Raw genomic sequence first — 57,671 nt, 5'->3', positions numbered from 1 at the left:
TTACTTCTTCCAGCTGCGGGTTGAACTCCTCCAGTGCATGGACACTGTCATAAAGAAATACATGCGCCAGTTCTTTGTCGATAAAATTTTCTTTCTCTGCCATATATTCAATGACACCCAGTGGCACCAAGTCCGCAAAATCAACATGAATCCCCAGTTCTTCCTCCACTTCCCTCATGCCGTCCATGACAGATTCATGACTCATAAGGTGGCCTGCAGCGGTTATGTCCAGTAGTCCGGGGTAATCCTTTTTGTCATTACTGCGGTATTGAAAATAAATATATTCCTGATCATGTTCCCTGAACACAAACCAGCAATGGAAAGTTTCATGCCAGTGGCCTTTTTGATGGACCTCTTCACGAGAAGCTACACCGATTTGTTTTCGGTTATCATCAAAAATATTGAGAATTTCTGTGTCCAATTAATTGGCCTCCTCTTTTTAGAGAAACTATATTGAAGGGATACCCAGCTTCCTGTCTCCCCTGTCACTGCTTTCCTGATTGGTTCTGATAATTCCGCTGCACCATTCCGGATGATTTAATCATTCCGAACTTTTCATAAAACGGCTGTAATTCAGGGTCACACATAATATCGATCATATAAATACCGTCCAGCTCTTCCAGCATGCGGGTGACCAGCTTTTGACCGATTCCCTGCTGCTGGTAATCAGGCAGTACTTCAAGCAGCGGAATGTAGGCTGATAGCACTCCATCGCTGATTGCTGTGATGAACCCAGCCACTGCATGTTTATCACGGTCAATGGCAAGCACGATTTTCGTGCTGTTTTTTAGAAGCTTCAGATGCTTTTCAGGGCTCGGCGGATTTTGCCACCCATCAAAAAAACCGTCCAGCATATCTGCTGATATTCCTTCTGGATCCACTGCATATTTGATCATTTTATCAGCTCCAATTTCTATCAGAAAGAAGCATCCAAAAACCCTCCTGACCCTTTAATCAATTAATTTTCGACAAATATGCAGGAAAAGCCTGTACATTTTTTTGAAAAATTCAAACGGGTTATTTTTCATTTACTCTTTAATCCATTAGAATAATGTTAACTAACTTGGTTAAAGGGGTTCTGAGGATGCTGGAACTGCTGATTACGATGCTGGAGCGGCTTGGAATCATTGTCACCATTGCGCTGATTCTGACAAGGTTCCGCTTTTTCAGAGAGATGATTTATGGCGAAAGATTAAAACGGCAGCAGGAGTATAAAGCCATTCTTTTTTTCGGCTTCTTTGGCATCATTGGAACCTATTCAGGGCTGGCCTTCAATACGGACACACTGCAGTTTAACCGCTGGGCTTCCGAACTTGCTACAGATGAAGCCATTGCCAATTCCAGGGTGATCGGGGTTGTGCTCGCCGGATTGCTTGGCGGTCCTAAAGTAGGAGTTGGGGCAGGAATTATAGCAGGATTCCACCGATTTACGCTTGGCGGCTTTACCGGGATTGCCTGCGGTTTGGCATCGATAGTGGCGGGGCTACTTGCCGGATTTTTCCGCCGGAAAAATGAACATGTGAAGCTATCGTCGGCATTCTTCATCGGTGCTACGGCTGAAGCCGTGCAGATGCTGATTATTCTCGGTATGTCACGGCCTATAGAAAAAGCAGTTGCTCTAGTCGAAATGATTGGAATTCCCATGATTATAGCAAATGGTCTTGGCAGTGCCCTATTTTTACTGATCATAAAAAATGTCATAAACGAAGAAGAAAAAGCAGGAGCTTTTCATGCACAGAAAACACTTCGGATTGCTGACCAGACGCTTGCACACCTCCGTGAAGGGATTAATCATAAGTCCGCACTGGCAGTCTGCCTGATTTTACATAAGGAACTTCAGATGAAAGCAGTTGCAATCACCAATCACACCGAAATCCTTGCCCATGTCGGCCTTGGAAATGACCACCACCGCTCCGGAAGCCCGATTCAGACCCAGATAACACGGGATGTCATTCAGAACGGGGAAATTGTGGTTGCCAATGACCAGACCATTCACTGCCGGCAGGAAAACTGTCCTCTTGGCGCAGCCATTGTCGCTCCTTTAAAGCTGCGCGGCGAAACCATCGGAACGCTGAAGTTTTACTTCACTTCGGAAAAAGAAATGACTAATCTCGTGATGGAGCTAATTTCCGGGCTAAGTGTACTGCTCAGCAATCAGCTCGAAATCGCTGAGGCTGATAAAGCCTACCAGCTGGCAAAGGAAGCTGAAATTAAAGCACTGCAGGCGCAAATATCACCGCATTTTTTATTTAATTCATTAAATACGATTATTTCCCTTGTGCGGATCGAGCCTGCCCAGGCAAGGAAATTGCTCGTTTCCTTATCTCATTTTCTGCGGCAAAATCTGACGGCCACGACAGTCAGCTGTACGACCCTTGAACAGGAGCTCAGACATGTAAAGGCCTATCTGTCAATTGAAGAAACCCGGTTTGTGGATCGGCTCGAAGTTATATACGACATTGATGAAGATGCCCTTTTGGAAAGAATCCCGCCGCTCACTCTGCAGCCGATTGTGGAAAATGCCGTAAAGCATGGGATTAAGAACAAGGAACAGGACTGTATCATTATGATCAAAATTCAGAAACAGGATGGAATGACGTTAGTAAAAGTGAAGGATAATGGACAGGGAATGAGCCGGGAAAGAGCCGAACAGCTCGGCAAAGAAACCCTGCAGTCAGAATCGGGCTCCGGACTTGCATTGTACAATGTAAACCGCCGGCTGACCATGATGTTTGGTGAGGAAGCTTCGCTGCAAATTGCCAGCACTCCAGGCATCGGCACTGATATACAATTCGCCATTCCGCAAACGGAGGAAAAAACTGATGGAAAAAACGATCCGAATTTTAATCGCTGATGACGAACGATACAGCAGAGATGAATTAAAGCATTTACTCGAGGAGTTTCCTGCTATCCAGGTTGTCGGCGAGGCTGAATCTGGCGAAGCGGCCGTGATGAAAGCCATCCAGCTTCAGCCGGACGTCGTTTTCCTTGATGTGGAGATGCCCAGGATGAACGGGATGGAAGCTGCCAAATCATTGCAGGAGCTAAAAAAAGTGCCGCTCATTATCTTTGCAACCGCCTACCCGCAGTTTGCTGCTGAAGCCTTCCGCTATGAAGCAACCGATTATTTACTGAAGCCCTACGACGAGGAGCAGCTCGAACAGACCATCAGGCGAGTGGAAAAATTGATTGGTGCCAAAAAAGAAAATGACACCAGCAAGCCCGCCGGCAAGCTGGCTGTTGAAGAAGATGGGGAAATACTTTACTTGGAGCCAAAAGAAATCCTCTATATCTACCGGGATGAAAAAGTATCTAGAATTATAACCAGAACCGGTGAGCATGAAACTAAAACCCCCCTGAAAGATTTGGAGAGCCGGCTGCTTCCCTTTAGCTTTTTCCGGATTCATAAAAGCTATCTGGTGAATCTGGATTATGTCACACGACTCACCCCCTGGTTCAACGGGGCATACCAGCTTGAGATGGAAGGCCGGGAAGAACTTCTGTCTGTGAGCCGGAATTATGTGAAGGCACTGCGGGTGCGATTGGAATTGTGAAAACATCGGGACGGTGCTTTTTTGTTTTTGGGGTGGAGTTTGCTGCTTGGGGATGCGAGTGCACTTTGAATTAGGTTTGTACTGATCTCGAGGTTAATTGCGCTTGATCTAAAATATGCACCTTGCCCTTTTTCCAATCATAATATAATGAATTTTCAAACACACTTACGTTTTTCCATGCATCTTAATTCCACTCCATTGCCTTTTAATCTTCATTTTTTACATGTTGGACACAAATTGTTCAAATTTTCTCCTTCTTTTATATAATTAATGTAAACGCATTCATTAAGGGGGATAAATATGATTACTTTTTTAGTCTGTATTGCACTTTTAATTGTAGGTTATTTTACGTACGGCAAGTTTGTAGAAAAGGTTTTCGGTGTGAAGGAGGCACGTACAACACCTGCCTATACTCATGCTGACGGTGTGGATTATATCGCCATGAGCACGCCAAAGAACTCGTTAATCCAGCTGTTGAATATTGCTGGCACCGGCCCGATTTTCGGTCCGATCATGGGAGCTCTTTACGGGCCTGCAGCTTTTATCTGGATCGTGGTCGGCTGTATTTTTGCCGGTGCCGTTCATGATTATTTAACTGGAATGATTTCGATCCGCAACCGCGGCGCGCATTTGCCTGAGCTTGCGAGCAAGTTCCTCGGGAAAGTCATGAAGCATGTTGTGAACGCTTTCGCCGTTCTTCTTCTGTTATTGGTTGGTACGGTGTTTGTTACAACTCCGGCTGATCTGCTTTATGTTGTAATGGATCAAAAAATCTCACTAACTCTAATCATTGCTGCAATTTTCATCTATTATATTTTGGCGACTTTGCTGCCTGTTGATAAAATCATCGGACGCCTGTACCCATACTTTGGCGCATTGCTTTTAATCAGCGCACTTGGCGTAGGTATTGGTTTAGTGGCAACTGGTGCCGATATTCCGGAAATTTCTCTGCAGAATTTCCATCCGGCTAACGCACCTATTTTCCCATTGCTGTTTTTCACTATCACTTGCGGTGCTCTTTCCGGTTTCCATGCAACACAGACGCCGATTATTTCCCGTACAACTCAGAATGAAAATCAGGGACGCAAGATTTTCTATGGCATGATGATTGCAGAAGGTGTTATCGCCATGATCTGGGCTGCTGCCGCGATGAGCTTATTCGATGGTTATAACGGATTAAGTGATTTCCTTGCTAACGGAGGTCCTGGTGCTGTGGTAAGCGAAGCTTCTACCTTAATGCTTGGGGCAATCGGCGGAACACTTGCGATTCTTGGTGTCGTGGTCCTTCCGATCACTTCCGGAGATACAGCTTTCCGAAGTGCACGAATGATTATTGCTGACTATATTAACTTCTCCCAGAAGAAAATTTCCAGCCGTTTGTGGATCGCTATCCCATTGTTTGCTCTTTCTTTGGCACTTACGCAAATCGACTTTAACATCTTATGGAGATACTTCAGCTGGGCTAACCAATCAACTGCGGTTATCGCGCTGTTTGTCGGTGCCATGTACTTGTATATCGCGAAGAAAAATTACTGGATTTCCCTTATACCTGGAATCTTCATGCTGTTAATGGTCCTAACGTATATCTTTAATGCGCAAATCGGGTTCGGTTTATCAATGAATGCTTCCTGGATTGGCGGAGCCATCGGTACCGTCATTCTAGTGGCACTATTCTTCTCCGCTGCTAAAAAGGCTCGGGCGAATAACCTGCCGCTGGAAGAAGATATTTCCGGCTGGAAGAAATCCGCTTAATGGGCTGCTGCAGTCCAAAATACCGTGAAACGGTAAATGAGGAAGAGAAGAAAGTAAACGAAAAAGGGACAGATTCTCTTCCTCTCCCTGCCAAATTGATTTTTGGTGTAATATTTGTAATCGGATTATTCTTCTATTTAACTTAGCAAAAGTGCACGTTCATGCGTGCACTTTTCCATTTAACCTAAGGAGGCACAAAAAAATGAGAATATTAGTTGTCGGAGCCGGCGCCATTGGCGGCTATTTTGGCGGAAGACTTTTGGAAAAAGGCGAGGATGTTACTTTTTTGGTAAGGGAGAAACGAAAGCAGCAGCTTGAGAAATACGGGCTTCTGGCGGAAAGTGTGCATGGGGATATGACTTTTCCTGAGCCAAAAACGATCCAGGCCGGAGAAAAGGCAGATGCATTCGATGTCATCCTGCTCTCTACAAAAGCCTATCATCTTGAGGGAGCTATAGAGGATATCCGTCCCTTCACAGGCGATAGTACCTTGATTCTTCCTCTCTTAAATGGAATCGCACATATGGATCAACTAACAGCCGCTTTTGGGGCAGCGAACGTTCTTGGCGGCCTTTGCTTTATTGAAACCACTCTTGGTGAAAATGGGAAAGTGATTCAGACAAGCCCGGTCCATGACTTTGTTTTTGGGGAACGATCCGGTGAAAAAACAGAGCGGATCCTGAAGCTTCAAGAGGCATTTTCAGGTACAAAAGCAAACTTCCGCCTATCCGAAAATATCGAGCAGGAGATGTGGCATAAGTACCTCTTTATCTCCACACTTTCTGGTGTCACTTCCCTGTTCCGTTCACCCATCGGGCCGATTCGAGATCAGGCATTCGGATTAAATACCGTTAAAATAGTTTTGAAGGAAGCATCTGCTATTATGAGGGGCTTGGATGCTCCGCTGGCTGATGGGATTGAAGATGCGCAGGTGCAAAAAATAAACGAAATGGGCTATGAAATGAAATCCTCCCTGCAGCGCGATATGGAAAAGCAGCAGGCTATCGAAGCCGATCATTTCTTTGGATATTTGCTGAAAAAAGCTGAGCTGCTGGATTTGGATGCTCCTGTTATCGGTGCGATTTATGCTAACTTAAAAGTTTATGAAAAAAATAGTCTTTAAACCAAAATCCGAGCAGGCCAACCCGCTCGGATTTTTAGTTTATTATTTTTTGCTGCTGTTTGTATTATAGTAGAATTTCGCCGTGATGGATCCATCGGCATTTTCTTTAATGTCAGTTACATGGATTCCGGAATCAGCCGGCGTTGAGCTATAGCCCTTCCAGAAGTAGTAAGAACCAGTGTGAACATTTCCGGATACAGGTGTGATTTTCCCTCCGGTTTTGAAGAAATCTCCTGCATCACCGCGGTTTAGATTTTTCTCCAAGTCATACTTTCCATCAGCCTGAAGAACAGATAAACCGTAGTGAGTTACAACTGTACCATCACTTGCTGTTTCAGATTGGTTGTACTGGAAGCGTTTGTTCATCCAGTTTTCCACGTTGTTTGGACGGAAGCCGGCAGTCTGGTACAGGTTGATGATGTTCTCATCTACGTGCCATGCCATTAACCCTTTAGAATCTGCCCCCTGGCGAATTAAGCCTTTGTTAAAGCCATCCTGCTGAACGTTTTCAAATAGGAAGTATTCAGTGCCATTAGAGCCCGGCACTTCCATTTTGACGATGCCGTTATCAGCAGTTGCTTTATTGATCGCCGGAAGCGTGATTTCTTTCACGCCATCTTCAGGCTTTACTTCAATTGGATTTACCCACCCTAAGAATATCTTAGAGAACGGATCAAAGTGCGTTGGAGAGTTTCCTGCATAAGCTGCAGCATCCGGATAGCGCATCCAGGAGCCGCCTGCCATCATTGAGTAGTTTCCTACACCTTCAGAGCTGTAAACCGTATCATAGAAATCAGGCAATCCTAGCGCATGTCCAAATTCATGAGCGTAAACCCCGGTTTGTGCAGGGAATGGACCCGTTTTTGCTTCTTCTTTGTAGGTATTAGTAGCTGCATCGAAACCGGCAACGTTTCCGCCGATGCCTGGCTGAATGTTGTAGTTATTGACTACTACTCCGTCATAGGTCATATCTTCTGCAACTGTTTTATTAATCCATTCATTTTGAGACATGCCAGCATGTACATCTGCAGGTTTGCCAGTTTCATAGTATTTCCCATAATATAAAGCACTTAGCAGGCTCCACTTATGTGACCAGAACTGTGCCGGGTCACGGCTGAATTCAGCTCCTGTACCTTCATGAATGACGAAGATATTAGGCACTTCCCCATTCTCAGCATACTTCGAGAAGTCAACCTGCTCGTCTGCCGCTTTCAGCAAGTCACGGATGAATTCGCCTGTATGGGCATCCCCATTCACATTGCCATTAACGTATGTACCATTTTCAGCATATTTACCTTCCTGATCCAAGTAGTATGAAGCACCTTTAGGCATCTCTACCCATACAAATTCGGTGTTTTCCTTGCGGACCAGGTTGGTTTTTCCATAGCTGGATTCTTTATAAGCATTTTGCATCGTGCGGTCCTTTGGAACATTCTCACCATCATATTTCTGGAATTGAGGAAGCTCATAAGGATTATACTCTGTTCCAAAAATTAAATCCTCATAATACTCAGCTGGAACTTGTCCAGGCATATCACCGACCGGCTCATCACCATCCGAATACTTTGCCAGAAGAACAAGAACCGGTATATCTCCTGTTGCTGCTTTATACTCCACATGATTGTCACGAAAAGTTACAGGTAAAAAGATTATTTCTCTGTGAAATTTCCTTTAACTGTTTAATGATTTATAATAGAGGGATATGTAGATAAAGGAGACTCTAACATGACTCATATAGAAGACAATGATCGAAAAAAAATCAGCTTAAAAGAAGCAATGAAACAGCAGCTTATGAATAAAAAACAAGAGCAGGCAGGCGGAAAGTTCAATAATACTCCGGTTAAATCGGCGAAAGCATGAAAAGCCAGCAGACAAAGAAGACCAATAACCAGCGGAAACGGACGGGTGTATAATGGAAGGGCAGAATCGCGCTGCAATCGCGCCTGGGTTAAAAGTAAAAATTGTTCTTAAAAAGGATCAGCGGACAGGTGTGCTGACAGAAGGAATAGTGAAAGACATTCTAACAAAGTCACCTTCTCACCCGCACGGTATAAAAGTGAGACTCGAAGATGGACAGGTTGGCCGGGTAAAACAAATTTTACGTTAATAGGGACAGTTCCCTTACACTAGATTTGGTTATACTGGGAGGAGACTATTGGTTACACTGATCAAGCCTTTACTGGTAAACATTACAATACTTTTTTCATTTACGTTTAACGGGAATTTGTTTTTTCCATATCAGACAAAGACCCCTCTTACCCTTAAACAAAAATTGATTTACGGACTTCTCGGCTCATTCGGAGCACTTTTATGCATGTTTTATCCTATTGAAAGGCTGGGGGAAACCCATTTTGATTTGCGCATGGTCGCCATCATGATCGTGACGCTGTATACAGGATGGCTTCCCGGCTCTATTGTGATGCTGAGTACCGTCATTACCCGCTATTTAATAGGCGGACAGTTCATTTATATTGGAATTTTGGTTTCCATTCTGGCATTTGTGATTACCCTTTCCCTAAGACGAGTGTTTCTTAATTCCAGCCATCGGGTAGTGACTGGTTCTTTTATTCTGTTCTTTTATTTTTACTTATATATATCCATCATTGCCACAGCCGTCATTTTTCTTGATACATTCTTTTACCTGACTTACTTCGTTGCGTTTTACCTGACATTTATTGCACTTATTTTTGTCATCGAAAATCTTTTCAAAACGAATAAACAGATCAGTGAAATGATGTATATGGATAAGCTGACAATGGTCGGCCAGCTGGCAGCTTCCATCGCACATGAAATCAGAAATCCTTTATCCACTGTGAGGGGCTTCATTCAATATTTGAGCCAGGATACGTCGGATGAGAGCTTAAAAAAGTTCTCCCCGCTCATTATTGAGGAATTGGATCGTACAAACAGCATCATTACAAACTATTTAAAAGTCTCAAAGCCCGAGCAGTTCCATCTGGCTAATGTCCCCCTGCATGACGTGATTCAGGATTGCGTACTGCTCATGAGACCCCTTGCTTCTTATGCCAATGTGGTGATTGAATACGCGGATAAAGGGCCTTTTTATGTGCAGGGAGATGAACACCACCTAAAACAGGCCATCATGAATGTGATCAAGAATGGTATAGAATCAGTCCCGGAAAAGGGAAGGATTCAAATTTTCACCTCTGCTGATTATTTTCACAACACGGTTGAAATAACCATTTCAGACAACGGCCGGGGCATGACATCCGAGCAATTAGAGAATATCGGACTGCCTTTTTATACAACAAAGACGAAGGGAACTGGACTTGGCAGCATGGTTACGAACAAAATCATCCGTGAAATGTAAGGAACGATAGAATATGACAGCGATATTGGCAAGGGAACGACAGTGAAAATCATACTGCCCCTGCTGAAGAGTGAATAAGGAAAGAAAAATTGCCAAAAAAAAGAGTGCCTGAGTGCACTCTTTTGCTGTATTGCCTTTTAACCAAGCCGGCCCTGAATCGCAGGCTGGTATTTTCTCATCGGACCTTTTGCCAGAACATCACGCATATAGAAATCCCCGGCAGGATTTGTTTTTTTCAGCAGTTCTAAGAGGTATGTAATATCATCCATAGCCCTATGCGTCTGGCTTTCTGCAATCTGATGGGACTGAAGGAGCGTCAGCAGCTTGCTGTCTGTAAAACCATATTCCTTCCATGGGACACTTCTCATTGTGCAATACCATTTTAATTCGTTGATGTCTTCAGGATACATCCGGTATAAAAAGCTGCGGTCAAAGGATGCATTATGAGCGAAAACGGAATCGGCATGAAAGAAATATTTTTTTATTTTGATATCATCAAAGCATTTACCGCTGACAGCTTCATAAGGAATTCCGTGAACTCTAAAAGCGCGGCTGTAATTGTTTTTGGCCGATTTGCTTATGGGCTCCCGCAGGAATGCAGCTTTATCCTTAATATCAAGGATCTCCCCTGTATCCGCACGGTAGGAAAACAGCTTTAATGCCAGTTCGATGATTTCATCGGAATTTGGTCCAAGTCCCGTCGTCTCCACATCCAGCAGCAGCCCCATCTTTTCCTTGTTTCTCATGGCCAGCCTCCTCTATTCATTTTAAATTAAGCATATAATAGAGGAGTGCTGAATGCCAGCGGAACCGCTCTTAGATCTTTTTATCGTTCTTTAATCGGTCCACATAGTCGGCATGATAATTCTGATGCATATATTCCCGGTTTTTCATGGAATAGAAATATCCTGTGGAAAGAGACAGAAATGCGAACAGAAACCCTACCCCAAAGCCGAAGGTATGATAGCCCATAACAATGCTGACAACGGTAGTGAGCAAAAGTACCAGCAATATATAAAATAAAATATTTTTGCTTTTCAAGGATGTTCCTCCCCTTATTTCAATACATTTTTTAAAAGATACTGTCTTATTATTATACCAAATACGAAACAAAACGGCGGTTTTCTCCGTAAGAATAGTAAGGAGGTTTTTCCCATGATCGGACTTGTCATTACACAAATTGCCGTGATCGCGCTCTTCCTGATTCTCGGGTGGGCTGTAAGATTCAAAAAGGCTTACTGGCTCATTTCCGGATTCGCATCGCGGCCCGAAGAAGAGAAAGAATCATTAATAGAAAACAGGTATCCGCAAAAAATCGGAAGCCTGCTTATAGGCACCGCTATCGGAATGCTGGTGCTCCTGCCTCTCTCGTTTACCGAATTCAGATTCGCAGCCGAAGCGCAATTCGGCTTCATGCTGGTCATATTGCTTGGCGGACTCGTCTACTTATCCAGATATGAAGTGCCGGCCAAAAGAAAACGCAGTTATATAATTGCCAGCATTCTCTTCATTGTAACGTTTGGCCCTATCGTTTATCTGACCGTCTCCAGTCATAAAGGCTATGAAATGGCATTAGAGGAGGATTCATTTGAAATCTCCGGGATGTACGGAGATAAGTGGGATTATCGGGATATTCAGTCCGTACAATTATTGGAGGAGATGCCTGAAGTAACCTGGAAACAAAATGGTATCGGCCTCCCTACTCTTGCACAGGGACATTTCAAAGTGACTGGCTATGGCAGCAGCCTATTATTCATCCAAAAAGAGCATACGCCCATTCTATACATTGAGGTCAAAGATGAGCAGATATTTGTTAACAGCAAAGATTCCTCAGAAACTCAGATCTGGTATGAGGAGCTCAAAAAAGAAGCGGAAAAACAAACGAAGCCGCCGGCATAACATTCCGGTGGCTTTTAGTTGAAGATTTACTAAATACAATCCATAATTGGATAATCATAGTAATTATAGGAGGTGCTTCGAAAAGTGTCATATTTACTTCTGATCATAGGATTTGCCCTTTTAATAGCAGGGGCAAACTTCTTTGTGGATGGCGCTTCAAAAATTGCCGGGTTTCTCAAGATTTCTCCGCTGCTGGTCGGGCTGACAATCGTTGCGTTTGGAACAAGTTCGCCTGAAGCCACAGTCAGCATTCTGGCAGCGCTCGATGGCAATGCCGATGTGGCTATCGGGAATGTCGTCGGCAGTAATATTTTTAACATCACACTGGTTGTCGGCATTACCGCCATGATTTTTCCCCTGAAAGTGGAGAGCACCACCATCCGCAAGGAGATTCCATTCACTTTGCTTGCCACTGCCGCACTTATGATTTTCATTAGTGATACATATCTGGACTCAATCGGCAGCAATGTGGTTTCACGCAGTGATGGCCTTGTTTTGCTGCTGATTTTTGCTGTATTCATGTACTATTTATTTGAAGTGGCCCGGGAAAGCCGAAGCAGTACCCATGCTGATCCTATAAAAACAAGCGCTGGACAATGGACGAAGCAAAGCCTTTTGACGATTGCCGGATTGGCTGCCATTATTTTTGGCGGTGATTTGGTAGTCAGAAGCAGTACAGAGATTGCTTACTCTTTGGGAATGAGTGAAACATTGGTTGGCTTAACGATTGTTGCCATCGGAACCTCTCTGCCGGAACTGGTGACCTCTGTCGCCGCAGCCATAAAAAAAGAAAGTGAAATCGCTCTTGGAAATATTGTTGGGAGCAATATCTTTAACATCCTGTTTGTCCTCGGGGCTTCAGCCGCCATATCACCGCTCCCTGTGGACCCTAAGATATTCGTCGATATTACGATATTAATTTTAATCACATTTGTGCTCCTCATCTTCTCAAGAAGCCATTATGCTGTAGGAAAATATGAGGGCGGCTTTCTCGCAGCCTCTTACATTATGTATTTGATTTATATCATTATGAGGAATTAATGCCCGCGCCGGTCCAATTGGGCCGGCGTTTCTTTTAAGAGGAGGTTGTTTCTGAAAAATACTGCTGCTTCCCCGGCTTCAGCAGCTGCCGGCAGACATAAAGAGAAAGGATTAAATTCAGGACTGCTAAAATGACAATCGTATAACGGAGCGGAAACAGAGCTCCGAGAACACCGATTCCAAAGAGCAGGATAATCTGAGCAAAGCTTTGGATGACACCGATCACACTTGTCATTCTGCCCATAATTTCCACAGGCACATTATTCTGATAAAAGGTTTGGTATCCCGCACTTGAGAAAGCATTAAAAATGCCCAGTACAGTGAATCCCATGACCACCAGCATAAAGGAGTCTGCCAATGCATAAATCAGATAACCCGCTGCGGTCAAAAGCATGCCATAGCCCATGAGCTGTTTGATGCTAAGCATTCTTGAAACGATGGTGATAAAGAGAGCTCCCAGCGCAAAACCAATCCCGCTGATGCTGACAAGGAAACTATAATCCGCTTCTGTCAGCCCCACAACATCCTGGATAAACACAACTTCTTGGGAATCCATTGCGAGCGAGAACAAACCGAATGCCAGAAAACACCCGTAAACAGAAATGATAAAAACCTCTCTCCCGGCAAACATGATAACCTGCTTCCAATCATCCCGGAGCGTTTCATAGGCTGATGTTTGTACAGAAGGGGACTTTAAATCTTTATCCATATCTGGAAGCACCCAGATGATGACAGCTGAAAAGACAAAGGAAGCCGCATTTAAATAGATGGCAGTTTCGATGGTTCCAATCAGAAATAATCCGCCTGCGATGGCTGGCCCCACGATAAAAGCGCCTGAGGTAACAAAACTGTTGATGGAGTTGAACCTTTTTCTGCTTTCAATTGGAACCAGCTTGGCTATATACGTTGCGGAAGCCGGCATAAATAGAGCCTTCGCCATACTGATTAGAAAGAGGACTGCATAAATGAAGCCAATGCTTCCGAGAAATGGTATCAGAGCTACACCCATGGCTCTGGCCAAGTCCGTCCAAATCATAATGCTCTTTTTATTTTTCCGATCTATCAAGCCTCCGCTCCATGAATTGGTTAAAACGGAAGTGACTGGACCTATGATCCATAATCCTGCTACAGCAGCTGCTGATCCGGTCATGTCATAGACAATCGAATTAATAGCAATCAGGTAAATAAAATCTCCCAGTCTGGATATTCCAATCCCTGTCAGCAGAAAGGACGCCATTTTCCAATTAAATATTTTCATAGATCACCTTTATGTATTTATAATATTCTTAATTATCACTATATCATAAAAAAAGCCCTGGAGAAGAATCTCCAGAGCGCCTATTTCTCAGCCAGCTGCTGATTTTTTTTGGTAAGGAACCTGACTGCCAACACATCTTAACCCGGAAAAAAATCTTGCGGTGAAGATGATTGCGGCCAGAACGATAAAGATTCCGCTGACTGCGCCTACCTGGTCGGACAGCACCCATTGCGGCAGGTGTTCTGACCATCTTCTTGGTGCACTGATTCCGCCTGCATAAAGGAAAGAGCCCACAAGTCCCATAAAAAAAACAAAATAGAGAGCAATGGTGAACGTATCGATTCCCCTGTGCTCCTGATTGCCTTCGGTCTTATTAAAATAATACATAAACCCAATAATCATGGCGACTACACCCATTCCCATATACGTATGGAAATGGCCCGGAACCCATTTCGTATTATGCATTACATGATTGACAACAATGGTGGCATCAATGATGGCCGGAATGGCTCCTGCCACCCATCCGAACATGGAAAGGAAAAACAGGCTTGAGGCAAAGTCCCACTTCATCCGCGAGCGGTAGACAATCATAAGCGCACCGTAGGCCGTTACGACCATAACGGGCAAGCCGTTAGCATAGGAAAACACCTGCCCGATGATGAGCAGCCATTTTGGCACCGCGAAGTCCATCAGCAGATGGTGCGTATAAATCATTAAGGTGAAAAGTGTCGAGCAGTTCCAAGCAATTAGAAAAACTTTATTAGCTTTCCACGGCCTTTTTGTATATTCTGACAGGACCTCATAGACGGCAATAACAGCCATATAGATGGTGCAGTTGGCAAAGATATGGCCAAACGCATAGGTAAAATGCTTGGCAAGCAGCGGATCTATCGTAATGGCCGGATTGATAATATTCACCAATGATGCAGCCAGCACAGTGGCACCTGCCAGCAGTGCAGTCGAGTTGGTGATGATAACCATTGCCGTAGCCACGACAGCAGCAGGCGGCCCGTATCCTTTCTTCCCCCTGAAAATGATATCCCACCCGAGCGCCTTTCCGAGGCCTCCATAAACTGCTGTCAGCCTTGCAGCCAGATACATGTACAGAAGCAAAAAACCAATGCCGAGAATCAGCATGCCTGATAAGAAGAATACTGCCCCTGCCGCCCCATACATTTTGGCTGACTGAGCAGGAAGCGGATATAAAAATGTCCAGCCATCGGAAAAGTCAAAGACAAAAATGGCGATGAGAACCATCGAGACTCCGGTTAAAAAAAGGACAAAGTTTACAATGAGGATGGCAGGGTTCAGTTTTACGTATTTAGACAGGAAGTACCATAAGATGGCCGTTCCTCCCAATGCAGCGATGCCGACCATGCCTGTTCCGTGCGCAGTCATGATTTTATAAAACCACTGCGGCGTGATGCTGATCATTTCACCCTGATTCATCAGCATAATAACACCAAAGATCATCATAAGAATTAAGACAAGTGAAGTTACAGCCAGATGCCAGACCACTGTTTTCCTGGCTAATGGGTGAATCGCTTCATTCATCAGAAGCTCCCCCTTCCGGTTCGACAACAATTTCTTTAACCATTACATGATGTCCGGCTGAACAGTATTCAAGGCATAATATTTGATAAGTTCCAGGTTCTTTAAAAGTATAATAAACTGTATTCGTATATCCAGGCATTGCCTGAGTTTGTGCAACAAGCTCCATATTCTCATTGTATAAGCCAAAACCATGGGTAACATCCGAAGCCGTCACATCAAATTGGACCTTGTCCCCTGCTTTAAATGTTTCCTCACTCATCTCCCACGCATATTGTATTCCAGTTACCTTCACTACTATCCCTTCATTTAAGCCTTCCGCTTCGGCCTGATTGCTGTCGTACGGCAGCCTGCCAAGCGTCATGACAGTGGCAAAAGCCATAATGGCAATTAGCCCGAGAAAATAGAATTTCCTGATTTTATATCCTTTTTCCTGGATGGTGCTATACTCTCCGCTGCGCTTGGATTCTCCGTAGACAGACGCAAATGCCAGCGCCAGCAGGAACACAAAGAAAACAGTCGTATACATGGCGATTTGCTGATACATTCCTACCCCTCCAATAAAATTTTCAAATCCCCCCAAACTTTATTTTATGGAAGCTCATTATTTAATTCGGTGATATATGTCCTATTTGACGATTTTTTTAAAATTTTCCCGCAAAAAAAATGCCCTGGATCAGGACATTTCCTTTTCTATCGTGTACATCATCCAAAAACCGATATCTTCAAACCCGATGCGTTTATAGATGGTGCCGGCAGCCGGATTATCATAAAACAGACATAGTTCTTTATGCTCCGAAAGAAGCTGGCGGCAGAGCTTGACCATGCATTGGGTGGCATAGCCTTTCTTTTTGTAATTACGATCTGTTGCGACGCCGACGACCATGGCAGAAAGGGAATTTTCGGCTGCAGTTGAAGCGGTGCCGACCATTTTTCCCTCCTCCGTAATAAAAAAAGAACGGGATGAGCCATCCTTTAGACCCCTGCGTTTTCGTTCAACAGTAATGGCTGAATCGCTGAATTCAGGAATGCTGTTCAGAAGCTCCACCAGCTGTTCAGCATCTTCAGGGCCAGCCTGGCAAACTGCTGATGCATCAATACCTTCGTCCATTATTTCCACGCACTTTGCATAATAAGTTTCCCGTTTTCTTTTTATGCGATTTGAAAGATGAGGTTCAATTTTTGCAGTTACAGCTTTTAGGCCAGACATCATCCCAAGATTCGGATCCCCGAGCATGATTTCCGCAAACCCCCTGGCATCAAAATCTCCTGCTGCAAAGGGGATGTAATTTTCTTCATATTTTAATAATACTGCGATTAAATTTCCGCTTTCATCGAACTCTCCCCACACCTTTTGGAATTCCTGCTCATAGCCGTATGCTTCAATATCTCCAATAATAAACAGATTCTCAGCCGGCTGCTGCTTTAAAAAGCTGAAGCAAATTTCATCGTCTAGTTCAGTTAGCCTTCTGATCATTTTCCATTCCCCTTATTTGATTCAAGTTCCTTCCTATCAGATTTGCTGATATCGGCGTTAGATTCATCTCTCTTGCCCATACAGACAGCTGGCCGATATGATGGATTTCATGGGCAATGACATGATTCAGGATATCTCCCTTTTTATATTGCCTCTCCATCCATGGCGGTGTAACAAACTCATTATATGGAACCGGCCATTCCTCCTGAAAAAAACTTTCTAATTCCATGCGGTATTCTTCAGAAAGTGCCCTTACTTTTTCCAGTTCATCATAGTCGGAAAACAGGGGGTCTTTCACTTCCTTTCCCTGAATGGCACAAATCCAGCTGTATTCTACATCCACGATATGAAAAAGGGTTTCCAGAATGCCCCCAACTCCTCCAGTCCGATTGGTATTCAGCTCTTCGGCTGAGAGCTGGCGGCACCATTCAAACCACTCATCGCGCACTTGCCAGTTATAGCGAAATAATGTCAGCATATTCTCTTACCTCCTTGTCCAGATACCTATGGAATTTCGTCAGCATATGGTAATTTCCTGCAAATTTCTTTTTCCTCCGCATAATTACTTGCCATATATTTAATCCTAATGGAAGCGGTATTAGAAGAAAGGAGATTGTATGTGAAGCAGAACTTAATGGTTTTCTATATATCGGTGGGCATATTATTATTGCTTGTTTTATTCGGTGTTTTTGTCCCGGATTCGCTGGAGAGAGTGACAGCAAATGTACAGGCTTTTATCACCGATAAATTCGGCTGGTATTATTTAATTCTTGTATCATTTATCGTTATTGTTAATTTGTACTTTTTAATAAGTCCATTAGGCAGAATTAAGCTTGGGAAGCCGGATGACAAACCCGAATTTTCCCGCCCTACTTGGTTTGCGATGCTGTTTAGTGCGGGAATGGGGATCGGCCTGGTTTTCTGGGGTGCAGCTGAACCGATTTATCACTATGCAGTTGGGTCTCCAACTGGCGGAGAGGTAGGGACTGACCAGGCCATTAGGCATGCCATGAGATATACTTACTTCCATTGGGGAATCCATGCATGGGCGATTTATGGAATTGTGGCGCTTGTTTTGGCGTACTTTATTTTCCGCCACGGGGAACCTGGTTTGATCAGTGCCACTTTAAAGCCGATTTTAGGCGACCATACACAGAAAGCAACAGGGAAGATCATTGATATTCTTTCAGTGGTTGCGACTGTGATTGGTGTGGCAACGACACTTGGGTTTGGGGCTGTGCAGATTAACGGAGGGTTGTCTTATCTTTTTGGCATACCGGTTAGCATTACAGTCCAGTTCATTATTGTGGCTATTGTTACGGTTCTTTTCATGATATCCGCATGGTCTGGACTTGGCAAGGGCATCAAAATCTTGAGCAATGCCAATATGATTTTAGCAGTGATTCTATTTTTGCTCACTTTTTTCCTGGGACCTTCTTTGTTCATCTTAAACCTGTTCACCAATACACTTGGGTCTTATCTGCAGAATTTGCCTGGCATGAGCCTCAGAATTGCGCCGTTAGATCCAGAAGTCAGGGAATGGATTAATGCCTGGACGATTTTTTACTGGGCCTGGTGGATTGCCTGGGCACCCTTCGTAGGGATTTTTATCGCCCGTGTTTCAAAAGGGAGAACCATCCGGGAATTTGTTTTTGGGGTCCTCCTTGTGCCATCGCTAATAGGCTTCATATGGTTTGCAACTTTTGGCGGGACAGCAATGATGCAAGAGCATAACGGTGTTGCCAAAATTTCCGAATTGGCTACTGAGGAAGCTTTATTTGGTGTATTTTCCAACTTGCCGATGGGAACGATCCTTTCTGTTATCGCCATTCTGCTCATTTGTACATTCTTTATTACCTCTGCCGACTCCGGCACATATGTCTTAGGAATGATGACAACAAATGGCTCACACCATCCTGGCAATAAGATAAAAATGGTCTGGGGAATATTGCTTGCTGCCATCTCATTGGTTCTGCTTTATTCCGGCGGGCTTCAAGCACTGCAGAATACGATGATTGCAGCAGCTCTTCCTTTCTCCGTCATCATGGCATTAATGACCTTCAGTCTGATCAAGGCTCTGCAGAAAGAAGCGAAGGAGCTGGGGATTGGAAAAATCCCGAAGAAGAAAGTGTAAAATAAAACCTGCAGATATGGCGTCTGCAGGTTTTCCTGTTTATTTTACCGGGATCCAGATCTCTGAATAATAATCAGAATTGGAAGCATCACCTGCCGTATAGACTTCCAGCTCCGGTGCAGCAGCATGTTCATAGCCGCTGGATGGAAACCATTCTGAGAAGATTTTTTTCCAGGTGTTTTGCATGGCATGCGGCATGGCGCCATGTACTTCAAATACCGCCCATTTGGAGGCCGGGACTTCCAGGCACTCGAAGCTGTCAGGCTTTTCGCCTTTAAAGCTTGCCCCGATCCAATAATCCATGCTGTCAGGCTTCTTGCTGCGGTTATCGACACACACACCGAGAACTCCTTTAATCTCGCCATTATTCAGCATAAATAGCTTGTCAGCAGTCCCGTTGCTATTCACTTCATCCCACATTTTCGGGATGCCGGCCAGATTCTCTTCATTGCACAATGAGAACTCCCTTTTGATTCCTGCTACTTGGAAAGCTTCTTTTTTGACAATTGCATATTGCATTGGTTCTGCCCCTTTCAGACTCACCTGAATTACCAGGCGGTTATATGATTTCAGCTTTCCGGAGAAATTTCTTGCTTCAGTCGGGGTCATGCCATGCTGCCTGCGGAAAGCCTTAGTAAAAGCCTCGGGAGTGTCATAGCCGTATTTATAGGCAAGATCAATCACTTTGCGGTCTGTTCGGACCAGTTCCTGTGCTGCGAGGGTCAGTCTTCTTCCCCGTATATATTCGCCCACCGGCATATCCGTCAAAATGGCGAATGTACGCTGAAAATGAAATACGGAGGAGTTGGCTTCCTCCGCGGCTTTCCCGATGGAAAGATCCTCATCCAGCAAATGCTCCTCTATATAATCAATCGCCTTCTGCAGCGATACGATCCATGACATTACTGATCACTCCCTTGATTATATCCTACCTTTTTCTCTTTTTGTCTTCCTGTCATTTTTTGCTTTGTTTTGGCAGGTTTGTATTAAAGAATTCTTATTTTAGAAGGGGAATACCTGCATGTTGGGAAAATTTTATGCGGCTGCTGGCAGACCGGAGCAGAATTATGAAAATAGCGGCCAAAATGGGGGATTTACCGGCCTATTTTGCCGTTTCACCGGCCAAGTTTAGGAAAATACCGGCCAAAGTGGGGAATTTACCGGCCAAAATCACTTCATCATATTTATCGGTCAGTTTCCAACTATATCGGTCAGTCCTTTATCTATCAAGAAATCAGAAAAAAGCCAGCCTCCCCATAACGGGCAGCTGGCTTCGATGGCACCTTATATGGCACGTCCCCAGTGCCGGTGCATGGCAATGCTATTAATTAAATTTTCGCTTGCGGATGCATCGCCGGCTTTGATTTCGACGATTCCCATTTCCGATAGGGTTTGTGATTGCCCCAGCGTGTTCATTGCTTCTGGAGGCAGCAGTTCGGCTCCTTCGCCGCCAAACGCAATGGTTTTAAGATGCTTGTAGGCTTCGCTGACGAATTCCTTGGCCTGCGGCACCTTCTTCAGGGCTTCAGCACTTTCTTTTCCTCCTGCCACATAGATGCCGTCATACATTACTGAGTGAGAGGTCAGGAATGTTTTCACTGCTTCCAATTCTCCGCCGTCTCCTTTGATCATGCCCAGGTTTTTGCTGACAATCTCCGGCATGATTCCTGCACCTTTCAAAGCTTCCATTAAGCTTTTGACTTCAGAATAGTTGAATCCATTATCAGCGAGAATGGCGACTTTCCGGGTCTTAGGTGATTTAGCTGTGTTCATTTGGCTAAGAGCAGGCGAAGAGAGCGTCACTTTGGATTCATTCGCAGCATCCGGCACTTTTACGCCAACTCCGAGGGCAATTTGCTCGGCAAGGAAGCTATCCACATTGCTGAACATGTCTACAACCTGCTGCTTCACATCCTTGTTCATCACCTTGCCCACTTCAAAGCGGAACGCCTCGATCATATGCTGCTTTTCCACTTCAGACATGCTGTTCCAGAACATTTTCGCCTGGCTGTAATGGTCTTTGAAGCTGTCGCTGCGCTCGCGCACCTTGCGTCCTTCGACTTTTTCCTGGTAATGAACATAGCCGCCCTCTTCTGCTGTGGCAGGGCTTGGATCATTATTCTGCATCGAGTTTTTATGATAGGCAACCGGCCCTTTATTAATCGTCATGCGATGGTAGCCGTCATACTGATTATTGTGGAACGGGCAGACCGGACGATTGATCGGGATCTCATGGAAGTTCGGACCGCCAAGGCGGATCAGCTGGGTGTCGGTATAGGAAAATAAACGTCCCTGCAGCAGCGGGTCATTTGAAAAATCAATGCCAGGTACGACATGTCCCGGGTGGAACGCGGCCTGCTCTGTTTCAGCAAATACATTATCCTGGTTACGGTTCAGGGTCATTTTCCCGATGATCTTAACCGGGACCATTTCCTCCGGCCATAGCTTTGTTGCATCCAGAATATCAAAGTCAAAGGAGAATTCATCTTCCTCCTCAATCATCTGAACTCCAAGCTCAAATTCAGGGTAATTCCCCATTTCGATGGCTTCCCAAAGATCACGTCGGTGGAAATCCGGATCCTTTCCGGCAAGTTTTTGGGCTTCATCAAAAACCAGGGAATGTGTGCCCAGAACAGGCTTCCAGTGAAATTTCACAAAACGTGCCTTGCCCTGCTCGTTCACAAATCGGAACGTGTGAACACCAAAGCCCTCCATCATGCGGAAACTGCGCGGAATGGCACGGTCTGACATCGTCCACATGATCATATGGGCTGTTTCAGTATTGTTGGCGGCAAAATCCCAGAACGTATCATGGGCCGTTGAAGCCTGCGGCATTTCGTTATGCGGCTCCGGCTTGAATGAATGAACGAGATCCGGGAATTTGATGGCATCCTGAATGAAAAACACCGGAATATTATTGCCGACTAAGTCGTAGTTGCCTTCTTCGGTATAAAACTTCGTTGCAAAGCCGCGGGCATCACGTACAGAGTCTGCCGAGCCGCGGGAGCCTGCAACTGTGGAGAAGCGAACAAAGACCGGGGTTTTCACAGATGGATCCTGCAGAAACTTTGCCCGGGTATATTCTGCCATGGGTTCATACACCTGGAAGTAGCCATGTGCGCCAAACCCGCGGGCATGAACAACCCGCTCAGGGATACGCTCATGGTCAAAGTGCGTCATTTTTTCCCTGAAGTGAAAGTCCTCCATCAAGGTCGGGCCGCGGGAACCAGCTTTTAACGAATGTTCATCCTCCGAAACCTTGACTCCCTGGTTCGTTGTCAGCTTCTGGCCTGAGTTATCCACATGGAATTCCTCGAGCTGCCTGTCCTTACTGTGCTCATTTACAACTTTGTTTTGCGGATCTTGTTTCAAATGTTCATTCCTCCTTATATTTAAGAAGCAAATGCTTCTGGATTACGGTGTATGTATTTATAAATTGAAGTACCCTAAATTGAAGGAGCTAAACTGCAAAATAAAAAAAGGCAGCTGGAAACTGCTTTCTCATCAGGCTTGTGAGCTGATCTCAGCTTTTGGCTGATCCGCGTCTCTCAACAAGTGGATAAAGGTCCTTTTTTGCAGATGATACAGAATTAACACCAAAATACTTCCGCCGCTTGCAGCAACCAGAATCCAGACAGGCATCTTTTCAAGTAAGAAGCCAATGAAGACATGATGCTGTTTGAATTGCCCATTAGAACGGGAAAACCTTTAAAATTTTGTTTTTTTCTGACAATATTATATAAAAAAAGCAATTGAGTATTGTCATAAATAGTAAAACAATATAGAATTTTCTTATAACCTCACGAAGAGGCAGGTGAAACGATGGAAATTACAAAGCATCTTTTCTTTAATCTATCGCTCTTGATCGTTATCTTGTTTGTTGTGCTTGTATGGGCGGAAAAAAGTTCTAAATTCCGATTTTCCAAAGGCTGCTCTTTTGTATGGCTTTTGTTCATGATCTGGATATGCTTTCAGTTTTCCTTTCAGACAAGCCCGCATTATTTTTTTGATTTACGATTGATACCTGTCATCATCGGCGGTTTATATGCGGGGGTCGGCCTCGCATTGGCCGGGTCTGTGATTTTGATGAGAAGTTTTTATGGAGTAGAGCCTGGATTTTATTCTAATATTCTTTTATATTTGCCCTTGGGAATCTTTCTTTGGAAGCTCTATCCCTGGTTTTGGAAGCAGGTGCCCCGAAAAAGGATTCGCTTTTCGGTTATCATTACCCTGATTTTAAGTGTACTGACGGTCATGGTAATGGAAATATGCGCACCTTCACAAAATCGGTTCGATGCCTGGTTTGCCTATTTGATGATACCTCCATTGGGTGTCTTTATGATTACATATGTATTTGAGTTTGCTAAAAGAAATTTGGATATGCGGGAAAATCTCGTCCGGACCGAAAAACTTGAAGCTGTCGAGCAAATGGGTGCAGCCATCTCCCATGAAATCCGCAATCCCCTGACAGCCGCTATCGGATTTGTACAGCTTATGCAGGAGCAGCGGCTGCCACCGCGAAAAAGGGTGGAGTATTTGAGCATTGTGAAGGCTGAGCTGGAGTCAGCGGAGCAGGTCATCCAGAACTATTTAACTTTTTCTAAGCCATCCTTAGATAAGATTGAGGAAATCAATGTAAAAAAAGAACTCATGCAGGTAATGAATATATTAAAACCGACAGCCAACCAGAATTCCGTCGAGATCAATGCCCACTTTACCCTCCTCGGATCAATTAAGGGGGATCGGCAAAAATTCCACCAATGCTTCTTGAATGTAATTAAAAATTCAATCGAGGCTATGCCGCGCGGCGGTCAGTTATACATAGAAACGCACTACAACAGCAGCCAGATCACCATCGAAATTAAAGACACCGGCGTGGGCATGACTCCCGAACAGCTTCAGCGCCTGGGAGAACCCTACTATTCTACTAAAGGCTCCAAAGGAACCGGCCTTGGAATGATGGTCGTATTCAGTATTGTAAGAGCCATGGATGGCCATGTCCGGGTCAAAAGCGAAGTCGATAAAGGAACTGTTTTCAGCTTTACTTTTCCGAATTATAAGTCGGAAATACATAAGGATTAACAAAAAAACAGCAGGGGTTCCTGCTGTTTTTTTATAACTTATCATGATTCAATCTGCTCTGCCTTCAAATGCTTCGTGCAATTATACAGCTCACAGTTCCACTTGCTTTCTTTTATTAAAAGTTCAGTGATGGAGGTGTTTTTCGGCGGAGTGGAAAGGTCTGTCTGCGGAACCAGTTCTCTTAACAGATGGCGAATGAAGGAGCCGTGGCTAACGATCAAAACGTTTTCGCACGGATGCTTTTCTGTAATCTCCTGCAGGAAGCCAAGCCCTCTTTTTATAACACTTTCTTTCGGCTCAAAACCAAGGTCCATTTCACGCCAATTCTTGCCCCATTTCTCAAGACGCTCTGGTTCGGTCGTACCTTCAATTATCCCGCCGCCCACTTCCCTTATTCGGGGATCGAGGTGAAGGGGAATGGAGCCGTTTCTCTTCTGAATGGCCTCTGCCGTCTGCCTTGCCCTTAGGAGATTACTGGAGTAAATCACATCCCAGTTTTCGCCGCTAACCCGTTCCGCCAGGCGTTCTGCTTCAGCCAATCCTTCTTCATGGAGAGGAATATCCGAGCTTCCCTGTGCCCGGCCCTCCTTATTCCAGGCTGTAATCCCGTGTCTGATCAATCCGATTTTTGTCATATGTAAACACGTCCTTTCTTTTGACTTGATTGTTATTCTATTAAAATAGGCGTTCCCTCATCCAAATAAAAAGAGCGGTGCTTGCCGCTCCTGCAGTTAATCTACTTTTCTTATGCTTGTAAAAGGATACCAGACAAATTCACTGACGCCGATGATGCGCTCTTTCTCAATAAAGCCGAGCCCATTTCGGCTGTCCAGGCTGACAAGGCGGTTGTCCCCCATGACGTAATAGTGATCACTCGGGACCGTGAGAGGGCCGAAGTCACCGGTCAGTTTGCTGACAATCCCTTCTGCTGCTTCGCGATTTTCAGCAAGGTAATCTTCCTGCCACTGCTGGCCGTTAATATACAGCTGATCATTCTTCATTTCCAGTTCATCGCCGGGGAAGCCTATTAATCTTTTTACATAGTTCTTTTCATCGCCCCTGATGATGACAATATCGCCTCTGTTCAGTTCTTCAAATTTATTAACAAAGATTTTTTCCTCGTCATGAAGGGTCGGATCCATGGAGGCTCCTTCCACATAGTACGGTGAAAAAAGAAATACCCTGATGACCAATGCGATTCCAAAGGCTATCAGAAGGGATTTCAGCCAGCTCGCTATTTCATGCTTATTCATGTGCTCCACCAAAGCTTTCTGCACCCATATACCGGTCTTTGATTAAGGTGCGGTGATGAAGTTCATGTCCGGCAATAATATAGGCAATGGCCCTGGCGGTTACCCCGGTGCCGTTCGCATTCCCTCGCCTTAGCAGTGCCTCATCATCCAGGCTTTTCAGTAAAGCAATCGTATTTTGGCGAACCTGGGACAGCTGCGCTGAAAGCTCCCCAATGCTGAAGTGGTTGAATTTACCATTCTTTACATACTGGTTATCATCATAGCCCGGCAGCTTGGCCATCTCCCCTCTGCCAATGCAAAGCAGGCGGTAGCTCATGATGCGTTCAGTATCTGTGATATGGCCGATCACTTCCTTAATCGTCCATTTTTCCGGAGCATAGCGGAAATGTGCCTGGTCTTCATTCAGATCTTTTACCAGCATTATTGTTTCCTTCATTTGTTCATCGAGGATCTGCAGAAGATCCCCTTCCGGTATAGAGCTGACATATTTCTCATAATACGGCGCATATTCATCCGATTCAGGTTTTTTTAACATCTCGTTCCCTCCCTTTCTATTACCTTATTTTACTAAATTCTCATATAAAGAGCCAACTTCAGGTCCGAGAAAGCTCGCCCCTGATTGCTTTGATATACCGTTCGGCTGACCGCTGCACTGCAAGGTCTGCCTCTTTTTCTACCATTCTGTTAAACGCATTGTAAATCCGGTCAAATGACAGCGGTTTGATTTTGCCGGCCATCCGTTCAACCGTTTCGGCGGGAAGCGGAATGAGGTTCGGGTAGCTGTACATGAAGCTGACCCACTCCCTGTCCGCAACGACCTGAATGATGTCGCCGGTGAACATGACGCCTTTGCCCTCATTCCCATTTTCCCAATGAAGGACAGCACCGCCTTTAAAATGGCCGCCAAGGCGGTGGATGACCAGGCCATCAAGAAGCTTGAGACTTTCTCCGCTCCAGAAAATGATGTGATCACTTTCCCTAATCACCCACTCCCTATCGTCTTCATGGATGTAGATCGGCACATTGAATGCTTCCGCCCACTCAACTTGTGCTGAATAATAATGAGGATGGGACAGTGCGATCGCGCTAATTCCGCCCAGTTCTTTTATGGTTTCAATCGTGTACTCATCAAGGTAGGTAATGCAATCCCACATCAGATTAAAGCCATTATGCTGAATGAGATAGGCTGTCTGGCCGATGGCAAACTCCGGGGCTGTTTTCAAGCTGTAAAGATTCGATTCCTCCCGCTTTATTTCATTCGTATAATTTTGGCTTACAGTCATTTCATGTAAAGTAGTCCATTCCTGACCGCCGGGTCCCACGTACTGGCGCTCTTCCATGCAGATCGGGCAGCTTTCAGGCTGATGATCGCATGGAGGAAATTGCGTTCCGCACGTTTTGCATATATATTTTTCCATAGATATGGCCTCCGTTTCTCATACTGTTTATATTAACCATTTTAATACCGGAAACGTTCTGTTAAATCGCTGTTTCGGATGAAATCGGCTACAGCTTTAGTCTGAGAACTTATACTTTAAGCCTAAGGTAAAAACCTCAAAGCCCAGCTTTTCGTAGTAGCCCGCATTCTCTTCCTCGGCCAACAGCTGTAAATGCAGCCGGGCCTTCCTGCACTCTTCTGCAAGCCTTCGCACCATTTCCTTGCCGATCCCCCTGCTGCGATAATCTGGATCAACGATTAATCCGCAAAGATAAGCATTAATCACTCCGTCTGAAATAATGCGTCCTGTCCCGGCCGGGCACTCTCCATCATAGGCACTGATTACAAGCCAGCTCTGCTCCATCGCCTTATGCAATTTGTCTTTTGGCACCTTCAAAAAATCATTCCAGCCGTCATTTTCATATAACTGAAATAACTGATCCTGATTCGGTATGGCCAATTTATATTTGATCATAAAAATTCTCCTTAATAAGGGATTCTAATCCTATTCTGGTTCAAGGCGGAAAAATCCTCTTCATTTAAACGTTTATGCACCATTGATTCACAAGATTCTCCCTAATACAATGCAATGGCCGATACAAGTATCTGCTTTATGAAACTTTTTTGTCTGCCGCCCGTATTAAATACTAACGAACTTTTTTTAGGAGAGATTCTTATGGGGAATATTTTTATTTTTTCACTGATTGCCGGACTGGCGGTTGCTATCCTGCTGATTCCGTTCAGCTATAAACCGAAGGCAAAGGCAAAGGAAAAAGAAGGCAGGAAACTGGGGACCGGAATTATGGCCGGCACCGCCGCTGTATCTGTGCTGCTTGTTTTTGCCGTGTATTATTTCACCAATCTGGACCGGAACTTGACCAGCTTATGGCTGTTTGCGGTTATCGCTTCATTAATTGGAGCTGTTCTTGCGACAGGCAGGGAACGAATGATAAAAACAGGTGTGTTTGCCGTCAGTCTGATTGCAGGGATTTTCTTTCTGACAGCTTTTCTGTTTAATGCAGATGATAAATACGAGAGTGCCAAAATGAAGGAAAAAACGGAAATTGAGACATTTGATGAAAAAGAAACACCGGCGAGCGTGCCTCCTAAGTTTGCGCGCAATAAGATGAAAAAGGCTTTCGGGCAGGTTCCGAACACGAGTTATTATGAACTTGGCAGCCTTCAGATCCAGAAAGTCAATGGAGAGTATGTTTATATAGCGCCTGTAGAGTTTTCGGGCTTTTTCAAATGGTGGAATGGGGATAAGACACCAGGCTATTTTACAATTAGCGCGACTGATTCCTCAGCTAATCCAAAGTTTGTGAAAAGTGATATGGTGTACACACCATCCTCTTATTTTAATAAAAATTTAGAGCGCCATATTCGTATGCAGTATCCGCAGGCCATCTTTTACGGAGATGTGCAGCTGGAAGTGGATGACGGCGGAAAGCCGTTTTATATCCGTTCATATGGAGAATTCATTTCCGCCCGTAACGGCTTTGATGTTCAAGGGGTGGTCATGGTTGACCCGCTGAACGGACAGACGAAGTCTTATAAACTTGCGAATGTGCCGGCTTTTATTGATGGAGCAGTTTCACCTGAGACGGTCAGTCTGCAGAACAGCTATTTCGGAAATTATGTCCATGGCTTCTGGAACAGCAAATTTGGAAAGTCCGATGTAAGGCTTCCATCGGATGAAGGAACGGAAGCCAATGTGAGTCCGATTTTTGATGAGAATGGCGACATGTATTACTTCACAGATTTTACGAGTCCAAAAGAAGGCGTTGATTCAATGCTGGGCTATTCTCTGACAAATTCAAGGACGGGTGAAGCGACCTTCTTTACTGGCAATCTAGAGGAATCATATATGGATTCACAGGGTGCCCTCCAGATTATTGAGAAAAAATTCATTGAGAAGAAGTGGAGCGGCGAAATGCCTGTTCTGTATAACTTCTACGGGGAAGCGAGCTGGCTGACACCTGTTCTTGATGCTAACGGATTCCTGCAGAACTACTTTATTGTATCAGCTGCCAACCCGGAAATATCCGCTTATGGAACGACGCCAAATGAAGCATTGCGTTTGTATAAAACCGCTCTGCAGCGGGGCGGCGGCAGGGTAGACGGAAGCTCGAAAGCAGAGGAAAAACAGATAAGCGGCACTGTGGTGCGGGTGTACAAGGAGAAATCCGGTGATTTCACGGTCGTATCATTCCTTCTGGACAACCGCCAGAGCTATGTGGTTTCATCTGAAACCGTGCCGATGGCCATTTATCTGCAGGAAGGCGATCAGGTGGACGTGAACTTTCTGGATACAGGTGAGGCCTTCCTTCCAGTGAAGGAAATGAGTATTAAAGGATTGGAATAGAAGCAAAAACACGATGAAGACATCCTTCATCGTGTTTTTATTAACCTGCTATTATGTTCGCTGATTTAATGGCACTGGATAGCGTGGATTTGATGCTGACGTGATCAAATGACAAACCGAGCTGTACTGCGGTCTGGGCAATTTCCGGTCTTAAGCCGGAGATTGTGGTCTTTACGCCGATCAGGCTTAGCGCTTCAATCAGCTGGAATAGCTGATGGGCTACCATGGTATCAATCATGACTACGCCTGAAAGGTCAAGGAACAGCTGGTTGACGCCTAATTTATTGCATTGCTGAAGTGTATTTTCAAGCATGATTTTCGCTCGTGCTGTATCAATATCCCCGACAAGAGGCAGAAGTGCGATATCTTCTGTCAAAGAAATGACCGGGGAACTGAGTTCAAGGATTAAAGCCTGCTGAGCCTGCAGCCTCTTCTGGGAATGGTTATTATATTCTTCCGTGAACCAGGTAACCACTTCCCCAATGGTTCTGATAATCATCCTGCGCCATAAGGCAATTTGTTTTTCATCATATTTGCCCTCGCCGGTTTCAACGAACTGCTCAAGCAGGTTCAAATACTGTTCCTGGGTATTGAAGAACTCCTGCAGAATCATCTCAAGAGGCGTGCGGAGATGTTCATCATCCTGCGCCACTTTGACAATCCAGCTTTCCAAATCATGAAAGAACGCTTCTTCTTCTTTATGGAAGACTTCGGAGAACTGCTTGTGAAATTCATAATTTTGCTTTTTGACTTTTTCAATTACAGCGGGGTCTTCCGATGTATAAATGCCGCCGCTTTCTTCTTTGTTCACATTTTTATACCATTCTTCTGTTAAATCCCAGGTTTTCTCAAGGAAAAATTGATAAAGATCATGATTACGATGCATGCCCGTCTCCCCTAACCGAACTGTTATTTCATATTTTTATTTTAACCGAAGAGAAATAAAGTGTCATTTTTAAGCTCCTACCTATTTTTGGCCAATTCCCTGCTGTTTGCATACTGATAGTCTGCCCCCTGCCTTGGAAGCATTATGCTTAAGGCTGATGCGAATACCAGAAGAATGATGGATGCTATGAAAGAACTGTCATAGCTGCCTGTCAGATCAAATAATACACCAGGGACGAAGGAACCAATAGCAGAACCCAGCTGATGGCTCAAATAGATCCAGCCGATTACCCCTCCGGCGGACAGATGCCTGAAATATTCCGCAGCCAGTTTCATGGTTGGTGCGACGGTGGCAAAATTGACAATCCCAAAGCTGATGGCAAACAGAATGAGCAGATGGGACTGAGTGACGAAAAAGCCAAACAAGGAAGCATCATTTACGATGATGAGCAGAAACACAATGGTTAACGCCCGCACTCCATAGAGAAAGGCAAGGATTTTCCTGCAATTCCACTTATCTGCGAGGAGCCCCGAAACGACAGTTCCAAGAATATTAAAGCCCGCCAGCAGGCTGACAGCGGCTCCAGTGACGCCAGGCGTAAAGCCGCAATATTGGGCAAAGGGAATAAGATGCGTATCCATCAGGCCAGTAGTGGTGACGCCGCACACGAAAAATGGGAGCATGAGAAACAGGAATTCTTTCCGCTTTAAGAGCTTGAATATGGATAGCGTTCCTTTTGATGCTTCCTTTTTTCCCTGCTTCCCCTTCTCACTTTCACTCACTTTCGCTCCATAAGCATCGATGTGCAGATCAGCCGGGTTCGAACGGATGAAGAGCAGAAGAAGAGGGAAAATGAGTACAATCAAAAAACAGCCGAGCAAAAGAACGGTTGTCTTCCAGCCCAGCTGGTCAATTAGGAATAACGACAGCGGGACGAGAATAAGCTGTCCTGCGGCTGTGCCTGCAGACATCAGGCCCATGGCCATACCCTTTTTATCGGCAAACCAGTTCGCCACTGCCATCGTTCCCGCTACATTGGATGCACCGCCAAAGCCTACAGAGGCGATCACGCCGTAGATAATCATCAGCTGGACAGGATTGGTGGTAAAATAGGTGAGAAGTGTTGAAAAGCCAATAACCAGTATACTGAATGACAAAATATAACGGATGCCGTATTTATCAATCAGCCGGCCGACATACGGCTGTGAAATGGCAAAAACAATATAGCTGACAAAGGCAATAAAGGATATAACACTGCGATTCGCGGAAAACTCATGCTCCCATGGCGCCATAAAGGCACCGAACGACAATCGCACACCCTGCGCAGCAAGCAGAGCCAAAAACGTCAGCACTAAAATTACCCACGCATAATGAACCTTTAAGCGCTTCACGATGTGAACCTTCTTTCCGGTGACAGGCACCTATACCAGTTGGGCCAAGTGGTATAGGTGCCTGTCACTTTTTTAAAAATAATCATACCATATATTTTTTATAACTTTCTAAATTTTGTTTGCATTTCGCGTTTATTCAACAATTTGCTTTTCAATCAAACGTTTGATTGAAATGACAAGAAAGCACTCCCATTTCTGATTTTTCCCCGGGAAATAGCTGCAGGAATTGTCGTCTTCTAAGCGGGGTTTTCGACAATAAATGAGGAAAGGCCATCCCCCTTATCGGAATGGCCTTCCATTTATACTGCCTGTTTTTGCTGTTCCTGCTTCATTAACTTCATTTCACTGATGGCTCTCTTCGCCTTATTTTCATCAAATTCATTTTCACTCTTAGCTACAACCATGGTGGCGATTCCGTTTCCGATCAGGTTCACGATCGCTCTTCCTTCACTCATGAAGCGGTCTACACCAAGAAGAAGCGCCAATCCTTCGAGAGGAATAACCTGCAGGGCTGCAAGCGTAGAGGCCAATACGATAAATCCGCTGCCTGTTACACCCGCTGCTCCCTTTGAAGTAAGCATTAATACTAGCAGAATCGTAATCTGCTGGCCGATTGTCAGATCCACACCGAACACCTGGGCAAGGAAGACAACAGCCATGGAAAGGTAAATCGATGTACCATCCAGGTTAAAGGAGTACCCTGTTGGAATAACAAGACCCACAACCGATTTGGAGCAGCCGATGCGCTCCATTTTATCCATCATTCTCGGAAGCACTGATTCTGATGAACTTGTGCCTAATACGATTAGAATTTCATCTTTGATGAACTTCAGATAATTCCATAAGCTGAATCCGTACATTTTGCAGATAATATTTAAAACAACAAAGATAAATAAGAACATCGTCACGTACACGGAAATCATCAGTTTGCCAAGCGGAACAAGTGATGCCAGTCCGAAATGCCCGATTGTATAGGCCATGGCTCCAAATGCTCCGAGTGGGGCTGCCTTCATGACATAGCCGATAATTTTAAAGAAGACTAGTGAAAGCTTATCCAAAAATTCAATGACGATTTTGCCCTTTTCACCAAGAGCGGCCAGACCGACACCAAATAGAACAGAAAAGAATAATACCTGCAGAATATCTCCTTTTGCAAAGGCATCCACCATGTTGGAAGGGACGATATGTGTCACAAATTCGATCCAGTTAATGCCCTCACCGCCATTGGATGTATACTGTGAAACATCTCCTTTTTCCAATTCATTAAAGTTCAGGCCTGCACCTGGTTTAATTACATTAACGACGATCAGACCGATCATTAAAGCTAGTGTAGTAACAACCTCGAAATAGATGAACGCTTTACCCCCAACCTTGCCGACTTTTTTCATATCACCCATTTTCGCGATTCCAAGGACGATGGTCAGGAAAATAATCGGGGCGATGACCATTTTGACTGCGTTGATGAAGGTATCGCCGACCGGTTTCATCTCTTTTCCGACTTCCGGCCAAATCAGCCCGACCATGACACCGATAAAAATAGCCGTTAACACCTGAAAGGTTAAATTCTTATAAATCCGCTGCTTCTTCACTTTTATCTCAGCTCCTTTTTTCTAACTATTCATTCTATTAGAAATGATAGCGTTTTCAGATAAAAGGTAGAAGTTTATGGTCATAACGGATGTTTTGTTCATTTTGGTCTCAGGGAAAAAAGCTAAACGATGACATACCGATTAACAGGCCTGCCCACTCCCCCGTACTGCACATCCAGCCGGATCGCACCGCTTTTTTCAAGATAATCAAGATAACGGCGGGCGGTGACTCTGGCAATGCCGATGCCGTTCGCGACTTCTTCGGCAGAGCGGGGTTCAGTCTGCTGTTTCATAAAAGCGGTAATTTCATTTAAGGTGAATTCATTCAGCCCTTTCGGCAATACGTTTTCTACCTTCTTCGCCTGCTTGGCATAAATCAGAGCATCGAGCTGCTCCTGTGACAGGGTGCCCGATTCCTTCAGGCTCTCCCTGTAATGGCGGTATTTTTCGAGAGCCTGCTGGATCCTGTTCAGCTTAAATGGCTTGATAATATAATCCCTGGCGCCGTTTTGAAGCATCAGCTTAATGGTTTCCTTATCCTTTGCAGCGGAAACAACGATGACATCAGAATCGAGGTGCTGCTTTCTGAATTCCTGCAGGGTTTGAATGCCATCTTTTTTCGGCATAAAAATATCCAGAATCACCAGGTCAGGCTTCAGCTTTTTCGCAAGGCTGATGCCATCCTCCCCATTTCCGGCTGCCGCTATGATTTTAAATCCTTCCACACTTGCAATAAATTCTTTATTCACTTCCTGGACCATTGGGTCATCTTCAATCAGCAGCACACTGATTTCTTCATTAACCGCCATATGATTCTCCCTCCGCTTCCATCGGAAAAGTGATCGTAAAAGAAGTTCCTTCATCCCTGCCAGTTGAAACCTCGATCGCTCCTCCGCCTTTTTCCGTAATTTGTTTGACAAGGTAAAGCCCGTAGCCAGTCCCGCCTGACTTATTGGCGGTAAATCCTTTTTCATACAGTTTCGGCAATATCGCTTCCTCTATCCCGCTGCCGTTATCTTCCACCAGTACCGCATAAATCTCCTCGGTCTGTTCAATGCTGATATCAATTTTTCGATCATCACGTTCACTATGCTCAAAAGCCCCGAAAGCATTCTCAATCAGATTGCCCAGCAGCAAAACAAAGTCATGGTGATCCAGGCGGTTTGGAAACTCATCCAGATTGCTGTTTGGGTCGATGACCACCGTGATGCCCAATTCCTTTCCGCGCCGCACTTTGCTTAATAATAAGCCTGCAATGGCATCGTTCCTGATTTTATCGCTGAGGAAATTCGAGAGATTTTCCTGCTCTTCAGACGCATCGAACGTCAGCTGGAGTGCTTTGTCTGCTTTCCCGAGCTGGATCAATCCGGCAATGGTGTGAAGCTTGTTCATGTGTTCATGGTTTTGCACCCTGAGCGCCTCAACAAAGCTTTTTACGCCTGTCAGCTCTTCGGCCAGCTTCGTAACTTCCGTGCGGTCCTGGAAGATGGCCACAGCTCCGATCTTTTCATTTTCTTTCCGGATGGGAATTCTGGTGCTCAGGATGACCTTTCCGCTTACAATGATTTGTTCGTTATAGACAGCTCGATTACTTTCTACAATTTCCGGAAGCCTTGTGTCCTTTAGCACATCCCTAATCTTTTTACCTGCGACTTTGCCTGATACATTAAAAATTTTCTTTGCCTTTTCATTGAAAATCGTAATGTTTTCCTGGTTATCGATTGCAATGACGCCTTCATTGATCGAGTGGAAAGTGGCTGTCCTTTCCTCCAGCATCCGTTTGATTTCATGGGGCTCCAGCTGGAACATCTGCTTTTTTATATGATTGGCGAGCATTAAAGAACCGATCAGTCCAAATATGAGCGTCAAAAGCACAATGATGCTGATCTCATCTGCCAGATCTGTAATAATCTCCGTAATCGAAGGGATCTTATTGCCGACAACAACCACACCGATTTGATTGAGGCTTTCATCCTTGATCGGTATGAATGCTCGTATAAAGGTGCCGACGTCTCCCTCAGCCTTGGAAAAATAAATATGCTCAGCAAAAGCAGGTTTCTCATCCTCACCTGATGAAGGCCTGCCGATCAGGTCCCGAACCGGATGGGAATAGCGGATACGCTCCATATTCATGATCACGATATAGTCGGTTTCATTGATAATCCGGATTTCCTCTGCAACTTTGTTAACCGTCTTCCAGCCCTGCGGCTGCAGGATACCTTTTTTCACATCTGACAGCTCTGCCACCGTTCTCGCTGTATTCATCGACCGTATCCTCAGTTCTTTTTCTTCCTGCTCCTGGATGTTTGCAATCACGACCATTCCGCCAATCAATAGGGAAAAAATTACGACGGCATAAGACAGGATGGTAATCTTCCAGCGGATGGGCATCTGATTCACAAGGGGTCCCTCCCTTCTGTCTTTACGGATAGAATTCTTGTAAGTATGATAACATTATTAGTTTTAAAAAGGAGGATTCAAATGAAAAGCGCCGCAGGCTATATTCTCCTTGCAGGCATGTTTTTGCTGCTGGCAGCCTTCTTTGGCTATCAAAGCTTTTTTCCAAGAGAAGAGATTCCCTACGATGATGACCAGGAAGGGCTCAAGGATCAAATTGTCTTTAAGTTCAGCCATGTGGTGGCTGAAAATACGCCGAAGGGCCTTGCCGCCCAAAAGTTTGCAGATCTTGTCGCAGAAAAATCGGATGGCCATATTAAAATAGAAGTGTTTCCAAACGGCAGCCTTTATTCTGATATTGAAGAAATTAATGCGCTTAAGGAAGGGCAGGTTCACTTTATTGCCCCTTCCACCTCCAAGCTGGGCATGCTTTCCCCGCAATGGGGCGTGCTGGACTTGCCTTTCGCTTTCCCTTCGCGTGAAGCGGCTCTGGAAGGCCTGAATGGGGATATCGGTGAGCGGCTGCTGGATTCTCTTCAGGGGGACGGCATTAAAGGGCTCGCCCACTGGCCGAATGGCTTTAAGCAGATCACCTCTAATAAGGGGCCCATTCAAAAACCGGAGGATCTGAAAGGGCAATCTTTCCGTATCATGCAAAGTAATGTGATATCGGCCCAATTCAGCCGCCTGAACGCAAAGGCTATTCAGGATTCCTTCAATTCCACTTACAAGCTGCTGGAGGAAGGCGATGTGGATGGTGAAGAAAACACGATTTCCAACATCTACTCAAAGAAATTTTATAACCTGCAAAAGCATATGACAATCAGCAATCATGGCTATCTTGGATATGCAGTGATGATGAGCAGGAAGGTCTGGAATGAGCAGAGTGAGGAAACAAAGAAGATTCTGCTCGAGGCAATGGAAGAAACAACTGAATGGAACAGCCGGATGGCTTTTGACATGAACGAAGAACTGCTTGAAACTATCAGGCAGAAATCCTCCATTCAGATTCATGAGCTCACACCGGAAGAAAAACAGGAATGGCAGGCTGTGCTGGATCCGGTCTATGAGGACTTTTCACAGGAAATCGGGAAGAATCTGGTGGAAGAGATGAAGGAACTGCGGGCTAAATATGAATAAAAAGGTGACAGGCACCTATACCAGTTGGCCGAAGTGGTATAGGTGCCTGTCACCCGTTGTTACAGCTTCTGTATGAATGCTACTTTAAGGTAGTCTCCTTCTTTGAATTCTTTAATGGTGCGGAAGTCTTCAGGAAGGGTGAATTCCTCAAGGATTTTGTAGCGTTCCCCTGTTTGGGCAAACGCTTTTTTGATAAAGTCTTTGAACTTTTTCATGTTGAATGTGCTGCAGTTTGATGATGCCACAATGATTCCGTTCTTTTCTGTGATCTGAATGGCCTGAGCGAGCAGCTCCGGATAATCTTTTCTGGCGCTGAATGTATGCTTTTTGGAACGGGCAAAGCTTGGAGGATCCAGGATGACCATATCAAATGTCAGCTGCTTCCGCACGGCGTATTTGAAGTAGTTGAACACATCTTCTACAATGATATCCTGTGCCTCAAAATCAATGCCGTTGACGCTGAACATTTCAATGGTTTTGCTTTTGCTGCGGTTGGCAAGATCGACACTGGTTGTTTTCTCTGCTCCCCCTAATGCGGCAGCTGCTGAGAAAGCGCCTGTATAAGAGAACGTATTCAGGACCGTTTTTCCTTCCGCATATTTATCCCTGATTGTCTTCCGGACATGCCTCTGGTCAAGGAATACACCAACCATGGCGCCATCATTCAGATAAATGGGAAAGCTGATGCCATTTTCCTTCACCATCAGCGGAAAAGAGGCACGTTCTCCTGCTGCAAAATCATCATCCTCTATATAGGTGCCTTTTACAGCAAACCGTTTCTTTTCATACAATCCTTTTACATCAGTACTGTTCATGAATGCCTGAATCACCGTATCCCTGAACGTATAAATGCCTTCGCTGTACCAGCTGATCACATAAAAGCCATCATAATTATCAATCGTGATGCCTCCGATTCCGTCTCCTTCTCCATTAAAAACCCGAAAGGCGGTTGTATCGGGATCACGGAAAAGAGCTTCCCGTCTCCTTAACGCTTCCTGGAACTTCTTCGCAAAGAATGCTTCATCAAAGGTTTCCTGAGGATTTCGCGACAGTAACCAGCCCCTGCCTTTATTCTGCTTTCCATAATATCCTTTGCCGATGAACCGCCCGCTTTCATCAGTCAGCTCAATGACCGCACCCTCTTCGATTCCCTTCGGAATACGCTGCACCGACTCCTCCGTCACAAGCGGATAGCCATCCCTAAAACTATTCTTATATTTAGAAGCCGCAATTAATTTGATAGCATTACTCATAAATTCACCCAATCATTTTGTTAGTATAGCTATCATTGTAACATTAAAAGTGACAGGTACCTATACCACTTGGATGAAGTGGTATAGGTGCCTGTCACCATCTGTTTTAGCAGAAACTCCACTGAGCAGCAGCAGCTGCCGATGTTTCTTTTAGCATGGTTCCATTTTTGGCAAAGTCTGTGTGCCAGGAGAGGGCCTTTTCCAATACGTGCGGTGTCTGGCCGCCTCTTGTGAGGGCTTCTAGGTAATATTCGCGAAGCTGGTCACGGTAAAGCGGGTGTGCGCAATTCTCGATGATCAACTCCACGCGTTGCCTTGGAGCCAGCCCGCGCAGATCCGCATAGCCCTGTTCTGTCACAATGACATCGACATCATGCTCGGTGTGGTCGACATGGGAGACGAATGGGACGATGCTTGAAATCTTGCCGTCTTTGGCAATGGATTTCGTCACGAAGATTGCCAGGCGCGCATTTCTGGCAAAATCACCGGATCCGCCGATCCCGTTCATCATTTTCGTTCCAAGGACATGTGTGGAGTTTACGTTTCCATAGATATCAAGCTCCAAGGCTGTATTGATTGAAATCAAGCCGAGGCGGCGGGTGATTTCAGGGTGGTTGGAAATCTCCTGCGGACGCATGATTAAACGGTCCCTGTACCGGTCAAAGTTCGTGAAAACCTCTTTCATTTTGTCATCCGATAGAGTGATAGAACAGCAGGACGCAAAGTTCACCTTTCCGGCATCCATCAAATCAAATACCGCATCCTGCAGTACTTCTGAATAGACTTCCAGATTCTCAAACTCAGAATCAAGCATTCCATGAAGCACAGCATTCGCCACCGAACCAATGCCCGACTGCAGCGGTGCAAGGCTATTTGTCAGCCTGCCTGCTGCAATTTCCCCGCGTAGAAACTGAAGCAAATGCTGTGCCATGATGGCGGTTTCTTCATCCGGCGGCACGATCGTGGAAGGGGAGTCCTGCTGGTTCGTGAATACGATCCCCCTCACCTTATCCAAATCCACTTTAATTCCCGAAGCACCAATACGGTCGTCGACTTTCGTCAGCGGAATCGGATTCCTCTCCCCCTGCCTGCCAGGTTCGTATAAATCATGCAGCCCTTCCAGCTGTGTCGATTGGGCCAAATTGATTTCAACAATGATATATCTGGCATTTTCCGCGAAAGACAGCGAGTTTCCGATAGAAGTAGACGGAATGATCAGCCCATCCTCCGAGATAGAAACCGCTTCCAAAATAGCGAAATCAATAGGATCCATTACACTGGCGCGCACAAGCTCTGCCGTGTGGGACAAATGCTGATCGACAAACAGGAAATCCCCCTGGTTAATCCCTTTTCTCATGGTCGGATCGGCCTGAAATGGCAGCCTTTTTCCTAAAATTCCCGCTTCAGCAAAAAGCTTATCCACATCAGATCCCAAAGAAGCCCCCGTATAGACATTCACTTTAAAGCTCTCATGCTGGGCACGACCGGCCAGCGCGAATGGCACCGCTTTCACGTCACCCGCACGTGTAAAGCCGCTTAGCCCCAGAGTCATGCCATCCTGTATCCAGGATGCTGCTTCTTCCGGTGTAACTACCCGGTCATGCAGGCGGCTGTCGCGAATCCGTTCTAAACGTTTCTCCATGATGCTCATCCCCTCTCAAGATATATGTAATCATTCTACCCGGATAAAGAGGGTGCCAGGAATTTTCCGGTTATCTTACGGAAAATTCCGATAAAACAGCAAATTTCACAGCTGAAACAGAAAGAATTTTCTAAAAACCGAGCAATTTCCTGAAATAGCTGGAATAGGACTGGCTGACAGGCACCCGGTCCCCGTTTTTCATGACAAGGAGAAAGGTGGAATGGGTATCAGGAAAGATTTCTTTGATATGATTGACATTTACAATGAATGAGCGGTGGCAGCGGATAAAACTGTCCTTCGGCAGCGAATACTCAAAATCCTGAAGCGAGTATTTATGGGTGCCTGAATTGCTGCCAGTATGTACATAGGTTTTCTTATCCTTTGCCTCAAGGTAGACAACATCGGAAAAAGAAATCGGAATCCAGCCATCATTCGTTTTCATCGTTACAACCGATTTTCCGTCCGTCAAAGCCGGGAAAATCGCGGTTACACAGCCTTCAAGCTTTCCGCCATGCAAAAATGGCACGGCCATGCCGTGATACGGAACACCAAATACATCGCGGTCAATAAACTCCGACACTCTTTGCTGTGCCCCTAAAGCCTTATAGGCGATGGTCCCTTCCTTTACCATGTCCCCCGGCCTGATTTTCAAATCGATGCGCTTGCTCGGCCGGTAATAGATATATTCACTCGTATTGGAAACCGCTATGGAAATCTCATCGGAAAACAGCTCTCCAATTACATCCAGCAGCGATACAACTGTAATACTTTCCACGTTCTTTTCAGCACCTTTCATGATGATGGCTTTTTCTTATTTTACAAGTTTTCGTAGGGGGATTCACTTAATTTCTTATCATTGCCGAAAAGGCACCGGCATAGAATAGAGAAGGTTAGGGGTAAAGGAGGATGCTCGTATGCTGATTCGCCATCAAATGGTTGAGAAAAAAGATGTTCGGTTTTGTGATGAAACCTTTAATTTGGAACAGGCGCTGCAGTTTTTAAATGAAACTGGCTACCGCTGTGTCCCTATTCTGGATGCCGCACATATAAAATTTGCCGGCAATATTTATAAGGTTGATATTTTAGAATATAAAGAGAATCATTCACTGGATGAACCGATTACAGTTCTGGCTAAAGACCAGCAGACCATAATTGATGAGGATGACTCGTTCATGAAAGCCTTTTTCACTCTGAAGAGATATCCTTATCTGCCGGTTGAAAATGATCAGGGGCAGTTTGTCGGATTGCTGACACATGCGGCCGTACTGGAACTGCTGGAAGAAGCATGGGGACTGAACCGCGGAAGCTATACGCTGACTGTGGGAAGCTATGGCACACAGGGAACATTGAAAAAGATAAGCAGTATTATCAGTAAATATAGCGATATCCAGGGAGTCATCTCATTGGATTCATCCAACTTCCATGTCAGCCTGATCCGCCGGATCCTTTTTACATTGCCAAAGGATACGACAGAAGAAACTTTAAATAAAATCAAGAAAGAACTGGACGCAAATGGCTTCCGTGTGATCGGAGTCGAGTGTCATAATGGAGAATGCTGATAGATGAAAAGCCGTTCCTTGATGGAAACGGCTTTTTTTACCTGTGATTTCTATGAAAGAATTCCTGGTACCCGTAAATAATCCATGCGTAAGAGGTGAAGAACAGGAAAATATGAATGGGCTTGAATTTTACAAGCTTGTATAAGTTAAACCTTTGATACAAGTAATTTAGCGGGTATGCAAATGTCAGATCCATGATTGCATTTACTGCCAGGTACTTCTTGAAACTGCCGAAGGTGAAATGGAAGATCCAAAGAGTCCCGATAAAAAATGGACCCAGTATAAAGGTTAGATCATTAAGCAGTTTCTTGAAGTGCCCCCCTTCCACAGTCCACCATTTAAAGGGGATGGCCAGTGTGCTTAAAATTAACACTAAAATACCTGCAAAAACAGAAACGGTTGAAAATTTATTGAATGACTTTTTAGGCAGAAAAAATATGGTCAGCCAAGGAATGACCAAGTGAAGCAGCCTGATCGCTGTAGTTGCTTTCATGTAAAAATCCCCTTTCTTCCATATTATGGTTCAGGGGATTTTGAATTATTCTCCAATAACTTAAACGGCTGATTCCATTTTAAACATTCCGTCCATCTTCCTGACTATTTCTTTTCCAATCTCTATGGACGCCGTCGCGGCTGGAGATGGTGCATTTAAAACATGAATGGAGCGCTTGCTCGGCACAATGAAAAAGTCATCGACTAATGAGCCATCGTCCTTCAGGGCCTGCGCTCTGACACCGGCAGGCCCGGGAACAATATCATCCTTCTGGATGTCAGGCATAAGCTTCTGGACATTTTTCATGAAAAGCTCTTTGGATGCTGAGCGGATCATTTCTTCCACTCCCTCTTTCATATATTTCTTTGCGAGCTTCCAGAAGCCTTTATAAGCCATAACCTCCATAAGGTCTGCCACATTCAGATCCGTCTTTTTATAGCCTTCCCGCTTAAAGCTTAGAACAGCATTTGGGCCAACATCAATGGCTCCATTAATCATGCGGGTAAAATGGACACCAAGGAAAGGGAAGTTTGGATTTGGCACAGGATAGATCAGATTTTTGACGAGGCTGCTTTTCTCCGGTTTGAGCATATAATACTCGCCCCTGAATGGCACTATCTTGACATCCGTTTTCAATCCGGCAAGCTTGGCAATCCGGTCGGACTGCAGGCCGCCGCAGTTTACATAGTAAGCCCCCCTTACCTCTCCCCTGCTGGTCTGAACGATAACTTCCTGATTATTTTCATCAATCGCCTGAACTTTATGATTCAGCAGGATGTCCCCGCCTCTTGCTGTAATGATCTCCGCCATTTTTTCCGAAACCTGCTTATAGTTGACAATGCCGGCCATTGGCACATGGATGGCCTTTTTTCCGTTCACATGGGGCTCGATTTCGTGCAGCTCCGACTGGTCAATCATGCGTATTCCAAGGCCGTTGTCCAGCCCGCGCTGATATAAATCGTCCAAAAGCGGCAGCTCGAAATCTTCGCTCGCGACAATGACTTTCCCGCAGATATCCACTTCAAGCCCATGCTTCCGGCAAAATTCTGTCATGGACTCACTGCCTTTTTTGGCAAGCCTGGCTTTATAGCTGCCAGGCTTATAATAGATTCCGGAATGGATGACTCCGCTGTTATGGCCCGTCTGGTGGGCCGCTACGTGGCTTTCTTTTTCCAGGATGGCCACTTTTGCTGATGGAAACCGGTTCAGCAGCTCCATTCCTGTTGACAGGCCGACAATGCCCCCGCCAATAATGATGTAATCATACATGCTCCTCCACCCTTTCTCTTATTTATGATCAATTCCGCAGGCTTCTGCCAGTAATTCAATGATATGAACAACTCGCACCTTCTCTTCAAGCCCCTCGCGTTTAACCCCGAGGCACATCTGCAGATGGCAGCCAGGGTTGGACGTGACGATGGTATCAGGCGATATTTTTTGGACATGTTCCATTTTGGCGTCGAGTATTTCCATGGACTCTTCATAGTGAACAATATTATAGATTCCGGCCGATCCGCAGCACATATCCCCTTTCGGAAGCGGAACATATGTAATGCCTGGTATGCTTTCAAGGAGCTGAACGGGATCATCCGCCACCTTCTGCACATTTAACAAATGGCAGGATGGCTGATAGGTCACAGCACCTGAGAGTTCCCGGCTGAAATTGATTCCGAGTTTGTTCAATATTACACTTACATCTTTATTCTTTTGTGCGAACACCCTGGCACGCTCTGCCCATTCCGGGTCTTCTGCGAGAAGGTGATCATATTCAACGAGCATCGCACCGCAGCCGCCAATCGCATTAACCACAAAATCAAAGTTCCCTTTTTCAAAAGCCGCAATATTTTCCTTCGCCAATTTCCTGGATGTTCCCGTATCTCCGCTATGGTTCTGCAGCGCCCCGCAGCAGGTCTGTTCCTTGATTACGGTGACTTCGCACCCGGCATGCTGAAGCAGCTTGATACTGAGGTCATTGATTTTGGCAAAAAACACATCCATAATACAGCCTGTAAAAAAAGCAACACGGGCTTTCGGCTCGCACTCCGGCAGAAGGATGCCTGTTCTCAGCTGTTTATTTGGCATTTCCACAGCCGGAGCGATCTCTTCAAAAGCCCGAAGCTGTTCTGGAAGAATGCTGAGCGCCTTGCTTTTGCGGGCGATCGAATCCATGCCTGTTTTCTGATAGGCCCGAAGTGAAGCTCTCATGGATGCGAGCAGCTTTTTATTGGGCAATGCTTTTTGCAGAGCCATGTTCTCCATGAAAGGAGCTGGTGCGCCGGCCCTCTTTACTTGCTTAAAAGACTCGAGGATTTTGCCGTATTGAACATTGGTTGGACATGCCGTCTCACAGGCGCGGCAGCCAAGGCAGAGCTCCAGCGATTCGGTAATTTCATCGATGGTTATTTTTCCTTCCGCCGCCATTTGCACAAGATTGATCCGGCCCCTTGGTGAGTGCCTTTCTTTCCCCATGCTGACGTATGTGGGGCATGCAGGAAGACAATAGCCGCATTGGACACAGTCAAACGTTTCTTTATAGGCGAGCTGGCTAGTCATGGACTAACACCAGCCTCTGTCCTTTTGTCTCGGGAAAAATTTTGCCCGGATTCATAATGTTGTTTGGATCCCAAGCCTTTTTCATTCGTTTCATCATGTCCAGCCCTGCTTCACCAAGCTCCATTTCCATAAACGGTGCCTTCATTGTCCCGATTCCATGCTCACCTGAGAGGGTTCCTCCCAATTCAATCGCTGCCGTAAAAATCTCCTCCACCGCTTTTTCCACGCGCTTCATTTCTTCTTTATCCTGCTTATCAGTTATGATATTCGGATGCAGATTTCCATCACCCGCATGGCCGAATACGACTAAGTCGATTTCATATTTTGCTTTAATTTCCTGAAGCCTTCTGAACATCTCAGGTATCTTGCTTCTTGGAATGGTGGCATCTTCGGAAATTTTCGTAGGCTTTTTCCTGACGATGGCCGGCGAAACAAGTTTTCTCGATTTCCAAAGATTCCCAGAAGATTCTTCATCCCTGGCAATAATGGCTTCTCTCGCCCCAACTTCCAGGCACACCTGCTTCACCTGCTCGCTTTCATCCCTGATGGCGATTGGATGGCCATCAAGCTCAATCAGGATAATGGCATCTACATCTGTCGGGAGCCCGATCGGCTGAAACTCTTCCACCGCCTGGATCGAAGCCTGGTCCATGATTTCCATTTTGGATGGCAGGATGCCTGATGTGAGTACCGCCGATATCGCTTTTCCAGCATCAATAATGTCATCAAAAATAACCATCATCGTCTGAGTGGCCTGCGGTCTTGGTATCAGCTGAAGGATGGCCTCTGTGATGATGCCAAGTGTCCCTTCCGATCCGACAATCAGCTTTGTCAGGTCATAGCCGGTCACATTCTTGACCGTCCTGCCGCCTGTCCGGATAATCTTCCCTTCCGGCGTTACAATCTCCAGCCCCAGCACATAATCTTTTGTTACTCCGTACTTTAAACCGCGTGGCCCGCCTGCATTTTCAGCGAGATTCCCTCCAATTGTGGAAACATGGGAGCTGCTTGGGTCTGGCGGATACATCAGCCCATGCCGCTGTGCTTCACGGTCAATATCAGCAGTAATAACACCTGGAGATACAATCGCAACGGTATCCTCCGGGTCAATGATCAGCTTTTGAGTCCATCTGGAAAAATCAAGGACCATCCCGCCGTGGACAGGGAGCGGACCTCCGCTCAGACTCGTACCCCTGCCTCTTGGATAGACGGGAATTTTCAGTTCATTGGCGAGCTTTACAATACCAGCCGTTTCCTCTGCCGAAATCGGCTGCAGTATGATCTCTGGAATATAGGCTCCGAATGAGCCGTCGTATGAATAAGAAACCAGGTCCGCTTTTTCAAGCAGAATGCGTTTTTCTGATCCCATGATGCTTTTAAGCCGTTCAACAATCTGTTCGGTGATCACAGCGGCACCTTCTTTCCTTCCCTTTCGTTCACCTTCAATTTATTTGTCACATTCTCAAGATGAACTTGCATCGCCTTTGCTGCTTTTCCTTCATCACGTTCTTTTATAGCCGTAAAAATGCTCATATGCTCCTGAAATACCTGCTCGCGCTTTGCCGGAAGACCCACGTTTTTCTGAAGGGAAAACGCAATTGCTTTTCGGTACAGATCATCAATGTTTTCCATTACCTGTATCATGAAGCGATTTTTCGTTGCTGCAATCAGGTGTTTATGAAAATTCACGTCAGCCTGGTCGCCAACTGCTTCAGGGTTCGTCAGTGTGATTTCAAATTGATCAAGTGCCATTTTCATATTTTTCAGGTCGTCCTCATCACGACGCAAGGCAGCAATTGCTGCTGCCTGTGTCTCCATAACCATCCTCATTTCCAATAGCTCAAATACCTGTTCCACGGGAATGTATTCAATCGCTAACGAACCAAGCATGTCTGCCATATTAACCTCTTTAACGAAGCTTCTGCCGCCTTGCCTGGACTCAATGATTCCGCTGGCAGATAACACGCTCAATGCTTCTCGAACAGGCGCACGGCTGACGCCAAATCGTTTGGCCAGTTCATTCTCGGATGGCATCGGCTCATTTGGCGGGAACTTGCCGATCTTTATCATTTCCTTCAGCTGATCCAGCACCTGGGCCGAGATTTTTTTCCGTTCGATTTTCATGGATGTTAGCTCCTTATATGGTGATTTCGACTGAACTGCTTTTCTTTACTCTGATGATATGGAAGAGAATCGCAAACACGCAAAGTCCGAGTCCGGCAATATCCGTGATCATGCCAGGTTTAATCAGCATTAAAGCCCCTGCAAACATTAGGATTCTTTCAACAATCGTCAGCTTGGCATTCAAGTAGTTTCCAAGTGAACTTGCCAGGGCGTAAATGCCCAATGTGCTTGTGATGACCACAAGTGCTACCGATAAAATGGATATCGTTTCTCCCTCTGCTGCCTGAAGCAGAATGATAGGGTTATAGGCAATCATAAATGGGATGATAAAGCCCGGCAGTGAGATTCTAAGCGCTTCCCATGATGTCTGCATCGCATTGGCGCCGGCCAGTCCTGCTGCGGTATAAGATGCCAATGCCACAGGCGGTGTAATATTGGACAATGCACCAAACCAGAACACAAAGAAGTGTGCCGCGATCGGGTTAACGCCAGCTTCTACAAGGGCAGGAGCTGCTGTAACGGCAACGACGATGTAAAGTGCTGTTGATGGAAGCCCCATGCTTAAAACGATGCAAGTGAGCATGACGACGATTAAAATCAGCCAAAGCTGACCGCCCGTTAATTCGACAATATTATAAGCTAATGTAGATCCAATTCCCGTCATGGTGACAACGCAGATGATGATTCCGATGGCGGCACAGGCAATCCCGACCTGAATCGTTCCTCTTCCGCCTTCAATGAAAGCTTCAATAGTTTTAGTGATCGTGATCCTGGAAGATTTATCTTTTGCCAGCCAGCTCGCAATGATGACAGCGCCGATCCCGGCAAATCCGGCAAACAGGGCTGTTTTTCCCATTAAGAGTGTGGTGATAACAACGATAATTGGGATAAGGAGAACCCCGCGTTCCTTCAGGATTTGGACGACATCCGGAATATTCTCTTTGCTGATGCCTTTGAGGCCCTGCTTTTTCGCTTCAATATCAATGGCAAAAATCAAAGCAATATAGTATAGAAAACTTGGAATGATCGCTGCCAGGATGACTGTCGTATAAGAGATTCCAAGGAAACCGGCCATAATAAAGGCCGCAGCGCCCATAATCGGCGGCATAATCATTCCGCCTGTTGAAGCAGCCGCCTCTACTGCACCGGCAAACTTTGGCTTAAGGCCAATGGATTTCATCAAAGGAATCGTAAAAGCTCCTGTTGTCGCAACATTGGCAACCGCACTTCCGCTCAAAGACCCTGTCAGCGCACTGGAAATGACCGCAACCTGAGCCGGGCCACCGCGCTTTCTGCCTGCAATGGCAAGGGCGAGATCATTGAAAAGCTGGGTGGCACCGCTGACAGACAGGAAGGCACCAAAGAGGACGAACATGACAATGAACGTAGATGCCGTCGAAAGCGTTAATCCCAGCACGCCCTCAGTCGTCATATAAAGACGGTACAGCAGGCGTTCCAGTGAAAAGCCGGCATGTCCGAAGATCCACGGGAAGTAGGTGCCAAACAAGGCATATACAATAGCGCCTCCGCACAGGATAGGAATAAAGATCCCAACAGCACGCCTCGAAGCTTCAAGGAGAACGATGATCGTAATGGCTCCAAAGACATAGTCGATCATAATCGGCTGGGAGCCCCGGTCCACATGAATTGTTGTGTAATTCAGGAGCAGGTACCCGAGACCTGCAATCGCAAGTGCCGCAAAAACATAATCAGGGGCTGTAAACCTTTTTTGATTGGAAGACTTTCCGGCAGGATAATAGAAAAAAGTCATTACCAAAAGGATGCCCAGGAAAATCAGGTTTCTATAAATCTCTTGAATATTGGATAATCCATTGGAATAAATGGCAAAAGCAGAAAACAATACAGCAATGATGGCAGCCGCTTTTTTGTATGGGCCCTCCAGCAGCCGCATGCCGCCGCCAGCTTCTTTATCAAGATCAGCTGGCTGTACAATGGGTTCGCTTGTTGATTTTGTCATTCTTTTCCCTCCTTTATTTCGCTTCCGGCGGAATTAGATTTTCAGGTATATCAAGGCCTGCTTCTTTAAAATATCTGTAGGCTCCGGCATGCAATGGCACAGATACGCCATCAAGGGCCGTTTCGAGAGTCATTTCCTTGGCAGAGCTATGAACCTCATACATTTCATCAAGATTCTCATAAAGCGTTTTGGTTAAAATATAGATCGTTTCTTCATCCATTTCTTTAGTTGTGGATAATAGGTTCGGCTGGGCAATGGTATTAATATCTTCGTCAATCCGAGGATAAGTGCCTCCAGGAATCACATAACGGTACCAGCTGTCCGATACTGCATTGATGGCATCCAGCTGCTCATCAGTTACTTCCAGGATCGATGCTTTGACATTACTTGCATACATATCTGTTACAGCGGAAATCGGGATACCTGCCGGAAGGGAACCTCCATCCAATCTCCCGTCACGCATCGCGGAAACCGTGTCACTGTAGCCAAGATACTCAGGAGAAATATCCTTTTTCGTAAGACCGAGACCATCCATCATCACGACTGTGGATTGCTCCGTGCCGCTGGCCTGCGGCCCAACAGAAAATTGTGTTCCTTTTATATCGTCGATAGTTCCGCTTTTGATCTTATTGTTCATCAGCACGAAATGTTCCACATTTGGCCAGAGCATGGAGATTGTGCGCAGATCCTCATAGCGCTTTCCTTCAAAAGAGTCGTCTCCGGCATAAGCCTGGGACGAAATTAACCCCTGAAGAATGGCAAGCTGTGCTTCCCCTTCACGCAGAAGTTCGATATTTTCAATGGATCCGGCAGAGGACTGGCCGCTTGCCTGGATTTTCTCACCCTTTAAATGGCTGCTCCAGATATTAGCCATTCCTACCCCAATCGGGTAATATGTACCTCCTGTTGAAGCGGTCGCAACGGAAACGAATTTTTTATCCTTGTTCTCAGCCGCTGTCCGCACGCCAACAATGGCAATAAAGACAAGTGTCAGAACAGATATGATAATCTTCCACTTTTTTTGAATCATAAAATCCTCCCTTTCCAGTTAATTATGTAAGCGCTTTTTCAAACTTGTATTACAAGTATATAAGATTACACGTTTTGAATTCAATTAAAATTCTGATTTTTCTTTTTGTTTAGTGGAGTTATATGCTAGATTCCTTGAGAATACGGTGGTTTATGAAATGAAAATAGGAAAATTTACCTTGTGGGGATTGGAGGTTCATTTTATTAAGAGGGGGAGGACGGCGGGGGTGGGTTTCTTGTCGGAAACTCTGGGTTCCGACTCTGCCGACGGAGTTTGGGATTTCTCTGTCTGAAGTTTGGGCTGGTTCGGACTCTGGTTGTCGTATTTCGGCTTTCTGTGTCTGAAGTTGGGCCGGGTTGGGACTCAAACTCGCCGATACCCTTTTTCTCTCTTTCTGAAGTGCCATCAGGGTTTAGACCTGAAGAAAAGGCCATTCCCCTTGTTTTAAAAGGAGTGGCCTTTCTGTTATAGCAGCTTACCCATATAGTATTCATCCACAAATTCGCCGTTTATCATAAGCGAATGTTTTTTGGTGCCTTCGATCTGGAATCCTGCCTTTTTGTAGAGGGTGACACCTGCCTGATTGTGAATAACTGTTGTAAGCTCAAGCCTGTGGATATGGTGTTCACGCGCCCAGCGCTCCAGTTCTTCAAACAGTTTAGTGCCGATGCCCCGGCCTCTGTGTTCCCTGATAATGCCTGCAACCAGATAGGCTGAGTGCCGGTTTCTCTTTGCAGCACCGCCGACGGCCATTACGAAGCCTATCAATCTGTTATTCTGTTCCGCGATGATGATGGCCGAATGGTCTACTTTTTGAATGGCTTCAATTCTCTTAAGCTGCGCCTCGGCTGATGTCTGCCTTTCACCTGGCTCAAATAGCATGTAGTCTGATTCGTTTTCTACTTGGGTAATTAGATTTGCCAGGGATTGGGCGTCTGCTGGGGTAATGTGGCGGATAATCATGCAGATTGCTCCTTTTCTATTTTTTCATAAGCCCTTCAACAAAATGTTTCAAAACATGTACACCATATACACAGTCATTTAATGACGTCCATTCCCGCGGATTATGGCTGATGCCATCCCTGCTGCGGACGAACAGCATGGCGGCCGGCACTTCTGTTCCGACGATCATGGTGTCATGGCCTGCTCCGCTCGGGATGTAAACAGGATTAATATTAAACTTAGTCAGAGATTCTGCAATACCAGCCTGCAGAATTTCACTAATTGGCAGAGGTTTAATTTTGGCATTCAGGTTCATTTGCACATCAATACCTCGTTCCTCTGCAATTTTCACCGCTTCAGTCTTAATTAGATCAAGCAGCTGATCACGGGTTTCTTCAAAAATATCCCGGATATCCACTGTTAATATTACTTCCTGTGCGATGACATTAAAGCCATTCGGATGCACGTTCAGCTTTCCGACAGTGGCAACAGCTGTATCACTGATCTGCTTTGGAAAATTCTCGATGGCTGCTACAAATAATGAGGCAGCCACTAAGGGATCTCTGCGTCCAGCCATTGGCGTATTTCCCGCATGGCCGGCTTCTCCTGTAAACGTAACCTCCAGAGAGGCTGGACCTGCAATGCCTTTTACCACTCCAACTGGCTGATTCTCTCTTTCAAGCACCTTTCCCTGCTCGATATGGACTTCCACAAAGGTTTCGAATTCACGCCCGTTTCTTCCTGCCTTTAAGCACTCTTCCGCGCTGCTGCCATATTCGCTCAACACCTCCCGAAACGTTTTGCCATTTTCATCATGCAGGCTATCCATTTCCTCCGGCTTCAGCTGACCCATAAACGCCCGGCTGCCTGTTAAGCTGCTCTTGAATCTCGAACCCTCTTCATCTGAAAAAATAACAATCTCGTACGGCTTCTCAGGTATGAATCCCGTTTCTCTCCATGACTCGGCAACTTCCAATGCTGAGAGAACCCCTAACGGCCCATCAAAGTGCCCGCCATTTGGAACACTGTCAACATGAGAACCTGAAGCGATTGAGGGTCCTGCTGTTTTGCCTTCCAATCTGCCGAATACATTTCCTGCTCCATCTTCAGTCACAGTAAGACCAGCGTTTTTCATCCACTTGATTACTAGCTCTTTCGCTTCTTTCTCTTCGGCAGAATAGCCCGGGCGGGTCACCCCGCCGCTGTCCATTAGGCCTATCCTTGAAAGCTCATCAAGTCTTGAGGCCAATCTTTCGCCGTTTACACCCGAGTGGGTTAGTTCCTTGTCATAATCTTTTACTAACTGTTCATAAAGGTTCATGGGTTTCACTCTTTCTAATTTTGTTGAGATACTATTGACACTGTGAGATTACTGAAATGTTGATTCTGCGCGAAGTGACCGAAATATTGGAAAACTGACCGATAAAATAGAATTTTGACCGATATATCAAAAAAGTAACCGATAAATTTTTAATCTGGCCGATAAATCTGTTAAAGCGGCCGATATCTTTAGAAACAGTTATAAAATAATGACTTTATGACTGATTCAGAGCAAAAAACCCGGCAGATATCCACCTGCCAGGCCGCAAATCATTAAATAATTCCCTGCATCCGCAGAATAATCTCGGCAATTACTGCAGATCCGATGAAGGTTCCGAAGAACACGAAGACTGCGACAATAATGCTTCTCCAGCCCAACTTGGAAAAGTCAGCCCAGTTCTTTCCGATCGAGATCCCTGCATAAGCGAGAATCGGTGTAGCAAGAGCCAAAATATTGACCTGGGTTGTCCATTCGACAACATATTCAGATCCTGGTACTCCTGGAATGGAAACGATGATTCCGATAATCCCGATATATCCGACGCTCGGGATATTGCCTGGCAGCACTTTTTCAAGAATCAGCCCGAGCACACTGATGACAATTAATACAAGCATGCCTGGAATGGCTGCAGACGGCAGGATATCGTAGCCTACCCAGTTTCCGATCAGCGCTGAAAGACCAAAAATCGCCAATATCAAAAACCATTCAGTGATATTTTTAAGCATGGATATCTCCCCCTTTGTCCGAAGCCTTTTTCTCTTTGCGTTTCATCATGATGCTGTACAGCTTCTCAGTAAGAGGCAATCCAATAAAAATACTGGCATACAGGCCTGTTGAAAGTGAAAGCAGGTTACTGGCGCCTGCGAAGGCAACAATCTGCGCCTCCATTTCAGGGAAGGCAGCGACGAGCGATCCGCTGGCGGCCGCCATCATGCTGCCGCTTCCCACCCCTGATGCCATCGCAAAAGACAGCGGATGGAGCGGGGTAATGGTCGCCAGGAATCCGGAAATCAATCCGAGGAAGGCAGCACCAAACACAGTACCGAAAATATAAATAGCCATTACTCCTCTGCCTTCTGGCGAATCAAATCCGTATTTATTCATAATCAGCCCGACGTTCGGCTCCCGGCCAATCGAGTGGGTCATGCCAATGGCTTCTCTTTTAAAGCCAAGAAAAATGGCCACTGGCAGTGCAAATAAGATCGTTCCCAGGTTACCAAGTTCCTGAAGCAATAATGACGGCCCCGCCGCAATGATTGCCTCGATTTGCGGCCCAATCGTTACGCCAATTTTTGCAATTAAAAGAGTAACCCCAAGCACGATGAGGGGCTCTGCATTTTTAGCCTGTTTCTCCTTAATAAGCGGAGTGAAGTAAAGACCCAGCCCCAGAAAAAAAGCATAAAGCATAGGCAGCAGCAGAATAACTCCTGCGCCTACTTTAAAGCTGATCTGTCCAATCGCTTCGGTAGCCGCGACCAGAACCAGCACAACGGCATGCAAGCGCCAATCTTTTAAAATTTCTGTCTTTTCATTTTTCATGTTTCCCCCCCTAGTTTAAAAGATTACTAGATTGATCCGCACACAGCAGAAGAATCAAGCTTGCCCTTTCCTTGCTCCATCGCCTTCCCATTCCTCTTTTTCCTGCTGGATGAGAAAGATCAGTTTAAAAAGGATGTCCCCCCGGCTGATTGGAGATGTATTTTTCCATTCGGGAAAAGCCCTCTTTGCACTTTCAATTGCTTTTTGCACATCAACCTCATTCGACTTCTGAAAGTAACCCAGTACCTCATCTATATGGGCAGGATTCAAGCTGGGATACGTTTCCCCTGTCACAGAAGGAACCCATTCCCCTCCGATGTAATTGTAATAAGTTTCTGCACCAGTATTCCAGAACGCAGTTTTCTGGCTATTAACCTCTGTACTCATCCAATCTCCCCTTATCGCTTAAGCTGAGATTATTATAATATTTCGAATATTCTATGTACACGTGCCGATAAACAAATATTCCTCTCCTTCTTTGTGGCAATCCCCAATTAAGGGTTTAAAAAGTCGAAAACCTGGAAGGCCAGGACAACTGTAATCCAATCTTCTTTCCGGGAAAAATCAAGCTGCAGTTCGCTCTCAATTTTTTTCAGCCGGTATGCCAGGGTATTGGGATGGATATGCATCTCTTCTGCTGTTTGTTTATGGCTTTGATTATGTGCCAGAAAGATTTGCATCGTTTTCAAATAGTCTGGCTCCATTTTTAAAAGAGAGCCAATTTTATCGGAGACAATTTTTTTCAGCAAGCTGCGGTCGGTGTTGAGCCACAGTCTTTCAGCACCAAGCTCAGAATAAGTGATATAGGTTTTGTGCTGATGGTTTTTAGCAAATGATAGGGCTCCGGCAGCTTCCTGATAGGTATCTGTCATATCTGTTAAGGCAACCTCTCTGCCCAAACCTATGACAGCTCTGTTCACTTTTTTCTGAATAGCATCAGCAAGAGATTGGTCATACTTTTTCCGTCCATTCACCAGGAGAGCTATGATTTGGTTTGATTTCGTAAAAACGATTGAGGTTTCACAGTATTTCATAATGATCTGCTCAATCGATCGGATGAGCTTTTCTTTTTGAAGGATGGAGGCTGCATCCCATAGAAAACCGGACTTGCAGTCCACCATCATACAGGCGATGCTGCTTTTCTTATTCATGCGGAACTTTTCCAGAATTCCTTCATTCAGACGTCCGCCATTGATCAAATCATGAAAGGCCTCTTCCCTTAGATGCATCTCTTTTTCAAAAAGCGTATTCTGCCTGACAAACTCCAGTGACAAAGCAGTTGCAGCATGTTCAAGAGCTGCTTTCTGGATATTGGTCAAACGTTCAACTGGCTCATCAAGAAGGAAATATCCGAAAAGTTCGTTGGAGTTTATGATTGGAAAAGAACTCGATGGATTTATTGCTGACTCTGCAAATATTACAGGGGAGCCCAAAATGTGACTGATGGTATCCAGGATATACGAAGTCCCCCTTCCCTCCAGCAGGATCTTCGTAAATTTCCGGTGGATATCAAGGGATTGGCTCAATTCCTCATTTTTTCGCCGTACTTCTTCGTAAAGCTTCGAGTTCATGATGGCAATTGCCGCCTGGTCTGCCACCACCTCCAGCACTTGAAAGTCGGCTTCAGTAAACTGTACATCCCTGTCGAAGTTATCCACCACAAGCACGCCAATGCAATTCTCCTTATAAACCAATGGGACGACGATACCGCTCTTCACTTCACGCCGGTAGACTCCATTAAAAAAGTGAACATAATTTGTCTCAGACATACGGCTCATATGCTCCCTGAACTCATTTCCTGATGCAATTAGGCCCTTTTTAGTCAGAAATACCAGCCCCGTCAAGGATTCACCCGGCTCAAACTTCACCTGGCTCATAAATCCTGTCTCCACCCCGACCCCGCTGGAAAAATGCAATAATCCATCTTCCTTTAATGTGTAAAGAATGGTGGTATCTGCATGGTCTACTAAATCAAAGGCTGCTTGTACCAGCCTTTTTAGAATTTCCTCCAGTTCAAGAGACTGGGTTAAACTGCGATTAATTTCCAAGAGCCTTGAGATCTTATCCTGCATGATAGTCATAGCAGTTCTCCTTTCTAATAGACTGGTGAATGTCATTACAATCTATTATTATTCAACCTATCTATTTTTCTGACAAACTATCCAACTGCCTCTCTATTGTCCGCGCCAATACCGCCCCCGCAACAAGCCCCCAAACAGGAGCGCTGATATGAAGAAAGCTCACGCCTGATAAAGTGACGATGAAGGCTGCGAGGGCACTTAACCTGTACCGGTTTCCGGAAAAGCCTGTTTGCAGGCTGGAATGCAGGACGCCAATCAGAGCGAACCCGGCGAGCAGTGAGACAAATGCCTGCGGAAGCGACTGGATAAAGGGCACGATTTTCCAGGCGAAAATGCCGAACACAATCGTAATTACACCTGACACCACTGCTCCCATATACCTTTTCTCCCTCGGCCCAGAATCCGGTCCGGCACAGATGGCGCTCATCATGCCGGCGATATTGGCACACTGTCCGCCAAAGAAGCTGGTGATTACGGAGAAGACGCCGCTTGATGAGACAATTTTCCGAATAGGGGGCTTGAAATCTTCGCTTCCCAATGCCCCGATTCCTGGTGCTGCATCATTGCTCAGAATCAGCATCGCGAGCGGGAGGGCAATGGTTACGACCCCCATCCAGCTGAATTCGGGCATCTCAATAGACGGCAGAAAATACGCTATCTCTTTGGCCGGATGTACATCGGCTGTTAAAAACAATGCGGCAAAGGCAGCCGCAACTGCTGCGAGCACAGGAGGGAACTTTTTCACATATCTCGTAAAAAGCAGAAAACTGACTAACGCCGCTCCTCCGACAACAGGCATTTCCTGTATGGCAGGCACGAGCTTCACGACATACCCGGCAACAAGTCCGCCAAGCATGGAGGCGATCACTTCTTTCGGAACCCAGCCAATGATTTTTGTAAACAAGCCTGAAATGCCTACCAGAAAAATCAGCAGCCCGGACATCACATACCCGCCAATCAGCTCAGGATATGAGTATTGCGCAGTCACCGTCGCCAAAAATGCTGCACCTGTAATCGAATGCCCCCCTGTAATGGGAATACGATATAGAAGCGGCATAAGAATGCTGTAGACACCTCCGAAAAAATATACTGCAAACATCCAGTTAATCGTCTGCTGATCCGTGAATCTCCCTGCTGACGCCGCCTGCAGGATGATCAGTGCCGGCCCCGTCATGACCAGCGTGCTTGCAATGATACCAGATGAAATGTTTTCCGCTGTCAGATCCCTTATGAAGGAACCCATTTGTTCCGCCTGACTGTATCCGTTATGCCTCTCCTTCGGCAAACCCATTTTTTCTGCCCCCGACTTTCGAATATTTTACTTACTATCATGATTTTAAACGTGGTAATTGTCAAACTATTTAGTTTTCAGAAACAAAAAAAAGAAATACCCTCTCAAGGATATTTCTCTGTTTCGACAAATTTCGGGTGGTGCCTGTCACCCTATATGAGGAGAATGTTAATGAAATTCTTAAAATTGATTGTGCAGAGAAAGATTTTGGTTGCCCTGATGACTGTATTAATTCTCGCTATCGGCAGCTATTCCATTATGGATTTGGATAAAGAGCTGATGCCGCCTGTGACGATGGATGGCGCCTATGTAGAGGTCAGCGCCGGGGAGATGGCAGCGGCTGAAGTGGAGCGATCAATCACTATTCCCCTGGAGCAGCAGATCAGGGGGATTGACGGAGTCGAGTCGTAAACTCTACAACTACGATCGGACGGAGCTCACTTCAAATTACGTTCGATGAAGGGCTGGGCGATGAGCTGTTTAATGAAATAGAGGCAGCTGCCAACGCAGCAAAGGGCGACAATGCCGCGATTACAGATGTTACAGCAGGTCAGTACGGTACCACTCAAAGCTATGAATTTTATATGGATGTATCCGGCGGCAGCATGGAAGAGATGACCGCATTTGCTGCTAAAGTTCTGGAGCCGCGCCTGGAAGCATTCCCGGAAGTCCGGGATGTATCGCTTGCAGGGGTTCAGGAGCACGAGGTACTAATTGAATTGGACCGCAGCAAATTGGCTGAAAAAGGAGTGGATTCAGCAGCTGTAATCGGTGCGATTCAGCAGGTTAACAGCGAAGCCACACTGGGAGAACTCAGCAGTGATGCCCTTCGCTGGAATACGAAGCTGGAAAATGCCACAGATGTACAGAATATCACAATCCCCTCACAAAATGGATTTGTTGATTTGAAAGATGTGGCTGACATTACATTTCAGCCGGTTGAAAGCTCATCCTTTGTATGGAAAAACGGCACGAAAGATTTCATTTTTGTTTGGCTTCGGGAACTTCCGGCAACTACCAGGCGCCGATGGCAACCGTCATTATTTCCGGACTGCTGTTTGCTACCTTTATTACACTTCTCCTGATTCCGGCGGTTTACCGCTTGTTCTCTGTGTCCAGTCTCCGTTTTGGCTGGTTAAAGAAAAAGCAGAAAAAAGTTAAAGTGATTCCCGAAACCATTAATTAACTGTGAACAGCCCCTCAA

General features: G+C 45.5%; 57 protein-coding genes (1 of these 57 running past the window's edge). 18 read left to right on the top strand and 39 right to left on the bottom strand.

Annotated features, from left to right (window positions below; all coding sequences use genetic code 11):
• Both BFI01S_RS06875 and BFI01S_RS06870 read right to left on the bottom strand, forming a co-directional pair.
• Positions 1-421, bottom strand: the 5' portion of a protein-coding gene (locus BFI01S_RS06875; protein ID WP_061791938.1) for an NUDIX hydrolase. Its footprint begins 212 nt before the window's first position; only the first 421 of its 633 coding nucleotides appear in the window; its start codon is at positions 419-421; its stop codon lies off the left edge, out of view.
• 64 nt (positions 422-485) lie between these two features.
• Positions 486-896, bottom strand: coding sequence for a GNAT family N-acetyltransferase (locus tag BFI01S_RS06870; protein WP_061791937.1), 411 nt, complete (start codon positions 894-896; stop codon positions 486-488).
• Between the two features lie 188 nt (positions 897-1,084).
• Between BFI01S_RS06870 and BFI01S_RS06865 the strand changes: the two genes are divergently transcribed.
• From BFI01S_RS06865 to BFI01S_RS06850, 5 genes are all read left to right on the top strand, one after another.
• Entirely contained in the window at positions 1,085-2,854 is a 1,770-nt protein-coding gene (locus BFI01S_RS06865; protein WP_061791936.1) for a sensor histidine kinase, read from the top strand.
• A complete protein-coding gene (locus BFI01S_RS06860) occupies positions 2,823-3,554 on the top strand; it encodes a LytR/AlgR family response regulator transcription factor (protein ID WP_009335032.1) in 732 nt (243 codons plus the stop codon). The genes BFI01S_RS06865 and BFI01S_RS06860 overlap by 32 nt, the downstream gene beginning before the upstream one ends.
• A 300-nt stretch (positions 3,555-3,854) precedes the next feature.
• Positions 3,855-5,306: a carbon starvation CstA family protein gene (locus BFI01S_RS06855; RefSeq protein WP_061791935.1), complete on the top strand. Its 1,452-nt coding sequence runs from the start codon at positions 3,855-3,857 to the stop codon at positions 5,304-5,306.
• A complete protein-coding gene (locus BFI01S_RS23315; RefSeq protein ID WP_169799734.1) occupies positions 5,306-5,452 on the top strand; it encodes a hypothetical protein in 147 nt (48 codons plus the stop codon). Before BFI01S_RS06855 ends, BFI01S_RS23315 begins: the two co-directional genes overlap by 1 nt.
• A 56-nt stretch (positions 5,453-5,508) precedes the next feature.
• Positions 5,509-6,429 carry a ketopantoate reductase family protein gene (locus tag BFI01S_RS06850; RefSeq protein ID WP_009335034.1) on the top strand — a complete coding sequence of 307 codons (921 nt, stop codon included), beginning with the start codon at positions 5,509-5,511 and terminating at the stop codon, positions 6,427-6,429.
• A 42-nt stretch (positions 6,430-6,471) separates the two neighbouring features.
• Here BFI01S_RS06850 and BFI01S_RS06845 read toward each other — a convergent pair whose 3' ends face one another.
• A complete protein-coding gene (locus BFI01S_RS06845) occupies positions 6,472-8,046 on the bottom strand; it encodes a M6 family metalloprotease domain-containing protein (protein WP_235831121.1) in 1,575 nt (524 codons plus the stop codon).
• 108 nt (positions 8,047-8,154) lie between these two features.
• On the opposite strand from BFI01S_RS06845, the gene BFI01S_RS06840 reads away from it, so the two are divergent.
• From BFI01S_RS06840 to BFI01S_RS06830, 3 genes are read left to right on the top strand one after another with little or no spacing between them, the layout of a single operon-like run.
• Positions 8,155-8,289, top strand: a complete 135-nt coding sequence (locus tag BFI01S_RS06840) for a hypothetical protein (protein ID WP_411814595.1) — start codon at positions 8,155-8,157, stop codon at positions 8,287-8,289.
• 52 nt (positions 8,290-8,341) lie between these two features.
• Entirely contained in the window at positions 8,342-8,536 is a 195-nt protein-coding gene (locus tag BFI01S_RS06835) for a YwbE family protein (protein ID WP_009335037.1), read from the top strand.
• Positions 8,537-8,584: 48 nt separating this feature from the next.
• On the top strand, positions 8,585-9,760 hold the full coding sequence (locus BFI01S_RS06830; RefSeq protein ID WP_235831120.1) for an ATP-binding protein: 1,176 nt from the start codon (positions 8,585-8,587) through the stop codon (positions 9,758-9,760).
• A gap of 137 nt (positions 9,761-9,897) precedes the next feature.
• Here the strand turns inward: BFI01S_RS06830 and BFI01S_RS06825 are convergent, their stop codons facing one another.
• Positions 9,898-10,506: an exonuclease domain-containing protein gene (locus BFI01S_RS06825; RefSeq protein ID WP_009335039.1), complete on the bottom strand. Its 609-nt coding sequence runs from the start codon at positions 10,504-10,506 to the stop codon at positions 9,898-9,900.
• A gap of 70 nt (positions 10,507-10,576) precedes the next feature.
• A complete protein-coding gene (locus BFI01S_RS06820) occupies positions 10,577-10,801 on the bottom strand; it encodes a hypothetical protein (RefSeq protein WP_009335040.1) in 225 nt (74 codons plus the stop codon).
• A gap of 114 nt (positions 10,802-10,915) precedes the next feature.
• Between BFI01S_RS06820 and BFI01S_RS06815 the strand changes: the two genes are divergently transcribed.
• Both BFI01S_RS06815 and BFI01S_RS06810 read left to right on the top strand, forming a co-directional pair.
• Entirely contained in the window at positions 10,916-11,659 is a 744-nt protein-coding gene (locus BFI01S_RS06815; protein WP_061791934.1) for a DUF3784 domain-containing protein, read from the top strand.
• Positions 11,660-11,743: 84 nt separating this feature from the next.
• On the top strand, positions 11,744-12,700 hold the full coding sequence (locus BFI01S_RS06810; protein WP_009335042.1) for a calcium/sodium antiporter: 957 nt from the start codon (positions 11,744-11,746) through the stop codon (positions 12,698-12,700).
• Between the two features lie 34 nt (positions 12,701-12,734).
• On the opposite strand, the gene BFI01S_RS06805 is transcribed toward BFI01S_RS06810, so the two are convergent.
• The 5 genes from BFI01S_RS06805 to BFI01S_RS06785 form a co-directional block, all read right to left on the bottom strand.
• Positions 12,735-13,958, bottom strand: coding sequence for an MFS transporter (locus BFI01S_RS06805; RefSeq protein WP_061791933.1), 1,224 nt, complete (start codon positions 13,956-13,958; stop codon positions 12,735-12,737).
• A gap of 87 nt (positions 13,959-14,045) precedes the next feature.
• The gene (locus BFI01S_RS06800; protein WP_061791932.1) at positions 14,046-15,512 is read right to left on the bottom strand and encodes a cbb3-type cytochrome c oxidase subunit I; all 1,467 of its coding nucleotides are present in this window, start codon (positions 15,510-15,512) and stop codon (positions 14,046-14,048) included.
• Entirely contained in the window at positions 15,505-16,056 is a 552-nt protein-coding gene (locus tag BFI01S_RS06795) for a cupredoxin domain-containing protein (protein ID WP_061791931.1), read from the bottom strand. The genes BFI01S_RS06800 and BFI01S_RS06795 overlap by 8 nt, the downstream gene beginning before the upstream one ends.
• 129 nt (positions 16,057-16,185) lie before the next feature.
• Positions 16,186-16,986 carry a GNAT family N-acetyltransferase gene (locus BFI01S_RS06790; RefSeq protein WP_061791930.1) on the bottom strand — a complete coding sequence of 267 codons (801 nt, stop codon included), beginning with the start codon at positions 16,984-16,986 and terminating at the stop codon, positions 16,186-16,188.
• Complete coding sequence (locus BFI01S_RS06785) at positions 16,967-17,464, bottom strand: DinB family protein (protein WP_061791929.1); 498 nt, start codon at positions 17,462-17,464, stop codon at positions 16,967-16,969. Before BFI01S_RS06785 ends, BFI01S_RS06790 begins: the two co-directional genes overlap by 20 nt.
• Positions 17,465-17,605: 141 nt before the next feature.
• Here BFI01S_RS06785 and BFI01S_RS06780 point away from each other — a divergent pair, with 141 nt between their 5' ends.
• Positions 17,606-19,120, top strand: a complete 1,515-nt coding sequence (locus tag BFI01S_RS06780) for a glycine betaine uptake BCCT transporter (RefSeq protein WP_061791928.1) — start codon at positions 17,606-17,608, stop codon at positions 19,118-19,120.
• A 39-nt stretch (positions 19,121-19,159) separates the two neighbouring features.
• Here the strand turns inward: BFI01S_RS06780 and BFI01S_RS06775 are convergent, their stop codons facing one another.
• Together BFI01S_RS06775 and BFI01S_RS06770 are read right to left on the bottom strand one after the other, a co-directional pair.
• On the bottom strand, positions 19,160-20,023 hold the full coding sequence (locus BFI01S_RS06775; RefSeq protein ID WP_061791927.1) for an AraC family transcriptional regulator: 864 nt from the start codon (positions 20,021-20,023) through the stop codon (positions 19,160-19,162).
• A 381-nt stretch (positions 20,024-20,404) separates the two neighbouring features.
• Positions 20,405-22,492, bottom strand: a complete 2,088-nt coding sequence (locus BFI01S_RS06770) for a catalase (protein ID WP_061791926.1) — start codon at positions 22,490-22,492, stop codon at positions 20,405-20,407.
• Between the two features lie 450 nt (positions 22,493-22,942).
• Here BFI01S_RS06770 and BFI01S_RS06765 point away from each other — a divergent pair, with 450 nt between their 5' ends.
• Entirely contained in the window at positions 22,943-24,202 is a 1,260-nt protein-coding gene (locus BFI01S_RS06765; RefSeq protein ID WP_061791925.1) for an ATP-binding protein, read from the top strand.
• A gap of 41 nt (positions 24,203-24,243) precedes the next feature.
• Here BFI01S_RS06765 and BFI01S_RS06760 read toward each other — a convergent pair whose 3' ends face one another.
• The 5 genes from BFI01S_RS06760 to BFI01S_RS06740 all read right to left on the bottom strand — a co-directional run bounded on the left by BFI01S_RS06760 (position 24,244) and on the right by BFI01S_RS06740 (position 27,368).
• Positions 24,244-24,837 carry a histidine phosphatase family protein gene (locus tag BFI01S_RS06760; protein WP_061791924.1) on the bottom strand — a complete coding sequence of 198 codons (594 nt, stop codon included), beginning with the start codon at positions 24,835-24,837 and terminating at the stop codon, positions 24,244-24,246.
• Positions 24,838-24,933: 96 nt separating this feature from the next.
• Positions 24,934-25,455, bottom strand: coding sequence for a signal peptidase I (gene lepB / locus BFI01S_RS06755; RefSeq protein WP_061791923.1), 522 nt, complete (start codon positions 25,453-25,455; stop codon positions 24,934-24,936).
• Positions 25,448-25,990: a DinB family protein gene (locus BFI01S_RS06750; protein WP_061791922.1), complete on the bottom strand. Its 543-nt coding sequence runs from the start codon at positions 25,988-25,990 to the stop codon at positions 25,448-25,450. The genes lepB and BFI01S_RS06750 overlap by 8 nt, the downstream gene beginning before the upstream one ends.
• A 58-nt stretch (positions 25,991-26,048) precedes the next feature.
• Positions 26,049-26,873, bottom strand: a complete 825-nt coding sequence (locus BFI01S_RS06745; protein WP_061791921.1) for an MBL fold metallo-hydrolase — start codon at positions 26,871-26,873, stop codon at positions 26,049-26,051.
• Between the two features lie 96 nt (positions 26,874-26,969).
• Positions 26,970-27,368 carry a GNAT family N-acetyltransferase gene (locus BFI01S_RS06740; RefSeq protein ID WP_061791920.1) on the bottom strand — a complete coding sequence of 133 codons (399 nt, stop codon included), beginning with the start codon at positions 27,366-27,368 and terminating at the stop codon, positions 26,970-26,972.
• A gap of 201 nt (positions 27,369-27,569) precedes the next feature.
• Between BFI01S_RS06740 and BFI01S_RS06735 the strand changes: the two genes are divergently transcribed.
• On the top strand, positions 27,570-29,258 hold the full coding sequence (locus tag BFI01S_RS06735) for a hypothetical protein (protein WP_061791919.1): 1,689 nt from the start codon (positions 27,570-27,572) through the stop codon (positions 29,256-29,258).
• Between the two features lie 40 nt (positions 29,259-29,298).
• Here BFI01S_RS06735 and BFI01S_RS06730 read toward each other — a convergent pair whose 3' ends face one another.
• The 5 genes from BFI01S_RS06730 to BFI01S_RS06710 all read right to left on the bottom strand — a co-directional run bounded on the left by BFI01S_RS06730 (position 29,299) and on the right by BFI01S_RS06710 (position 35,515).
• Complete coding sequence (locus tag BFI01S_RS06730) at positions 29,299-30,144, bottom strand: STAS domain-containing protein (RefSeq protein WP_061791918.1); 846 nt, start codon at positions 30,142-30,144, stop codon at positions 29,299-29,301.
• A gap of 77 nt (positions 30,145-30,221) precedes the next feature.
• Positions 30,222-31,535 (bottom strand): MFS transporter, encoded by a 1,314-nt coding sequence (locus tag BFI01S_RS06725; RefSeq protein WP_061791917.1) that lies wholly within the window; start codon positions 31,533-31,535, stop codon positions 30,222-30,224.
• 299 nt (positions 31,536-31,834) lie between these two features.
• Positions 31,835-33,124 carry a C4-dicarboxylate transporter DctP gene (dctP, locus tag BFI01S_RS06720; RefSeq protein ID WP_061791916.1) on the bottom strand — a complete coding sequence of 430 codons (1,290 nt, stop codon included), beginning with the start codon at positions 33,122-33,124 and terminating at the stop codon, positions 31,835-31,837.
• A gap of 122 nt (positions 33,125-33,246) precedes the next feature.
• Positions 33,247-33,933 (bottom strand): response regulator, encoded by a 687-nt coding sequence (locus BFI01S_RS06715; RefSeq protein WP_061791915.1) that lies wholly within the window; start codon positions 33,931-33,933, stop codon positions 33,247-33,249.
• The gene (locus tag BFI01S_RS06710; protein WP_206700543.1) at positions 33,923-35,515 is read right to left on the bottom strand and encodes an ATP-binding protein; all 1,593 of its coding nucleotides are present in this window, start codon (positions 35,513-35,515) and stop codon (positions 33,923-33,925) included. Before BFI01S_RS06710 ends, BFI01S_RS06715 begins: the two co-directional genes overlap by 11 nt.
• 90 nt (positions 35,516-35,605) lie before the next feature.
• Here BFI01S_RS06710 and BFI01S_RS06705 point away from each other — a divergent pair, with 90 nt between their 5' ends.
• Positions 35,606-36,661, top strand: coding sequence for a TRAP transporter substrate-binding protein (locus tag BFI01S_RS06705; RefSeq protein WP_061791913.1), 1,056 nt, complete (start codon positions 35,606-35,608; stop codon positions 36,659-36,661).
• Positions 36,662-36,720: 59 nt separating this feature from the next.
• On the opposite strand, the gene BFI01S_RS06700 is transcribed toward BFI01S_RS06705, so the two are convergent.
• From BFI01S_RS06700 to BFI01S_RS06690, 3 genes are all read right to left on the bottom strand, one after another.
• Positions 36,721-37,914: a class I SAM-dependent rRNA methyltransferase gene (locus BFI01S_RS06700; protein WP_061791912.1), complete on the bottom strand. Its 1,194-nt coding sequence runs from the start codon at positions 37,912-37,914 to the stop codon at positions 36,721-36,723.
• A 106-nt stretch (positions 37,915-38,020) separates the two neighbouring features.
• A complete protein-coding gene (gene scpC, locus BFI01S_RS06695; protein WP_061791911.1) occupies positions 38,021-39,556 on the bottom strand; it encodes a succinyl-CoA:acetate CoA-transferase ScpC in 1,536 nt (511 codons plus the stop codon).
• 130 nt (positions 39,557-39,686) lie between these two features.
• Positions 39,687-40,352, bottom strand: coding sequence for a LytTR family DNA-binding domain-containing protein (locus BFI01S_RS06690; RefSeq protein ID WP_206700539.1), 666 nt, complete (start codon positions 40,350-40,352; stop codon positions 39,687-39,689).
• 118 nt (positions 40,353-40,470) lie between these two features.
• Here BFI01S_RS06690 and cbpA point away from each other — a divergent pair, with 118 nt between their 5' ends.
• A complete protein-coding gene (gene cbpA, locus BFI01S_RS06685) occupies positions 40,471-41,115 on the top strand; it encodes a cyclic di-AMP binding protein CbpA (protein WP_061791910.1) in 645 nt (214 codons plus the stop codon).
• A gap of 37 nt (positions 41,116-41,152) precedes the next feature.
• Here cbpA and BFI01S_RS23310 read toward each other — a convergent pair whose 3' ends face one another.
• From BFI01S_RS23310 to BFI01S_RS06615, 14 genes are all read right to left on the bottom strand, one after another.
• Entirely contained in the window at positions 41,153-41,608 is a 456-nt protein-coding gene (locus BFI01S_RS23310; RefSeq protein WP_061791909.1) for a hypothetical protein, read from the bottom strand.
• A 60-nt stretch (positions 41,609-41,668) separates the two neighbouring features.
• Positions 41,669-42,877, bottom strand: coding sequence for an L-2-hydroxyglutarate dehydrogenase (gene lhgD / locus BFI01S_RS06675; protein ID WP_061791908.1), 1,209 nt, complete (start codon positions 42,875-42,877; stop codon positions 41,669-41,671).
• Between the two features lie 18 nt (positions 42,878-42,895).
• Positions 42,896-44,161: a (Fe-S)-binding protein gene (locus BFI01S_RS06670; protein WP_061791907.1), complete on the bottom strand. Its 1,266-nt coding sequence runs from the start codon at positions 44,159-44,161 to the stop codon at positions 42,896-42,898.
• A complete protein-coding gene (locus tag BFI01S_RS06665; RefSeq protein ID WP_082804481.1) occupies positions 44,154-45,569 on the bottom strand; it encodes an FAD-binding oxidoreductase in 1,416 nt (471 codons plus the stop codon). The genes BFI01S_RS06670 and BFI01S_RS06665 overlap by 8 nt, the downstream gene beginning before the upstream one ends.
• Positions 45,566-46,285, bottom strand: a complete 720-nt coding sequence (locus BFI01S_RS06660) for a FadR/GntR family transcriptional regulator (protein ID WP_061791906.1) — start codon at positions 46,283-46,285, stop codon at positions 45,566-45,568. The genes BFI01S_RS06665 and BFI01S_RS06660 overlap by 4 nt, the downstream gene beginning before the upstream one ends.
• Positions 46,286-46,298: 13 nt before the next feature.
• Positions 46,299-48,263, bottom strand: a complete 1,965-nt coding sequence (locus BFI01S_RS06655; RefSeq protein ID WP_061791905.1) for a TRAP transporter permease — start codon at positions 48,261-48,263, stop codon at positions 46,299-46,301.
• 13 nt (positions 48,264-48,276) lie between these two features.
• A complete protein-coding gene (locus BFI01S_RS06650; protein ID WP_061791904.1) occupies positions 48,277-49,293 on the bottom strand; it encodes a TAXI family TRAP transporter solute-binding subunit in 1,017 nt (338 codons plus the stop codon).
• A 465-nt stretch (positions 49,294-49,758) separates the two neighbouring features.
• Positions 49,759-50,256 carry a GNAT family N-acetyltransferase gene (locus BFI01S_RS06645; RefSeq protein ID WP_061791903.1) on the bottom strand — a complete coding sequence of 166 codons (498 nt, stop codon included), beginning with the start codon at positions 50,254-50,256 and terminating at the stop codon, positions 49,759-49,761.
• 16 nt (positions 50,257-50,272) lie between these two features.
• Entirely contained in the window at positions 50,273-51,556 is a 1,284-nt protein-coding gene (locus BFI01S_RS06640; protein WP_061791902.1) for a M20 family metallo-hydrolase, read from the bottom strand.
• A 272-nt stretch (positions 51,557-51,828) separates the two neighbouring features.
• Positions 51,829-52,281 (bottom strand): hypothetical protein, encoded by a 453-nt coding sequence (locus tag BFI01S_RS06635; RefSeq protein WP_048010782.1) that lies wholly within the window; start codon positions 52,279-52,281, stop codon positions 51,829-51,831.
• A complete protein-coding gene (locus tag BFI01S_RS06630) occupies positions 52,274-53,095 on the bottom strand; it encodes a DUF3100 domain-containing protein (protein WP_048010783.1) in 822 nt (273 codons plus the stop codon). The genes BFI01S_RS06635 and BFI01S_RS06630 overlap by 8 nt, the downstream gene beginning before the upstream one ends.
• Positions 53,096-53,149: 54 nt before the next feature.
• Positions 53,150-53,482: an aldehyde dehydrogenase family protein gene (locus tag BFI01S_RS06625; protein WP_061791901.1), complete on the bottom strand. Its 333-nt coding sequence runs from the start codon at positions 53,480-53,482 to the stop codon at positions 53,150-53,152.
• Positions 53,483-53,589: 107 nt separating this feature from the next.
• Positions 53,590-55,176 (bottom strand): helix-turn-helix domain-containing protein, encoded by a 1,587-nt coding sequence (locus tag BFI01S_RS06620; protein WP_061791900.1) that lies wholly within the window; start codon positions 55,174-55,176, stop codon positions 53,590-53,592.
• A 61-nt stretch (positions 55,177-55,237) separates the two neighbouring features.
• Complete coding sequence (locus tag BFI01S_RS06615) at positions 55,238-56,467, bottom strand: benzoate/H(+) symporter BenE family transporter (protein WP_061791899.1); 1,230 nt, start codon at positions 56,465-56,467, stop codon at positions 55,238-55,240.
• Between the two features lie 171 nt (positions 56,468-56,638).
• Here BFI01S_RS06615 and BFI01S_RS24315 point away from each other — a divergent pair, with 171 nt between their 5' ends.
• The 3 genes from BFI01S_RS24315 to BFI01S_RS22950 are packed head-to-tail and all read left to right on the top strand — an operon-like array spanning position 56,639 to position 57,653.
• Complete coding sequence (locus BFI01S_RS24315) at positions 56,639-56,878, top strand: efflux RND transporter permease subunit (protein ID WP_061791898.1); 240 nt, start codon at positions 56,639-56,641, stop codon at positions 56,876-56,878.
• 14 nt (positions 56,879-56,892) lie between these two features.
• Positions 56,893-57,552, top strand: a complete 660-nt coding sequence (locus BFI01S_RS22340) for an efflux RND transporter permease subunit (RefSeq protein WP_338136090.1) — start codon at positions 56,893-56,895, stop codon at positions 57,550-57,552.
• Positions 57,495-57,653 (top strand): hypothetical protein, encoded by a 159-nt coding sequence (locus tag BFI01S_RS22950; RefSeq protein ID WP_169799733.1) that lies wholly within the window; start codon positions 57,495-57,497, stop codon positions 57,651-57,653. The genes BFI01S_RS22340 and BFI01S_RS22950 overlap by 58 nt, the downstream gene beginning before the upstream one ends.
• Positions 57,654-57,671 lie beyond the last annotated feature (18 nt).

The organism is Cytobacillus firmus NBRC 15306 (assembly GCF_001591465.1).
GTDB lineage: Bacteria > Bacillota > Bacilli > Bacillales > Cytobacillaceae > Cytobacillus > Cytobacillus firmus.
This window is presented reverse-complemented; position numbering and strand designations above follow the sequence as displayed.

Excerpts from the sequence above, each read along its gene's own strand:
- scpC (WP_061791911.1), bottom strand. The coding sequence starts at position 39,556 with ATGGAGAAACGTTTAGAACGGATTCGCGACAGCCGCCTGCATGACCGG.
- BFI01S_RS06800 (WP_061791932.1), bottom strand. The coding sequence starts at position 15,512 with ATGAATGAAGCGATTCACCCATTAGCCAGGAAAACAGTGGTCTGGCAT.
- BFI01S_RS06740 (WP_061791920.1), bottom strand. The coding sequence starts at position 27,368 with ATGATCAAATATAAATTGGCCATACCGAATCAGGATCAGTTATTTCAG.
- BFI01S_RS06835 (WP_009335037.1), top strand. The coding sequence starts at position 8,342 with ATGGAAGGGCAGAATCGCGCTGCAATCGCGCCTGGGTTAAAAGTAAAA.
- BFI01S_RS06715 (WP_061791915.1), bottom strand. The coding sequence starts at position 33,933 with ATGGCGGTTAATGAAGAAATCAGTGTGCTGCTGATTGAAGATGACCCA.
- BFI01S_RS06865 (WP_061791936.1), top strand. The coding sequence starts at position 1,085 with ATGCTGGAACTGCTGATTACGATGCTGGAGCGGCTTGGAATCATTGTC.
- BFI01S_RS06775 (WP_061791927.1), bottom strand. The coding sequence starts at position 20,023 with ATGTCATGGATCGTATCGCTGCAGAAGGCGATTGATTATATAGAGGAG.
- BFI01S_RS23310 (WP_061791909.1), bottom strand. The coding sequence starts at position 41,608 with ATGAAAGCAACTACAGCGATCAGGCTGCTTCACTTGGTCATTCCTTGG.
- BFI01S_RS06655 (WP_061791905.1), bottom strand. The coding sequence starts at position 48,263 with ATGACAAAATCAACAAGCGAACCCATTGTACAGCCAGCTGATCTTGAT.
- lepB (WP_061791923.1), bottom strand. The coding sequence starts at position 25,455 with ATGAATAAGCATGAAATAGCGAGCTGGCTGAAATCCCTTCTGATAGCC.
- BFI01S_RS06785 (WP_061791929.1), bottom strand. The coding sequence starts at position 17,464 with ATGCTGACATTATTTCGCTATAACTGGCAAGTGCGCGATGAGTGGTTT.
- BFI01S_RS06645 (WP_061791903.1), bottom strand. The coding sequence starts at position 50,256 with ATGATTATCCGCCACATTACCCCAGCAGACGCCCAATCCCTGGCAAAT.
- BFI01S_RS06705 (WP_061791913.1), top strand. The coding sequence starts at position 35,606 with ATGAAAAGCGCCGCAGGCTATATTCTCCTTGCAGGCATGTTTTTGCTG.
- BFI01S_RS06795 (WP_061791931.1), bottom strand. The coding sequence starts at position 16,056 with ATGTATCAGCAAATCGCCATGTATACGACTGTTTTCTTTGTGTTCCTG.
- BFI01S_RS06690 (WP_206700539.1), bottom strand. The coding sequence starts at position 40,352 with ATGAAAGGTGCTGAAAAGAACGTGGAAAGTATTACAGTTGTATCGCTG.
- BFI01S_RS06700 (WP_061791912.1), bottom strand. The coding sequence starts at position 37,914 with ATGAGTAATGCTATCAAATTAATTGCGGCTTCTAAATATAAGAATAGT.
- BFI01S_RS06625 (WP_061791901.1), bottom strand. The coding sequence starts at position 53,482 with ATGAGTACAGAGGTTAATAGCCAGAAAACTGCGTTCTGGAATACTGGT.
- lhgD (WP_061791908.1), bottom strand. The coding sequence starts at position 42,877 with ATGTATGATTACATCATTATTGGCGGGGGCATTGTCGGCCTGTCAACA.
- BFI01S_RS06660 (WP_061791906.1), bottom strand. The coding sequence starts at position 46,285 with ATGAAAATCGAACGGAAAAAAATCTCGGCCCAGGTGCTGGATCAGCTG.
- BFI01S_RS06815 (WP_061791934.1), top strand. The coding sequence starts at position 10,916 with ATGATCGGACTTGTCATTACACAAATTGCCGTGATCGCGCTCTTCCTG.
- BFI01S_RS06805 (WP_061791933.1), bottom strand. The coding sequence starts at position 13,958 with ATGAAAATATTTAATTGGAAAATGGCGTCCTTTCTGCTGACAGGGATT.
- BFI01S_RS06630 (WP_048010783.1), bottom strand. The coding sequence starts at position 53,095 with ATGAAAAATGAAAAGACAGAAATTTTAAAAGATTGGCGCTTGCATGCC.
- BFI01S_RS06825 (WP_009335039.1), bottom strand. The coding sequence starts at position 10,506 with ATGAGAAACAAGGAAAAGATGGGGCTGCTGCTGGATGTGGAGACGACG.
- BFI01S_RS06870 (WP_061791937.1), bottom strand. The coding sequence starts at position 896 with ATGATCAAATATGCAGTGGATCCAGAAGGAATATCAGCAGATATGCTG.
- BFI01S_RS06735 (WP_061791919.1), top strand. The coding sequence starts at position 27,570 with ATGGGGAATATTTTTATTTTTTCACTGATTGCCGGACTGGCGGTTGCT.
- BFI01S_RS06670 (WP_061791907.1), bottom strand. The coding sequence starts at position 44,161 with ATGACTAGCCAGCTCGCCTATAAAGAAACGTTTGACTGTGTCCAATGC.
- BFI01S_RS06635 (WP_048010782.1), bottom strand. The coding sequence starts at position 52,281 with ATGCTTAAAAATATCACTGAATGGTTTTTGATATTGGCGATTTTTGGT.
- BFI01S_RS06790 (WP_061791930.1), bottom strand. The coding sequence starts at position 16,986 with ATGATCAGAAGGCTAACTGAACTAGACGATGAAATTTGCTTCAGCTTT.
- cbpA (WP_061791910.1), top strand. The coding sequence starts at position 40,471 with ATGCTGATTCGCCATCAAATGGTTGAGAAAAAAGATGTTCGGTTTTGT.
- BFI01S_RS06745 (WP_061791921.1), bottom strand. The coding sequence starts at position 26,873 with ATGGAAAAATATATATGCAAAACGTGCGGAACGCAATTTCCTCCATGC.
- BFI01S_RS06765 (WP_061791925.1), top strand. The coding sequence starts at position 22,943 with ATGGAAATTACAAAGCATCTTTTCTTTAATCTATCGCTCTTGATCGTT.
- BFI01S_RS06615 (WP_061791899.1), bottom strand. The coding sequence starts at position 56,467 with ATGGGTTTGCCGAAGGAGAGGCATAACGGATACAGTCAGGCGGAACAA.
- BFI01S_RS06860 (WP_009335032.1), top strand. The coding sequence starts at position 2,823 with ATGGAAAAAACGATCCGAATTTTAATCGCTGATGACGAACGATACAGC.
- BFI01S_RS06710 (WP_206700543.1), bottom strand. The coding sequence starts at position 35,515 with ATGCCCATCCGCTGGAAGATTACCATCCTGTCTTATGCCGTCGTAATT.
- BFI01S_RS06730 (WP_061791918.1), bottom strand. The coding sequence starts at position 30,144 with ATGCATCGTAATCATGATCTTTATCAATTTTTCCTTGAGAAAACCTGG.
- BFI01S_RS06750 (WP_061791922.1), bottom strand. The coding sequence starts at position 25,990 with ATGTTAAAAAAACCTGAATCGGATGAATATGCGCCGTATTATGAGAAA.
- BFI01S_RS06640 (WP_061791902.1), bottom strand. The coding sequence starts at position 51,556 with ATGAACCTTTATGAACAGTTAGTAAAAGATTATGACAAGGAACTAACC.
- BFI01S_RS06850 (WP_009335034.1), top strand. The coding sequence starts at position 5,509 with ATGAGAATATTAGTTGTCGGAGCCGGCGCCATTGGCGGCTATTTTGGC.
- BFI01S_RS23315 (WP_169799734.1), top strand. The coding sequence starts at position 5,306 with ATGGGCTGCTGCAGTCCAAAATACCGTGAAACGGTAAATGAGGAAGAG.
- BFI01S_RS24315 (WP_061791898.1), top strand. The coding sequence starts at position 56,639 with ATGAAATTCTTAAAATTGATTGTGCAGAGAAAGATTTTGGTTGCCCTG.
- BFI01S_RS06760 (WP_061791924.1), bottom strand. The coding sequence starts at position 24,837 with ATGACAAAAATCGGATTGATCAGACACGGGATTACAGCCTGGAATAAG.
- BFI01S_RS06620 (WP_061791900.1), bottom strand. The coding sequence starts at position 55,176 with ATGACTATCATGCAGGATAAGATCTCAAGGCTCTTGGAAATTAATCGC.
- BFI01S_RS22950 (WP_169799733.1), top strand. The coding sequence starts at position 57,495 with ATGGCAACCGTCATTATTTCCGGACTGCTGTTTGCTACCTTTATTACA.
- BFI01S_RS06855 (WP_061791935.1), top strand. The coding sequence starts at position 3,855 with ATGATTACTTTTTTAGTCTGTATTGCACTTTTAATTGTAGGTTATTTT.
- BFI01S_RS06650 (WP_061791904.1), bottom strand. The coding sequence starts at position 49,293 with ATGATTCAAAAAAAGTGGAAGATTATCATATCTGTTCTGACACTTGTC.
- BFI01S_RS06840 (WP_411814595.1), top strand. The coding sequence starts at position 8,155 with ATGACTCATATAGAAGACAATGATCGAAAAAAAATCAGCTTAAAAGAA.